Genomic DNA, 57,553 nt, shown 5'->3' on the forward strand with positions numbered 1-57,553 from the left:
GGCCGTCGGCCGCTCCAGCCCGACCAGCATCCTGGCGACGGTCGACTTGCCGCAGCCGGACTCCCCCACGATGCCGAGGGTTTCGCCCTGCCGGAGGTCGAAGGAGACCCCGTCGACCGCCTTGACCGCACCCACCTGCTTCTTGACCAGCACGCCCCGGGTGAGCGGGAAGTGCTTGACCAGGTCGCGGACTTCGAGGAGCGGTTCACCGGGCGCCATCGAGGGTCTCCTTCCAGAAGTGGCAGGCGCTGGCCCGGCCCGGTCCGGCTTCGTAGAGCGGCGGGCGGTCGGTGCGGCAGATGTCGCGGGCCAGTGGGCAGCGGGGGTGGAAGGCGCAGCCCGGTGGGACGGCGGTGAGGTTCGGCGGCAGGCCCTTGATCGCGTGCAGCTCCTGGCCCTTGTGTCCCAGGCGGGGCACGGACTCCAGCAGGCCGCGGGTGTACGGGTGCGCGGGCGCCTTGTAGAGCTGGTGGACGGAGGCGGTCTCGACGACCCGGCCCGCGTACATCACCGCGATGGTGTCGGCGACGTCGGCGACCACACCCAGGTCGTGGGTGATCAGGATCAGGCCCATCCGGTACTCCCGGCGCAGTTCCGCCAGCAGGTCCATGACCTGGGCCTGGACCGTGACGTCCAGGGCGGTGGTCGGTTCGTCCGCGATGATCAGGTCCGGCTCCAGGGCGAGCGCCATGGCGATCATGATGCGTTGGCGCATCCCGCCGGAGAACTGGTGCGGATAGTCCCCGACCCGCGCCCGGGCCGCCGGGATGCCGACCCGTTCCATCAGTGCCACGGCCTTGGCGCGGGCCTCCTTGCGGGACGCCCCGGTGTGCACCCGGAACATCTCGCCGAGTTGGGCGCCGACGCTGAGCACCGGGTTCAGGGCGGAGAGCGCGTCCTGGAAGATCATCGCCATCTTCGTGCCGCGGATCCTCCGGCGCTCCTCCTTGCCCAGGGTGAGCAGGTCGCGTCCCTGGAAGAGGATCCGGCCGCCGGTGACGAAGCCCGGCGGGGTGTCGAGGATGCCCATCACGGCCTGGGCGGTGACGGACTTGCCGGAACCGGATTCGCCGAGCACCGCCAGCGTCTGGCCGGCCGCCACGGTGTAGCTGACGCCGTTGACGGCCTTGGCCACCCCGTCCCGGGTGCGGAACTCCACCCGGAGGTCCTGGACGTCGAGCAGCGGCTCGGCCGGGGGTGTGCCGCCGTTGGTCATCTGACGCCTCCTCAGCGCAGCTTGGGGTCGAGGGCGTCGCGCACCGCGTCGCCGAGCATGATGAACGCCAGCACCGTGATGCTGAGCGCGCCCGCGGGCCAGAGCAGCATGTGGGGCGCGTTGCGGATGTGGGTGGAGGCGGCGGAGATGTCGATGCCCCAGGAGACGGTGGGGGGTTTGAGGCCCGCGCCGAGGTAGGACAGGGTGGCCTCCAGGGAGATGTAGGTGCCCAGGGCGATGGTGGCGACGACGATGACGGGGGCGATGGCGTTGGGCGCGATGTGCCGCAGCAGCATCCGCCCGTTGCCGGCGCCCAGCGCCCGGGCGGCCTGGACGTAGTCGTTCTGTTTGGCGGTGACGACCGAGCCGCGGGCGATCCGGGAGATCTGCGGCCAGCCGAGCAGCACGATGAAGCCGACCACCGGCCAGACGGTGGTGCTGGTGACCACGGACAGGAAGACCAGCCCGCCGAGCAGCACCGGGATGCCGAAGAAGATGTCGGCGAGCCGGGAGAGCAGGGTGTCCCACCAGCCGCCGAAGAAGCCGGCCAGGCCGCCGAGCAGGCTGCCCAGGAGGGCGGCGCCGGCGGTGGCGCAGGTGCCGACGGTGATGGAGGCGCGGGCGCCGTAGACGACCCGGGTGTAGACGTCCCGGCCCTGGGTGTCGTAGCCGAAGGGGTGGCCGGGCGTGGCGCCCTGTTGGGCCTTGGACAGGTCGGCGCGGTACGGGTTGCCGGTGGCGATCAGTTGCGGCCAGAGGGCGATGACCACCAGGAAGACGATGACCAGCGCGGAGACCACGAAGACCGGGTTGCGGCGCAGGTCGTGCCAGGCGTCGCTCCACAGGCTGCGGGGCCTGCCGGTGGGTTCGCCGCCCGGGGGCGGGGGTCCGGCGCCGGGGGCCCGGGCCAGGGATTCGGCCTCGCCGATGGCGAGTGCGGCGGTGCCGCCGTCGCCGTGGCCGATGGCTTCCTGGGGGACGTGCGGCTCACTCATAGCGGATCCTCGGGTCGAGGACGGCGTACAGCAGGTCGACCAGCAGGTTGGCGATCAGGAAGACCAGCACCAGGATCGTCACGAAGCCCACCACGGTCGGCGAGTTCTGCCGGAGGATGCCCTGGTAGAGCTGGTATCCGACGCCGTGGATGTTGAAGATCCGCTCGGTGACGATGGCGCCGCCCATCAGCGCGCCGATGTCGGTGCCGATGAAGGTGACCACCGGGATCAGGGAGTTGCGCAGCAGGTGGCGGGTGATGACCCGGTGCCGGGGCAGCCCCTTGGCGATGGCGGTGCGGACGTAGTCGGCACGGGCGTTCTCTGCGATCGAGGTCCGGGTCAGCCGGGTGACGTAGGCGAGCGAGACCAGCGCCAACACCAGTCCGGGCAGCAGGAGTTGACCCAGTGGCGCCTCGATGGCGACGGTCGGGGCGGCCCATTCCCACTTCACGCCGAAGACGAACTGGAGCAGGTAGCCGCTGACGAAGGTCGGTACGGAGACCACGACGAGGGTCAGGACCAGCACGGTGGTGTCGATGCCCCGGCCGCGCCGCAGTCCGCTGAACACCCCCAGTGCGATGCCCACCACCATCTCGATGACGATCGCGACCACGGTGAGCCGGAGGGTGATGGGAAAGGCCGAGCCCATCAGCTCGGTGACGGGCTGGCCGTTGAAGGCGGTGCCGAAGTTCCCCTGGAAGATCTGGCCCATGTAGTGCGGGTACTGCTTCCACAGCGGTTGGTCGAGGTAGAGGTCGTGGCGGATCTGCGCCGCGGTGGCGGGGTCCGGCGCCCGGTCGCCGAACATCGCCGCGACCGGGTCGCCCAGTGCGTAGACCATGAGGAAGATCAGAAAGGTGCTGCCGATGAACACCGGGATCATCTGGAGCAGCCGCCGGATCACATAACGTCCCATGAGCGCGCCTGCCTCCGCGGTCAGCCGACCGTGATCTGGTTGTAGACCGGCACGCTGAACGGATTGAGCCGCACATTGCTGATCCGGTCCGAATAGCCGCCGCTTCCGTTCTGGTACCACAGCGGAATGGACGGCATCTCGCGGGCGAGGATCCGCTCCGCGTCCTGGAATTTCGCCACCGCCTGCCGGGTGTCCGGGGCGGCGTTCGCCTGGTTGACCAGTTTGTCGAATTCGGGGTTGCTGAACTTCCCGTCGTTGGAGGAGGCGTTGGTGTAGTAGAGCGGCTGGAGGAAGTTCTGGATCAGCGGGTAGTCCATCTGCCAGCCGGCCCGGAACGGCCCGGTCAGCTGCCGGGCGCTGATCTTGTTGCGGAAATCCGCGAAGGTGCCGACGGGATTCCCCACGCACGCCTTGTCGTTCCCCAGCGTCTTGTTGATGCTGTTGCAGATCGCGTCGACCCAGTCCTTGTGCGAGCCGGTGTCGGCGTTGTACGTGATCGTCATCCGGCCGCCGGGAATTCCGCCGCCGTCCTTGATGAGCTGCCGGGCCTTGGCGGGGTCGAAGACGCAGCCGTCGCCGCAGACCCCCGTCTGGTAGCCGCCTTTGACCCCCAGGACCGGTGAGGTCCAGTCGGTGGCCGGGGTGCGGGTGTTCTGGAAGATCTCCTTGGTGATCTGGTGCCGGTCGATCGCCATCGACAGGCCGCGCCGCACCCGCTCCATCCCGGGCTTTCCCCAGTGCGGGTCGTACATGGGGAAGGTGAGGGTCTGGATGATGCCGGCCGGCTGGTTGAGATAGCGGTTGCCGAGGTCGGACCGGACGTTCTTCAGCTGGGCGGCCGGAATATCGTCCACCAGGTCCACGTTCCCGGCCTGGAGATCGGTGTAGGCGGTGTCGTTGTCGGTGTACACCCGCAGGTCGATCCCGCCGTTCTGCGCCCGGTCGGGACCCGGGTACCGCTTCCACTTCCGCATCTTCAGCACACTGCCCTTGGTGTACGAATCCACCAGGTACGGGCCGTTGCCGATCGGCCTCTTCAGCCAGCCGGCGTGGTCGCGGAAGAACGTCTGGGGCAGCGGCATGAACGCCGAATAGCCCAGGGTGTCCGGCCAGCTGGAGAATTTCTGGTTCAGCGTGACGGTGAAGGTGTGGTCGTCCTTCACCTGGAGCCCGGAGAGGGTTTTCGCGGTGGGTGAGCCCTGGTCCGGGTGCACCTTGTCGAAGCCGTCGATGTACTGGAAGAAGGACGCGTTCTTCTGCTTGTTGTCCAGCAAAGCGCCGTAATTCCAGGCGTCCACGAAGGACTTGGCGGTGACCTTCTCGCCGTTGCTGAAGGTCCAGCCGCGCTTGAGGGTCACGGTGTAGTGCCGCGCGTCCTGGGACTCGATCTTCTCGGCCAGGACGTTCTCCGCGGCGCCTGTCCCGGGGTTGTAGCGCTTGAGACCGCGCAGCAGCATTTCCAGGACCTTGCCGCCCTGCACCTCGTTGGTGTTGGCCGGCTCCAGCGGATTCTGCGGGTCTCCCCAGGAGGCGCTGACCACGGCGGAGCCGCCCGGCCCGGCGGTACCGCCCCCGCATCCGGTGGCCGCGAGGGCCGCGGCCCCCAGGCAGCCGGCCCACTTCGCGCGCACGGCTCCGCGCATGGCGCCTCCTTACGGGTCCGGACTCCGGGTCACGCGTCGTCACAGGGACCACGCGTAGCCCACATCAGAGCCCAAACCAGGGCATAGCGCACCCCGGCACCGGCCGCCACTGCTCCGAACCCCCGGGAAACCCCTCGGATGACCGACGCCGTACGGGCATACGGCGGCGCCCCGCCGGACCGTGTCCGACGGGGCGCCAGGAAGAACCGTGGTGGGGTCAGCCGTGCTTGGCGCGCGAGGCGCTGCGGCCGCGCTCCTTCTGGTCCAGGACGACCTTGCGGATGCGCACGGCCTCCGGGGTGACCTCGACGCACTCGTCGTCGCGGCAGAACTCCAGCGACTGCTCCAGGGAGAGCTTGCGCGGCGGCACGATCGCCTCGAAGGAGTCGGCCGAGGAGGAGCGCATGTTGGTGAGCTTCTTCTCCTTGGTGATGTTCACGTCCATGTCGTCGGAGCGCGAGTTCTCGCCGACGATCATGCCCTCGTACACCTCGGTGCCGGGGTCGGTGAACAGCACACCGCGCTCCTGGAGGTTGGTCATCGCGAAGGCGGTGACCGCGCCCGAGCGGTCGGCGACCAGCGAGCCGTTGTTACGGGTCGTCAGGGTGCCGAACCACGGCTCGTGGCCCTCGTGGATGGAGTGCGCGATACCGGTGCCGCGGGTGTTGGTCAGGAACTCCGTGCGGAAGCCGATCAGACCGCGGGAGGGGACGACGAACTCCATGCGGACCCAGCCCGAGCCGTGGTTGGACATGTTGTCCATCCGGCCCTTGCGGACACCCATGAGCTGGGTGACGGCGCCCATGTGCTCCTCGGGCACGTCGATGGTCATGCGCTCGACGGGCTCGTAGGTCTTGCCGTCGACCTGCTTGGTGACGACCTGCGGCTTGCCGATCGTCATCTCGAAGCCCTCGCGGCGCATCTGCTCGACCAGGATGGCCAGCGCCAGCTCACCGCGGCCCTGCACCTCCCAGGCGTCGGGGCGCTCGGTCTCCAGGACGCGCAGCGAGACGTTACCGATCAGCTCGCGGTCCAGGCGGTCCTTGACCTGGCGGGCGGTGACCTTGCGGTCCTTGACCGCGGCCTTGGCGCTCGCGCCCTTGCCCGTGCCGCCCCGGCCGACCAGCGGCGAGGTGTTGGTACCGATGGTCATGGAGATCGCCGGCTCGTCGACCGTGATCAGCGGCAGCGCGACCGGGTTCTCCGGGTCGGCCAGCGTCTCGCCGATCATGATGTCGGGGATACCGGCGACCGCGCAGATGTCACCCGGGCCGGCCTTCTCGGCGGGCTTGCGGGTGAGCGCCTCGGTCATCATCAGCTCGGTGATGCGGACGTTGGAGGTGCTGCCGTCACGCTTGATCCACGCGACGGTCTGGCCCTTGCGCAGCTCGCCCTGCTCGACGCGGAGCAGCGCGATACGGCCGAGGAAGTTGTCGGCGTCGAGGTTGGTGACGTGCGCCTGGAGCGGCGCCTCCTCCTCGTACGTCGGGGCCGGGACGTGCGCCAGGATGGTGGAGAAGAACGGCTCCAGGTTGGTGGAGTCCGCCGGGACGGTGCCGTCCTCCGGCTTGGTCAGCGAGGCGATGCCGTCACGGCCGCAGGCGTAGACGATCGGGAACTCGATCTGGTCCTCGTCCGCGTCCAGGTCGAGGAACAGGTCGTAGGTCTCGTTGACGACCTCGTCGATCCGGGAGTCCGGGCGGTCGGTCTTGTTGATGCACAGGATGACCGGCATCCGGGCCTGGAGGGCCTTGCGGAGCACGAAGCGGGTCTGCGGGAGCGGGCCCTCAGAGGCGTCGACCAGCAGCACGACGGCGTCCACCATCGACAGACCGCGCTCGACCTCGCCACCGAAGTCGGCGTGGCCGGGGGTGTCGATGATGTTGATCGTGATGGGCTCCCCGCCGTCCTTGGGGTGATACTTCACCGCCGTGTTCTTGGCGAGGATCGTGATGCCCTTCTCACGCTCCAGATCGTTCGAGTCCATCATGCGGTCGTCGAGGGACTCGGCGGCGTGCGCGGCGAAGGCGCCCGCCTGCTTGAGCATGGCGTCGACGATGGTCGTCTTGCCGTGGTCGACGTGGGCGACGATGGCGACGTTGCGGATGTCGTGACGTGTGGCGGACACGGCCATAGTGCGGCGCTTCTCCCGGAATCGTGGATGGCGGCGCGTACGGTCCGGTACGCGCGCCCGCCGGGCACAACTACGCCACGGCCTCACCCCATGGTACGGGGCTGCGGCGAGAACGGCCGCCTCAGCCCGTACGCAGCACCTCTGACCTGCGGTTTCTTACCAAAGATTAGCTCTGGCGTGGCCTTTACTTCGTGTAACCGATGTCCTGGAAGCGGGGAGTGACGAAGCCGAACGCGCCGATGTTGGCGAGCGTCTTCCGGGTGGCCACCAGCTCCGGCCGCTGATACAGCGGGATCGACCCGGCGGCCGCCCAGATGCGGGCGTCGGCCTGTTCGACCAGGGTGTGCGCGGCGTCCCCGTCCAGCTCCGAGGCGGCCTGGTCGAAGAGCTGGTCGATGTGGTCAGTGCCGACCCGGGTGTAGTTCTGCTCGACGGTCAGCGAGCCGTCCGGGGCCGGCTGCGGCTTGGCGAAGATCGGGCGGGCGTCGGTCGCCGGGAAGGCGGTGCCGGGCCAGGAGTACAGCGCCAGGTCGAAGTCGCCGGAGGCGATGTGGTCCTGGAAGTAGCTGGCGTCCGGGACCCGCTGGACGGTGGTCTGCACCCCGATCCGGTTCAGCATCCCGGCGATCCGCCGGCCCACGGTGCGCAGCTGCTCCGAGCCGGGCCCGTCGGGGAGGACGAAGCGCAGCGCCAACGGCCGGCCGTCCTTCTTCATCACCGGCGCCCGGTCGGGCGCCCGGCCGGCGGCGGCCGCCGGGGAGTGCCCGGTGCCGGCCTGCCGGGCGTGGAACAGGCCGGTGCCGGCCCGCAGGGCGGCGTGACCGGCCGCGGCCCCCGGCAGGTGCGGGGCCTGCCCGGTCTCGATCAGCTCGGCGGCGCCCAGCGCCTGCGCCGCCCGCTTCTTGTACCGCCGGTACTTCGCGTACGCCGAGGACCCGGTGTCCCCGGCGGCCGCCGCCTTCTCCTCGGCGGCCTCGGACTTGTAGAGCGCCGCGCTCTGCCGCAGCAGGGCGGCCTGCTGGACCTCGGAGCCGACCGCGCCCATGAAGGACAGCGGCGCCTCGGCGGCGGCCGGGCGGGCGTCGTCCCGGTCCGCGGCCGCGCCGGGCCGGTGCAGGTTGCGGCCGTCGTTCCCGGCATCGCCGTCCGCGGCGTACCCGTCGTCGGCCCGGTCCGGCGTGACCGCGCGGCCGGCGCCGGCCTGCTCCTCCTCCGCCGGCTGCGGCACGGCCGGGCCGGACGGCTTCCAGCCGGCGTCGGCGAGCAGCTTCTTGGCCGCCCCCGAGTCCGGGTCGCCGATCGCGTCGCTGTGGTCCTCGTAGCCGTGCTGCCCGGCCATCAGCAGGTGGTTGCCGAGCGGTTCGGCGGGCAGGTCCAGCGGCTTGAGGACGGTGTCGGCCAGCGCCTGCCGGTCGATGGCGCGGGCCACCGCGCGACGCACCCGCTGGTCGGCGAGCGGCCCGGCGCTGCCGTTGAGGGCGAGCTGGGTGTAGGCGGGCTCCAGGGCCTTGCGGAGGACGTAGCCGCGCAGCGCGGACTTCCTGGCGTGCGCGCCCTCGGCCTTGGCGTCCACGCCCTCGGCGGTGGCCGGCGCGGCGGCCTGGGCGACCTGCTTGGCGGCGCCCTGGTCGACCGCGGCGACGTCGACCGATCCGGCGGCCAGCGCCGCGGACCGCTTGTCCCGGGGCAGCGCGGTCAGCACCAGCCGGTCGAGCTTGGCCCGGTCGCCCCACCACGTGGGGTTGCGGACGAGGGTGACGGTGCCGCGGTCGGCGTCCCGCTTCTGCACCAGGAACGGGCCCGCCCCGACCGGGAGTCTCTCCCGCGCCGCGTCGTTGAAGGCGTTGGCCTCCCCCATCACGCCCTTGGGGTAGAGCGGGGTGAAGAGCGACTGCCAGTCGGCGTACGGGCGGGCGAAGGTGACCTTGACCTGGTGCGGTTTGGTGCCCGCCTCGACCTTGGCGATCCGGTCGTAGCCGGCGTTGCGGGCCGTCCAGTACGCGTTGTCCTTACCGCGCAGCGCGTTCCACTGGGCGAGGAAGTCCGCGGCGGTGATCGACCGGCCGTCGCTCCACCGCGCCTTGGGGTTGAGCTGGTAGGTGACGACCTGCCGGGGCTCGCGGGCGCTGACGTCGGCGGCGGCGAGGTAGTCGGCGTTGCGCTGCGGCCGGCCGTTGGCATCGAGGGTGAACAGGCTGGGCAGGACGGCTCCGGTGACCCGGGTGGTGGCCGCGTCGGCGTCGCTCTGGAAGGCGTTGAAGGTCCTGGGCAGCGTGTCGATCGCCCAGCGGACCGTGCCACCGTCCTTGACCGCCCCGCGCGGGGCCGGCGCGATGTCCTGGGACTGGGCGACGGAGGACGCGGTGTCACCCTCGCTGCAACCGGCCAGGACCGGCAGCGGGAGCAGCACCCCCACCGCGACGAGCGCGGCACAGCGGCGCCTCCGGCACACCGCGCCGCCCGAGCTGACGTGGTCGGTCATGGCTGTTCCCTCCGGCTCGCCCGCGCCGCGCCGAGCCGCAGTAACACGTCCGGCCGACTTTGCGGCTCATCACATCTATGGGCTCCCTACTGAAGGTGACCGTCCGCTTCGGGGTCGCCCGACACGTCGGGGACCCGCCGAAGGCCACCCACCCGGCCCAATCCCGGCCCCGCCGGCTGACGAACCACGGGGCGCGTCGACCGCTTCGCGCGCCCCCGTACCGGCTTCGCTCGCACCCGAGTTCGACGCTCCGTGGGGTGAAGCGGGTCCGGAACGCACCGGTTCGAGTCGTACTCGTGCCTGCCCCCTTCCCAAGCCCTACTGTGACGCGCGACACTCTCGGGCGCATGAGATCGCCCACCACACGTCACGAAGTGAGGGCATGTGATGTCCGTACAGGACGACTTGACGGCGGTTGAACGCAGCCTGGACGCCCTGGTCCAGGCAGTCGGAAAACTGGAGACACGGATCGGCGGCGGGCTGGACGTCCGTCGGGTCCGCAGCGACACGGACCACCTGCGGGAGAGCCTGGCGCTGCTCAAGCAGAGCCAGGCCGGCGCCCCGTCCGGCCGGCCCGCCGAACCCGCCAAACCCGAAGACGAGATGGTGCCGGTCCCCGACACCCCCTACAACGCCGCGCTGTGGACGGACGCCGAGGACGAGGGCCTGGGCGCCAAGGACCGGCACGCGCCGTAAGGACGGAGACGTAACGTTGGCCACTGGCATCGAACCCGCACCGCAATCGGGCGCAACCGGCGTGCACGATGCCTCGCGCGCCGCCATCCCCGCCCGCCATCTGCGCACCGACCGCTGGTGGCTGGCGCCGGCCGGCACCGCCGCCGGACTGCTCGCGTTCGTCGTCTACTCCACCTGGCGGGCGTTCGCGAACGCCGACTACTACCACGCCCCCTACGTCTCGCCGTTCTACTCGCCGTGCCTGGCGGAGAACTGCCACACCATGCGCGGCGGCCCCAACTGGGACGTCTTCGGCAGCTGGTGGGGCCTGTCCCCCGCCCTGCTCATCCTGATCTTCCCGCTGGGCTTCCGGCTGACCTGCTACTACTACCGCAAGGCGTACTACCGCGGCTTCTGGGCCTCCCCGCCGGCCTGCGCGGTCGCCGAGCCGCACCAGAAGTACACCGGCGAGACCCGCTTCCCGCTCATCCTCCAGAACGTCCACCGCTACTTCTTCTACTTCGCGGTGCTGGTCGCCGGCGTCCTCACCTACGACACCGCGCTGACCTTCCGCGACGCGCAGTACCACTGGGGCCATATGGGCCTGGGCTCGCTGCTCTTCCTCGCCAACATCGCGCTGATCTGGGCCTACACCCTCTCCTGCCACTCCTGCCGGCACATCGTCGGCGGCCGGCTGCGGCACTTCTCCAAGCACCCGGTGCGCTACCGGATGTGGGGCTGGGTCAGCAAGCTCAACGCCCGCCACATGCTGCTCGCCTGGTCCTCGCTGATCAGCGTGGCACTGGCGGACTTCTACGTCTTCCTACTGGCCAGCGGAGCGTTCGAGGACCCGCGCTTCTTCTGACGGACGACAGCCGAGGGCCGCCGAGGACAGCCGACAAAGCCCGAGAAAGCCCGCGGAAAACCGAAGAAAACCGAGGGAAGGTGTGCCGCTGATGGCGCATGTGGACCGGCAGACCTGGGACGTGGTCGTGGTGGGCGCGGGCGGCGCCGGGCTGCGCGCCGCCATCGAGGCCCGCGAGGCGGGCATGCGAACGGCGGTGATCTGCAAGTCCCTGTTCGGCAAGGCCCATACGGTGATGGCCGAGGGCGGCATCGCGGCCAGCATGGGCAACGCCAACGAGCACGACAACTGGCAGGTGCACTTCCGGGACACCATGCGCGGCGGGAAGTTCCTCAACCACTGGCGGATGGCCGAGCTGCACGCCCGCGAGGCCCCGGACCGGGTCTGGGAGTTGGAGACCTGGGGCGCGCTCTTCGACCGCACCCCGGACGGCCGGATCTCCCAGCGCAACTTCGGCGGCCACGAGTACCCGCGGCTGGCGCACGTCGGCGACCGGACCGGCCTGGAGCTGATCCGCACCCTCCAGCAGAAGATCGTCTCGCTCCAGCAGGAGGACGAGCGGGTCTCCGGCTCCTACGAGGAGGGGCTGAAGGTCTTCCAGGAGTGCACCGTCACCCGCGTTCTGAAGACGGACGGCAAGGTCACCGGCGTCTTCTGCTACGACCGGGAGTCGGGCCGCTTCTTCGTGCTGGAGGCGCCGGCCGTGGTGCTGGCCACCGGCGGCATCGGCAAGTCCTTCAAGGTGACCTCGAACTCCTGGGAGTACACCGGCGACGGGCACGCCCTGGCACTGCTGGCCGGCGCGCCGCTGATCAACATGGAGTTCGTCCAGTTCCACCCGACCGGGATGGTCTGGCCGCCGTCGGTCAAGGGCATCCTCGTCACCGAGTCGGTGCGCGGCGACGGCGGGGTGCTGCACAACAGCGACGGCAAGCGGTTCATGTTCGACTACATCCCGGACGTCTTCAAGGAGAAGTACGCCGAGACCGAGGCCGAGGGCGACCGCTGGTACGAGGACCCCGAACGCAACCGCCGACCGCCCGAGCTGCTGCCCCGCGACGAGGTGGCGCGGGCCATCAACGCCGAGGTCAAGGCGGGTCGCGGCTCCCCGCACGGCGGGGTCTTCCTGGACGTGTCGACGCGCATGCCGGCCGAGGTGATCACCCGCCGACTGCCGTCCATGCACCACCAGTTCAAGGAGCTGGCGGACGTGGACATCACCGCCGAGCCGATGGAGGTCGGCCCGACCTGCCACTACGTGATGGGCGGGGTGGAGGTGGACCCGGACACCGCGGCGGCGACCGGGGTGCCGGGGCTGTTCGCCGCCGGCGAGGTGGCCGGCGGCATGCACGGCTCCAACCGGCTGGGCGGCAACTCCCTCTCGGACCTGCTGGTCTTCGGCCGCCGCGCCGGGCTGTACGCGGCCGAGTACGTCAGCGAGCTGCGCGCCCGGCCGGCCCCCGAACCGCACGAGATCGACGCCGCCGAGGCCGAGGCGCTGCGCCCGTTCAGCGCCGAGGACGGCCGCGGCCCGGCGGAGAACCCGTACACCCTGCACCAGGAGCTCCAGCAGTCGATGAACGACCTGGTCGGCATCATCCGCCGGGAGGGCGAGATGGCCGAGGCGCTGGATCGGCTGGCGAAGCTGCGGGCGCGGGCCCGGCGGGCCGGCGTGGAGGGCCACCGGCAGTACAACCCGGGCTGGCACCTCTCCCTCGACCTGCGGAACATGCTGCTGGTCAGCGAGTGCGTGGCGCGGGCGGCCCTGGAGCGCACCGAGAGCCGCGGGGGGCACACCCGGGACGACCATCCGGAGATGGACCGGCGCTGGCGCAACGTCAATCTGGTCTGCCGACTCGCCGACGCCCGGGCCGAGTCGGGCGATCCGGATCCGGCGCTGGGGCAGATCCGGCTCTCCCGCCGCGAGACCCCGCCGATCCGCCGCGATCTCCTCGAACTCTTCGACAAGGACGAGCTGGTGAAGTATCTGACGGACGAGGAGCTGAGCCGGTGAGCGAGCGACAGGCGGAGCAGCGTTCCGGCGCCTACCAGGCGCGTTTCCGGGTGTGGCGGGGCGACGCGGACGGCGGCGCGCTGCGGGACTTCGAGGTGGAGGTGCACGAGGGCGAGGTGGTGCTGGACATCATCCACCGCCTCCAGGCGACCCAGGCACCGGACCTCGCGGTCCGCTGGAACTGCAAGGCCGGCAAGTGCGGTTCGTGCAGCGCGGAGATCAACGGACGGCCGCGGCTGATGTGTATGACCCGGATGTCGGTCTTCGGGCGCACCGAGACCATCACCGTCACCCCGATGCGGACCTTCCCCGTCCTGCGTGACCTGGTCACCGACGTCTCCTTCAACTACACCAAGGCGCGTCAGGTCCCGTCGTTCGTCCCGCCCGCCGAGCTGGGGCCGGGCGAGTACCGGATGAAGCAGGAGGACGTGAACCGGTCACAGGAGTTCCGCAAGTGCATCGAGTGCTTCCTGTGCCAGAACACCTGCCATGTCGTCCGGGACCACGAGGAGAACAAGACGGCCTTCGCCGGCCCGCGGTTCCTGATGCGGATCGCCGAGCTGGACATGCACCCGCTGGACGCCGCGCCGGCCCGCGGGCTGGACCGCAAGCGCACCGCGCAGGACGAGCACGGACTCGGCTACTGCAACATCACCAAGTGCTGCACGGAGGTCTGCCCCGAGAACATCAAGATCACCGACAATGCGCTGATCCCGCTGAAGGAGCGCGCCGCGGACCGCAAATACGACCCCCTGGTGTGGCTCGGGAACAAGATCCGACGCCGGACGGAATGACCCGCCGGACGCCCAAGTAGCCCCACTTGCAGCATTTCTGACGCAGCATCACATGGCCGAAAACATCCTTACGGCGGATTCGAACAGCCGCGGTATAAGAACGGAATGAATCTTCCAAGATTAAACCGGCGACGGGTCCTGGCCGGCCTGAGCACGGTCCCCCTGGCCGCCGCGGCCGGCTTCCCCGAACTCGCCCAGGACCGCCCCGACCGCCCGACGGAGGCACCCGGCCGCCGTCGGACCACCCTGCTGCGCGGCGCCGACCTGGTCCTCACCATGGATCCCCGCGTAGGTGAAGGCCCGCTCGGCCAACTGGAGAACGGCGTCGATGTGCTCCTCCGGGACGGCACCGTCGCCGCCGTCGGCCGCGCCCTGACCGCCCCGGACGGCGCCCGCGTGCTGGACGCCCGCGGCAGGATCGTGCTGCCGGGCTTCGTCGACCTGCACAACCACCTGTGGCAGTCCAGCATCCGCGGTGGCTGTTCGAACGAGGACCTCTACGGCTGGCTGGGCGACTGCAACCGCGCCACGCTTCCCAAGATCGGCCCCCAGGACATGTACCGCTTCGTCCACCTGGCGGCGCTCGACGCCCTCCAGACGGGCGTCACCACCCTCGTCGACTGGGTGCACCCCATCCCGTACGACACCAGCGAGCGCTACATCAGGGCGCTGGACGACTCCGCTCTGCGCTTCGTCTACGCCTCGACGCAGAGCGCCGCCGACGCCCACCTCATCCCCAAGATCAAGAAGGACTTCCTGGACCCGCTGCCGCTGGCCTCCGTCCAGGTCTCCGCGCACGCCGGGATGGGCCAGATCAAGCAACTGCGCGCGCTCTACGCGGTCGCCCGCGACCTGGGGGTGATGTTCAACTCGCACGTCCTGGAGAACCACGGCGACCGCAAGGACGACCCGATCCGCTCGCTGCGCGAGATCGACGCGTTCGGCCCGAACCTGCTGATGAACCACGCGATCCACCTCACCGACGAGGAGATCGCGCTGACCGGCGAGCACGACGTGCGGATCGCGCACTGCCCGCTGAGCAACATGCGCCTGGCGCCCGGGATCTGCCCGCTGCCGGCGTTCCACCAGCACGGCGTCAAGGCCGGGCTCGGCCACGACGGCGGGACCAACGACACCTCGGACATGTTCAACGTGATGAAGGCGGCGGTCGGCCTCCAGCGGGCCCGCCACGAGGACGCCGGGATCCACCCGACCATCCCGGCGGTGCTGCGGATGGCGACCCTGGGCGGTGCGGAGGCCATCGGGATGGCGGACCGGGTCGGTTCGCTGACCCCGGGCAAGCGAGCCGACGTCGTCGTCCTCGACCCCGGCACGCTCAACTTCGCCCCGCGCTTCGACTGGACCAGCCAGATCGTCCTCAACGGCCAGCCGCCGAACGTCAGCGAGGTCTTCGTCGACGGCTACCTGCGCAAGTCACAGGGCGCGCTGCTGCACGTCGACACCGAACGCGTCGTCCGCGAGGCCGAACTGGCCGCCGCCCACCTCCACAACGCCTGACCCGCCCCACCGCACCCGGGTCCGTCCACCCGGGTCCCCCGGGGCCCCGGCCCCTCAGAACAGGCTCAGCAACGCCTCCGCCGGGTCCATCGGCGTCGCGTCGCCGTCCGGCAGGGCGAGTTCGAACCAGACGGTCTTGCCGCGCGGCGTGCGCCGGCTGCCCCAGCGCTCGCTCAGCAGGCCGACGAGTTGCAGACCGCGGCCGCCCTCGTCGGTGTCCCGGGCCCGGCGCCGCCGCGGCTGGGCGAGATCGGCGTCCCAGACCTCGCAGACCAGCGTCCGGTCGAGCAGCAGCCGCAGCCGGATCTCCCCGTGCCCGTGCCGCAGGGCGTTCGTCACCAGCTCGCTGACCAGCAGCTCCGTGGTGTCGACCAGGGCCTGCAACCCCCAGTCGGTGAGTTGGTCGCGGGCGAGTTCGCGGGCCCGGGCGACCGAACGCGGCTCCGGCGCCAGGCTCCAGTCGCCCACCGCGTCCTTGGGCAGCCCGTGCACCCGGGCCATCAGCAGCGCGATGTCGTCCTCGCCGTGCGAGGTGTCCAGGGCGGACAGGACGTGGTCGCAGACGTCCTCCAAAGGCCGGCCGGCGTCCGAGAGCGCGCGGCGGAACGCCTGGAGCCCCTCGTCCAGCGGATGGTGCCGGGACTCCACCAGACCGTCGGTGTACAGCGCCAGCAGCGCGCCGTCCGGCACCTCGACCTCGATCTCCTCGAACGGCTCCCCGCCGACGCCCAGCGGCATCCCCGGCGGGACGTCCAGCAGCAGCGCCTCCTCGCCCTCCTCGACCAACACCGGCGGCAGATGCCCGGCGTTGGCGAAGGTGCACACCCGGGTGATCGGGTCGTAGACGGCGTAGACGCAGGTGGCGAGGTAGACCTCGGAGAGGTCGGCGGTCCGGGCCGAGCGGCCCTGGGCGGGCCCGCCGGCCGGCGCCCCCGAGCGGCTGCGCGCGGACCGCGCCATGGCCCCCCGGTCACCGCTGTCGCCCAGCCCCCGCGCGATCTCGTCCAGCGCCCCCAGGACTTCGGCCGGCTCCAGGTCCAGCAGCGCCAACGTGCGGACCGCGGTGCGGAGTTCACCCATCGCGACCGCGGCGCGCAGGCCCCGGCCCATGACGTCGCCGACGACCAACGCGGTGCGGTGCCCGGGGAGTTCGATGACGTCGAACCAGTCGCCGCCGACCTCGGTGGCGGTGGTGCCGGGCAGGTAGCGACAGGCGATGTCGAGGCCGGCCGCCTCCGGGTCGCCGGGCGGCAGCAGGCTGCGCTGCAATATCAGGGCCCGCTCGTGCTCCCGGCGGTAGAGGCGGGCGTTGTCGATGCAGACCGCGGCCCGGGCCGCGAGTTCGACCGCCAGCGCGGTGTCCCGTTCACCGAACGGTTCGCTGCCCTTCGTGCGGGAGAACTGCACCAGGCCGACGACGGTGTCCCGGGCGACCATCGGCACCGCGAGCGTGGAGTGCACCACCGCGCCCAGTTCCGGCCCCTCGTCGCTCTCCCGGCCGGGGATGATCTGCGCCTGGGCGGTCCGCAGGGCGGCCGCGCACGGGGAGTTGAAGGGGTAGCGGTGGACGGCGCCGACCGCGACCGGCGCCTCCTCGGGCGCCCCCCCGGGGAGCGGGGCGTCGGAGACCGCGCTGGCGAAGGCGACCCGGCGCAGCTCCGCGCTGCCGTCGCTCATCCCGGGCTGCGCCTCGTCGCCGGCCAGCAGCCCCTGGTAGAGGTCGACCGACGCCAGGTCGCAGAACTGCGGTACGGCGACGTCGAGCAGGGTGCGTGCGGTGGTCTCCAGGTCGAGGGAGTTGCCTATCCGGGCGCCGGCTTCGTTGAGCAGTGCGAGGTTGCGGCGGGCGTTGGCGGCCTCGCGTTCGGCGCGGCGGCGGCCGGTGACGTCGGAGGCGAGCGCGGCGACGCCGATGGGGCGGCCGCTGGCGCCGTGCAGCCGGTAGAGCGAGATCGACCAGCGGCGGCGGTCGTCCTCGCCGGGGACGTGGCCGACCAGCTGCATCTCGCTGACCGGTTCGCCGGTCGTAAGGACGCGGCGCAGGGCTACGGTCATCCGCTCGGCCTCGGGGCGGGGCAGGAAGTCGTGCGGGGTGCCGCCCCGGTACTTGCCGGCCGGGCCGCCGAAGACGGTGGCGAAGCGCTCGTTGACCCGCAGCAGCTTCAGGTCGGTGCCGAACAGGGTGAAACCCATGGGGGATTGACCAAAAACGGCCTGCGCGGCGGCGAGGTCGGTCTCGATGCCGCGGAGCGCCCGGACGTCCACGACCAGACAGACCGCGCCGCGTTCGCCGTCCTCGTTCTCGGCCGGCATGACGTAGATCTCGGCGAGCCCGTCCACCGCGCCGTCCGCCTCCCGGCGGTAGGGCACCAGTCCGGTCCACTCCCGGCCGTCCAGGATCTCGGACACCTTGCGGCGCCCGGTCTCGCTGAACTCGCTGGGGACGAAGGCTTCGACGGGGTCCTTGCCGAGGGCGTGGCGGGCGGGGATGCCGAGCATCTGCGCGGCGCGCTCGCTCCACTGGTCGATGCGTCCGTCGGGGCCGAGCGAGAACGAGGCGACCTTGATGTAGTCGTAGATCGACCCGGGCCGGCTGCTCTGCCATACGGGCGCGCCCTGCGGCTCGCGGGCATGGCGATGTCCGCCTGGGTCCACCGGGCCGTACGTACCGTCCCGGCCACCGTTCTGCGCAGGTACCACCCCGCCAGATGACTTCTCGCTCACGAGCCCCGTCCCCTCCAGCTCATCGTGCCCGGACCGGACCTGCCGAGTATTCCAGCACCTCGGCTATCCGGAACACGGTCTTCACGATCACAGCACAGTCTCGATCGCAGGCCATCTACAAAATGTCGATGAAATGGCAACGATCGGGACCCCTCATGAGTCCTAACCAGCCACAGACAGCTCGAACCACACTGTCTTGCCACTCTTTCCCTGCCGGGTGCCCCAGCGCCGCGAGGTGTGCGCGACCAGTTGGAGTCCACGTCCCCCCTCGTCATCGGGGGTGGCGGTGCGGCTCCGCGGTGGGTCGGGCAGCGGATCGGAGACCTCGACGAGCAGCGCCCCGGCGCCGAGCAGCACCATGCGCACGCCGATGGGACCGCTGGCGTACCGCAGTGAGTTGGTGACCAGTTCGCTGACCAGGAGCACCGCGACGTCGGCGGCGCCGTTCAGTCCCCAGTCGTCGAGCACCTGACGGACCATGGTGCGGGCGGTGCGCACCGCGCCGGGGTCCGCCGGAAAGCTCCATTCGGCGCTCGGCGCACCGGACGCCCTGCCGCGCTTGCGGACTTCGGGGGGACCGGGTTCCGGGCCCTCTGCCGCTGCGCTGTCGCTCACGCCGATCACTTCCCAGGCCGAGGGGTCCCCCGTCGTACCCGACCCCCGTCGAATGGGGCTAATCAGGACATACCCGGTATCGAGTGGCAAGTACCGCCTTCAACCGTGCACTGTGGCACAAATGGCGCATCTCGCAGCGATCCCCGGGCACCGTGGGCACACCCGGCGAGCGGGCGGACATCGGCGACCGGTCCGGGCGGCCGCGCGACCCGCGCCCACCGGGGGCGCGCGCCCGCTGTCGGGCCCCGGCCCTACAGCCGCGCGCCCGGGATCCCCACCGCGGGCTTGGAGCCCAACCGGCGCATCACCTCGGCGACCGCCGGACGGTCCTGGTCGAGCCAGTCGACCTCGCGCTCCTCGCCGGGCCGCAGCCAGCGCAGCTCGTCGTGATCCTGGAGCGGCTCCGGCCGGCCGGAGACCAGCCGGGCGGTCCACACCTGGAGCACGTAGCCGGGCCGCAGCACCCACTCGCCCGGGATCCGCTCCACGGGCGCGGCATCGATGCCCAGCTCCTCGTGCAGCTCGCGGACCAACGCCTGCTCCGGCGTCTCGCCGTCCTCCACCTTGCCGCCGGGCAGCTCCCAGCGGCCAGCCAGCGCGGGCGGCGCGCTCCGTCGGGCGGCCAACAGCCGCCCCCGGTCGCACACCGCGCCGCCCACCACTACGCGCACCGTCGTCATGCGCGGCAGCCTACGTCCCCCGCCCGCCTCCCGCTCCCCGCTCCGCTTTCCTCGCCCGTCTCCCTACGAGGCCCCCTGACTGACCCGCTCCACCGCGTAAAGCCGCTGATTGCCACGGGTGTCGAGGCGTTCGGCGACCCGCTCCGCCTCCGCCCGGGTGGCATAGCGGCCGACGCGATAGCGGTTACCGCCTTCGTCCTGGCGGATGACGAGCCAGGGCAGCGCGGTCTCGTTGTCGGTCATTGCGCCCCTCCGTCCGCCGCGCAGCGCGCCGCGGCGCGCCCCTCCTGTGCTGATGCCGAAATCGCATTCCGCATATGCCCGACCCTACGCCCGACCTTTACGCACCGGATATGGATTTACACAAAGAGAGACCGAACCGGCCACCCGCGGGACCTGGAACACCAGGATCGACCCGCGAGTGGCCGGTGGAAGCCCGGGAGGCCGGGCGGTTGTACGTGGACGGGAGCGCGCCGCGAACGGCCGCTCAGGCGCCGGTCGGAGCCTTCTCGCCGGCCGCCTCGGCGGCGCTCTCCTCCGCCGCGAGCTCGGCCTCGACCTTGGCCAGCGAGGGGTTGCGCCAGGCGCTGCGCACGCCCCAGAAGTAGAAGGCCAGCGCGATCACCGCGACCACCGCGAGGTCGAGGCCCGGCGGCAGGTAGCCCTTGCCGCCGAACTCCTTGCCGCCCAGGTAGGAAACGGCCGCCATGACCAGCAGGTAGACCACCATCCACGCACCCGCCTTCAGGTGCGGCACCAGCTCGCGCAGGTGGTTGCGGCCCTGCTTCCACGGCCGGACGATCTCGTACCAGACCCAGACCGGGAGCCCGACGGCCATGATGAAGATGACCTTGCCGGTGAGCGGCCACTTGCCCCAGTACAGGACCAGCGACCCGAAGATCATCGCGATCGGTGCGATGACCGGCATGGCGCGCAGCTTCACCGGCCGCTTCATGTGCGGCGACAGCCGCCGCAGGCCCATCACGGCGACCGGGCCGGTGATGTACGAGATGACGGTCGCGACCGAGACGACCTCGGCGAGCGATCCCCAACCGCGGAAGACCGCGAGGAACAGGAACGCGACGCCGAGGTTGAGCACCAGCGCCGGACGCGGAATGCCGGTCTTGGGGTCCACCTTGCCGAAGATGCCCGGCAGGTGCCCGTTCTCCTGGACGCCCTGGATCATGCGCGAGGTGGTGGCGGCGTAGATCATGCCCGTACCGGACGGCGAGACGAACGCGTCCGCGTACAGCAGCAGCGCCAGCCAGTTCAGGCCCCAGGCGAGCCCCAGCTCGGCGAGCGGGGAGTGGTAGGAGAGACCGCCCCAACCCTTGCTCAGGTCCCCGGCGGGCACCGCGAAGAGGAAGGCGACCTGCAGCGCGAGGTAGATGACCAGCGCGATGACGATCGAGAAGGCGACGGCCTTGGGCAGCGAACGGCCGGGGTTGCGCGCCTCGCCGGCGAGGTTCAGCGGCGACTGGAAGCCGTTGTAGGCCCACACGATGCCGGAGAGCGCCACACAGCTGAGGACCGCGCTCCAGCCGTTCGGGGCGAAACCGCCGCCGCGCTCGATGTTGCCGGTGTCGAAGTGGGACAGGATCAGGGCGCCCGCGGTGAGGATCGGCACCACGACCTTGAAGACCGTGATCGCGGTGTTCGTCTTGGCGAACATCGAGACCGCGAACCAGTTCATGAAGAAGTAGAAGACCAGCAGGACGCTGGCCACCGCGACGCCGGAGCCGGTGAGCTCCGTGCCGTCGAAGAGCGCCTTGGCCCAGCTGAAGTCCCAGCTGCTCATGTACTGGACGGAGGCGGTGGCCTCACCCGGGATCACCGAGACGATGGCGATCCAGTTGGCCCAGGCCGCCAGGTACCCGGCGAGCGAGCCGTGCGAGTACTGGCCGTAGCGGACCATGCCGCCCGCCTTGGGGAACATCGAGCCGAGCTCGGTGTAGGTCAGCGCGATGGTCAGGGCGACGACCGCGCCGATGACCCAGGCGAGGATCGCGGCCGGACCGGCGATGGCGGCGGCCCGCTCGGCCCCGAACAGCCAGCCGGAACCGATGATGGACCCGAGACCAGTGGCGGTCAGGGCGATGGTCCCGAGGGACCGACGGTAGTTCGACGAGTGCGAACCCTGCTCCGCACTCGCTGTCTTCGTCGTGGTCACGTGCTGGTCTCCTGGTCTTCCCCCGTGCCGTGCACAAACTTCGCCATCGTATGAGCGAATCCGAAGATCCGGTTCCCACACCGGCTAAAAAAACCCGCCTAGTTGAGCCTCTGTGAGGTTTCCAACACCGATATCCGGATGACATTTCTCGAAAAACTACCCCAAACCGGACACATATCTCGGCCGGATTTTCTTGCCATCGAACGCTACGAATCCCGCAGGTTCCCCCTACGAGGCGTCGACTTGGCAACCACGGGGAGTTCGCGTCGCCCCTACTTCACCGGTAGGTGGTAGGCGACCCGGTGGCGCGCCGCGAGCGCGATCACATCCGCCGTCTCGACCGGGCGGCCGCCCGCGAAGTACGTCCGCGAGACGACCAGCACCGCATGGCCGGGCACCCCGCCCAGCGCCATCGCCTCCTCCGCCAGCCCCGGCCGCGCCCCGACCTCCTCGACGACGTTGTCCACCACCACGTCGATGGCGGCCATCCGTTCGACCACCCCGCGCCCGGCCAGCGGGCCCTCCTCCGGCAGCATCACCGGCGTCCGCCCGGTGATCTCCAGCGGCTCCCAGGAGGTGGAGAGCATCGACGGCTCCCCCTCCGCACGGAAGACGTAGCGCGTCCGCATCACCCTGGCGCCCACCGGGATCCGCAGCCGGGCCGCCACCGCCGAACCGGCCGCCTCCTGCTCGCTGTTGGACTCCCAGGTGCCCCGCACCCGTTCGTCCGTCTGCTCCTGGCGGAACGGCGTGCAGCCCCGGCTGTGGAAGCCGCCGCGGGCGATCCGGCGCGGCACCGGCTGCTCCCGCACGTACGTCCCCGACCCGGACCGGCCCTCCACCAGGCCCTCGGCCATCAGGACCTTCCGCGCCTCCAGCGCGACGGTGTCCGAGACGCCGTACTCCTCGCGGATACGCGCCTGGGAGGGGAGTCGGGTGTGCGGGGCCAGCACCCCGTCGACGATCTTCTGGCGCAGGTCGCCGGCGACGCGGAGGTACGCGGGCTGCTCACCGAAAGGCACATGCCCTCCCAACAGCTTGACGGTCAGCAACAGCGTGACAACCGCGTGTTGCCGACCGCAAGTCCAGGCCAGATATTCACTCAAAGTAATGAACGCAGCTCAGCTGCCGCCCACGCCAAACCCCCGGCCCCACCGAAACACCCGTTCCACCACGTTCCGTATCCGACCGTGTCACGATCGTCACCGTGCAGAAAGGGGCCGCCATGCCGACCGAGAACGCCGCCGTCAGCTCCCTCCATCCGATGCCCGACGACTGGCAGCGCGCGCTGGCCGTCGTGGCCCACCCCGACGACCTCGAATACGGCGCCGCGGCCGCCATCGCCGAATGGGCCGACGCCGGCCGGGAGATCCGCTACCTCCTGGTCACCCGCGGCGAGGCCGGCATCGACGGCCTCGCGCCCCCCGCGTGCGCCGCGGTCCGCGAGGCCGAACAGCGCGCCGCCGCGGCCCACGTCGGCGTCCGCGCAGTCGAGTTCCTCGACGGCCACCGGGACGGCGTCATCGAGGCCGGCCCGGCGCTCCGCCGCGACCTGGCCGCCGCGGTCCGCCGGCACCGCCCCGAGCTGCTGATCACCCTCAACCACCGCGACACCTGGTTCGGCACCCACTGGAACACCCCCGACCACCGGGCGGTGGGCCGCACCGTCCTGGACGCCGCGGCCGACGCCGCCAACCGCTGGATCTTCCCCGAACTCGCCGACACCGAGGGCCTGGCCCCCTGGTCCGGCGTCCGCTGGACCGCCGTGGCCGGCTCGCCCCGCCCCACCCACGCCGCCGAGGTGGGCCCCGGCATCCCCCGCGCCGTCGCCTCCCTGGCCGCCCACACCACCTACATCAGGGCCCTCACCGCCCCCGACCAGGACCCGCACGCCTACGCCCGCGACTTCCTCGACCGCGCCCTGCGCACCGGCGCCACCCACCACCGCGGCCGCCCGGCCGTCCTGTTCGAGGTGTTTCCGCAGTAGCCACCGCCCCTCCCCCGGAGCCAGGGCCAACCGTCCAGATCGGGTCACCGAGGCGCGAGAGCGCCATGACGTAGCATCAACACCCTTTCGTTGACGGTCACTTACCTCAGTGAGGCAGCTCCCATGGCAGGAAGCGGGACACCACCTGCGTCGCCGTCACCCACGCCCCCGTCGGGGAACGACGGCCAGGCAGGTACTCCCGATGACGACGGGGCGTCGGCAAGAAGGGAGCAGCACCGCCCGCCCACCCCTTCGTTCTTGGACGACGTGATCGACGGCGTCATGCCGGACGCGGCGGACCCGAACCGTCGCCGGCGGAACCGCAAGATCCTCATCAGGCTGTGCTGGACGGTCCTCGCCGCGCTCATCGCGTTCATCGTGACGAAAGGCACCGACTGGTTGACCTCGGAGCATGACGCGCGGGTCTCCAACGAGGCCGACGACAAAGCCGACCGGGCCGGCCCCGCATTCTCGGCGTCCGTACGCCTGGACGCCCAATACGCCGAGGCCCAGATCTTCGATTCGCCGTTCTCGCCGCAGGACAAGAAAACCCTCCTCGGCATGGAACCCAAGGGCGATCCGCTCACCCCCTTCTACACGGCTCACCACGGACGAGGCGTCTCTTTCTCCGATGTCCGGCACCCTGCGATGAAGGTCAAATCGCCCGGATACTCGGAGGAGTGGCTCATGGACATCCTCAGCGATCGGAAAGCAAGCCTCGTCATCACCGGCATGCGCATCAAGGGACTCCAGTGCACGCCCGCCAAAGCCGCCACGGTCATCTCGGTGAGAGGACAGGCCGGCGGCAGCTACGAGGGCATGTTCTTCGACCTGACGCGTTCCACCACCACCCCGCTCATCACCGGGGACGAGGAGGAACACTACGGAGAGCCGTTCTTCAAATACAAGAAGATCGACCTCGGAAACGGCGCGGCCCCCGAAGGACTTCGCCTACAAGTCACCTCGGGAACGCAGGACTGCTCCTGGAAGGCATTCCAAGCCAGCTACGTCGATTCAGACGGGGAACACACCAAAGACATCACGGACAACGGTAAGGATTTCGTCGTTCACGGCTTCGCCGGACGCCCGCAGCAAGTCTTCGAGGTCCGCTCGCACGGACCGTTCGTCACGGAATGCAAAATCCTCGACGACGGGCGCTACACATGCTGAGAACGGTTCGGTTCGTTGTCGATTGCCCGCGACCATGCCCTGCGGGAACGTCCCGTCGCAGCATCCGATCCAGCACGTATCCAGCAGTCGGCGACCGCCGCCGTCGCCCGGCTCACAGACGGTGCTCGTCCATCAAGCGCATCAGGTTCCGCTTGCGTTTCTGGGCGGTACGCAGGGCGGTGACGTACTCGGTGAACTCCTCGGGCGAGCCCAGGCGGCGGTGGCAGTCCCGGATGCTCAGCAGCAGGCTGACGAGCTGCTCGTAGACCGCGTTGCCCGTCTGGCTGGTCAGCGGCTCCGCCAGGCGCAGGTAGACGCCGAGCGCGTCGGCGGGGCGGGTGGCGCGGGCCTGGTCGGCGAGGGTGAGCCACTGCTGGTCATGGGCGCCGGTCTCGGTGGCGGCCTGCCAGGCGGTGTCGACGTCCTTGTCGTCGAGCAGGGCGTCGACCAGGACGGGGCCGCCGTACCAGCCCCGTTGCCGCCGGCCCGCGTCGGCACGCAGCAGGGCCAGCGCGCCCGCGCGCTCGGCCGGCCAGCAGTCCGCGGCACGAGCAGCGGCACGCAGTTGCTGGTAGGTGAGCAGGGTCCGACGGGCGCCGAAGTGGTCGCGGCGCCCGGCCACGGCGTCGTCGAGCCGGTCCGCCTGCGCGTAGCGGTCGCAGAGGTAGTCGACGAGGGAGGTGTCGACGGCGGCGAGGTCCCGGGCCTCCTGGACGCCGCGTTCCGCCCAGCGCAGGGCCTCGTCGGGGCGCCGGGCGGTGTCCAGCTCGCGGGCGATGGCCAGGTGCGTGTGGCCGTTCGGTGAGAGGTCGGCCGCATGCACGGCGATCACCGCGTCGACGTCGCCTCCCGCCTTGGCCAGACGCTCCATCAGGTACTTCTCCGCCCAGCCGCGGCGGTTGCCCTGCCACGCCTCGACCGCCAGCTTCCGCAGGACGGCCGTCCCCTCTTCGCCGAGAACGTCCTCGTAGTCGAGTGGATCGATGTCGGTGAGGCCGTCGTCCACCTCGCCGAGCGCATGGCCGATCAGCCAGCGCGCGAGCTCCCCCGGGTCGGGGTGCGCCGCACGGCACGCGTCGAGATGGGCGTCGGCGAGGCCGGCTCCCACCTGGCCGAGCCATCCGTCGGAGTCGTCGACGCTCTCCACCGCCTGGGCCAGCAGCTTCATCGCCTCCCCGACCAGGATGATCGCGTCGGCCGCCCGTCCGGAGCCGGTGAGCGCGCCGATCGCGGACACCGCCTGCCCGGCCTGGTCCGCATAGGCGCGCGCATCGGCGTACTCGACGTACCCGTACTGTGCGAACGGGCCGATGTCGAGCAGCTCACGGATACGGTCCCGGACCCCGGCGAGATCCCCGCGGGCGCTCGCGGCTCGCAGCTCCAAGCGACGCCGCAACTGCCGGTCCTCGCCGATCAGTTCCCGCACCAGAGCCAGCAACTCGTCCTTGGACCGGGCGGACAGCCACCCGTCGAGGTCCTGGGCCCGGTCCCGCGCCGCCTTCCGCTGCCGCGGCAGGCTCTCCGGCCGGGCGAGCACCGTCAGACCGAGGGCCACCAGGTGCTTGCAGAAGTTGCCCTCAAGACCAAACGGGCAGTCGCACTCCCCGGTCAGCCCACCGGGCCCGTCCAGGGTCAACTCCACCTCGTACCGCTCCGTGCCGTGGACGCTCGCGCTGATCCATCCGTCACCGACCTCGACCCCGGACACCGCATCCACGTACCCGCGCCCACGCTCGAAGGAACGGGCACCGGCCAACGCCTTGAGGTTCGCCTCGGTGAAGCTGCGCATGGTCTCTTTCACCCTGCCCCTGGTTCTTTCCGTTACGGCCGCCAGCATATGAGTGACAGTGAGTCCGAACGGCAGTCCAGGGAAGTCCGTACCGAGCGCTGCGCGGCGGGCCATAATGGCCTGCCCACTGACCGGGTTGCAGGTGCTTCTCCAGCAGCCGGGCCGGCCCGCCACCGACGGCCCGGCGGTCGTGGCGAGGAAGGCGGTGTCGACCGGGTGGTCCGGAGTGTCCACCGCTCACGGGGCCGCCCGGGCAGCCCCGTGAGCGCAGGGGACTCAGCCGTCGGCACCGGCCGGTGTTGTGGTGGTGGTGAAGCCTTCCTTCTTGTTGGCGTTGAGGGCGAACTCATTGGTGAACGTCTTGCCGAGGTCCACCGACGAGGTCACGCTCCCGACCGACTGCTCGGTGGCCAGTGCGGTCTTCGGGCCGCTGGCCGGCATGATTCCGTCCGGCAGGAACTGGCCCTTGTCCTCGGTCAGCGCCTTGATGTAATCGGTCTTGGTGACCAGCTGGTTCTGCACGAACGACGCCGGCAGCTTGTTCGCTATGTCGGCCGCGCTGTGCGTGTTGATCCAGTGCATGGTGGCCACGAGCGCGTCGACGACCTTCTGCACCGCGTCCTTGTGCGAGTTGACCCAGTCGGTGCGGGCGAGGACGCTCGCGCTCGGGAACGCGCCGCCCAGCGCCGCCTTGGCGCCGTCGGTGGTGGCCAGGTCGATCGCGGAGGTCCCGACGCCCTTCTTCTCGACCGCGGCGACCGTCGGCTGCGTGGTCATGACGCAGTCGGCCTTGCCGTTCTGCAGCGCGGCGACGGCGGTGGAGCCCGCGCCGACCGCGAGCCGGTGGAACTGGCCGGTCTTGACGCCCTTCTTCGCCGCCATGAACTGGGTGAGGGTGTCGGTGCCCGAGCCCAGGTCGGTGACGCCGAGTGTTTTGCCCGTGAAGTCGGCGGCCGATGTCACACCGCTCTTCTTGGTGCACATCTCCCGCTCGCCGGGCGCGCCGGACAACTGGACGACGTCCTCGACCGCCTTCCCCTTCGCCTGGAACTCGATCGTGTGGTTGTACCAGGCGCCGGCCATGTCCACCTGGCCGGAGGCCATGGCTTCCTCGGCGCCGATGCCGCCGTTCTGCTCGGTGCTCAGCTCGACCTTGACGCCGTACTTCTTGTAGAAGCCGAGGTTCTCGGCGAGTTGGTAGGGCAGGTAGATCTGCTTGTCGAGGCCGCCGGCCATGAGCGTGACGGTCGGGGTACCGCCGGAGCCGGACGACGCGGAGCCGCCGGAGTTGCTGGAACACGCGGTGGCGGCGCCGAGGGCGAGGACGGTGATGAGCGATGCGGTGAGGGTTCTCTTGAGCATGGCGGGGCCTGCACCTTTCGGGAATGCGGGGAGTGAGTGCTTTCGGGGATGCGGGGGCCCGGGAAGGGCTACGAGCAGAGGGAAAGCGGGAGTCAGAGAGCGTTCGCCTCGGAGGGAGCCGGCGGGCGCCAGGCGAGCAGCCGGTGTTCGAGCTTGCCGATCAGCCACTCCGCGCCGAGGACGATCACCGCGATGACGAGCATCGTGGCGAACACGCCGTTGGGGTCGAAGTTGTTCTGCGCGGTCTTGATGACCAGGCCCAGTCCGCTCTGCGCGCCGAGCACCTCACCGACGAGCGCGCCGACGATGGCGAAGCCGAAGGCGCTGTGCAGGCTGGCGATGATCCAGGTCAGCGCGGAGGGCACGATGACATGCCGGGTGATCTGCATCCGGGAGGCGCCGAGCACCCTGACGTTGGCGAGGACATTGCGGTCGACCTCGCGCACGCCCTGGAAAGCGTTGAAGAAGACGATGAAGAACACCAGCACCGCGGCCAGCAGGATCTTCGGGGTCACACCGATACCGAAGGCGACGATGAAGATCGAGCCGAGGACGATGCGCGGGATCGCGTTGACCATCTTGATGTAGGGACCGAGCACGTCGGACAGATAGCGGCTCTGCCCGAGCGCGACGCCGAAGACGATCCCGGTGAGGGAGCCCACGGCGAAGCCGACGAGCGCCTCCTGGATGGTCGTCCAGATGTTGGAGTAGAAGGAGCCGAACTGCGTGCCGTGCTGGAAGAGGTCGCTCAGCCGCTGCCAGATGCCCGACGGCTGCCCGAAGAAGAACGGGTCGACGATGCCCCAGGCGGTGAACGCCTGCCAGCCGCCGATCACGAAGACCGCGAGGCCGATACGGCCCGCCCACACCCGGGCGACACGGCGCCGGGCGGCACGCCGCGCGGCGCTCGCGGCCGGGCCCTTGCCGCCGTCGGCGACGGGGAGCGCGGAAACGGTGGACGTCGTACTCATTCCTTGCCTCCTGCGGTGAGTGCGTACGCGCGCTCCACCTCTTCGCGCAGCGTGTCCCAGATCTGGTGCTGGAGTTCGATGAAGCGGGGCTGGAAGCGGATCTCCTGGACCGAGCCGCGCGGACGGGGCAGGTCGATGTCGAAGACCGCCTTGACCGAACCGGGGTTGGATGTCATGACGACCACCCGGTCGGCGAGTGCCACCGCTTCGTCCAGGTCGTGGGTGATGAAGACGACGGACGGGCGGATCTGCTCCCAGAGGGTCAGCAGTTCGGTCGACATGATCGCCTTGGTCTGCACGTCCAGGGCGCCGAACGGCTCGTCCATGATCAGGATCTTGGGTTCGTTGATCAGCGCCGCGGCCATCGCCACGCGCTTGCGCATGCCGCCGGACAACTGGTGCGGATAGCGGTCCTCGAACCCGGACAGACCTACTCGGCGCAGCCAGTCGCGCGCCGAAGTCTGGGCCTGCTGCTTGGGCACGCCGCGGAACACGGGGCCCATCAGCACGTTGCCGAGAACGGTCTTCCAGGGCAACAGGGCGTCGGCCTGGAACATGAAGCTGACACCGTCGGTGATGCCGTCCACCTCACGGCCGCCGACCTTGACCGAGCCCTCGCTGGGCCGGTCGAGCCCGGACACCATGCTCAGGGTCGTCGACTTGCCGCAGCCCGTGGGGCCCACCACGGCGCAGAACTGGCCCGGCTCCACGGTGAACGAAACGCCTTGCAGCGCCGTGAACACCTCACCGGCAGGGGTCAGGAATCTCTTGGTGAGCCCGGAGATCTCGATGCGCGCGTCCGCAGGGTCCGCCGCACCGGCGCCCGGGCTCGTCGCGACATCGTTTCGCGAAGCCATGTGGGGCCGCTTCCTTCCTTCTTTCGGAGTTCCCCGGGAATTCCTCGGGGATTGCCTCGTGGGATTCCTCGGGGGTTCCTCCCAGGCCGAGGAAGGCAGACGCTAGAGGCAGCCGCGTATGACGTCGCTGTTTCCGAGCTATCTCGCGATAGCCGCGTAAAGCGGGCTTCTGCTCGTTTTGCTCAGTGGACGGAGGGTGGGCAGAGTCCCGGCTCTGGGGCACAATCGCGCCACCCGGGCACCCCACACAGGCCGTCCCGGCACGTCGCACCACCGGAGCGAAGAGGCACTCGTGGCACCCATCCGTTTCCGGGCAGGCCGCGGCGGGAAGCGGAGGCTTTCCACCCGGATCCTCGCCAACCAGTTGGTCATCCTCGCGCTCACCGGCCTGATCGGCTTCGTCCTGTTCGCGTTCGCGCAGCGGGCCGAACTCGACCGCTCCTACGAGCAGCGGGCCCTGGCGATCGCCCGGACCACGGCCGCGGAGCCGCAGACAAAGCAGGTCATGGAGTACGGGGGCGGCGGCGACGTGGTGCAGACGGTCGCCGAACGGATCCGCCGGGCCTCCGGGGCGTCGTACGTGGTCGTGATCGACCTGCACGGCATCCGGCACTCGCATCCCATCCCGGCCCTGATCGGCGGGCCGGTGGCCGAGCCGGTCGTGGCCGAGGACGGCCGCGCGCACGTCGGCACCGACCAGGGCGCGACCGGGCGGTCCGCCAACGCCAAGGCCCCCTTGTACGGGCCATCCGGCGCACTGGTCGGCGAGGTGTCGGTGGGCATGCCGGAACACGACGTGCTCGGCGAGCTGTGGCACGAGCTGCCCACCTTCGGGCTGTACGCCACGATCGCCACCGCGATCGGCGCGACGGCGGCCTATCTGCTGGCACGGCGGCTGAAGCGGACCACGTTCGGCCTGGAACTTGAGGAGATCGCCGGTCTGCTGCAGGACCGCGAGGCGATGTTGCACGGCATCCGGGAAGGCGTGGTCGCCTTCGACCCCGACGCAAGGATCACCGTCGTGAACGACGAGGCCCGGCGGCTGCTCGGCCTCGGCACCGCGCTCGGCCACAGGCTGGAGGATGCGCTGCCCGACGGCCGGCTGCGCCGCGCGCTGGACGGCACCCTGGCCGGCACCGACGTCAGCGTCCTGACGGACGACCACTGTCTCGTCGTGAACCGTATGCCGGTCACCCTGCACGGCCGCGAACTCGGCGCCGTGGTCACCGTACGCGACCGCACCGAGCTCATCGGCCTGCTGCGCGAACTGGACTCCGTACGCGGACTGACCGACGCCCTGCGGGCCCAGCAGCACGAGTTCACCAACCGGATGCACACCCTGGCCGGTCTGCTGGACATCGGCGAGCACGAGTCCGCGTACGAGTACGCCATCGAGACGGCCCGTTCCGGGCAGGCCCTGACCGAGGCCGTGCGCCGACACATCGGAAACCCGCTGATGGTCGGGCTCATCGTGGCCAAGACCACCGTCGCCGCCGAACGCGGAGTGCGGATCGTCCTCAGCGACGACTCAGCGCTCGGCAACGACCCACCGCACCTGCGGCGACTGCTGACCATCGTCGGCAACCTGCTCGACAACGCCATCGACGCGACCGCCGAGGCACCGTCCGCCGACGGCGTCCGCAGGATCCGGCTGACGCTGGCCGAGAGCGACGAGCTGATCTTCGTGCGTGTGGCCGACAGCGGTCCGGGCATCGCCCCCGGCTCCTCCCGGTCGATCTTCGAGGACGGCTGGTCCACCCGCCCCGAACGGGGCACCGCTCACCGCGGCCTGGGGCTGGCCCTGGTGCACCGGCTGGTCCAGCGGCACGGCGGCACCATCACGGTCAGCGAAGGCCCGGGCGCGTTGTTCACGGTCGTACTGCCGCAGCCGGACACGGCGCCGACACCGGCACAGCAGGACGCGTTGTTCACGACGGCGTTGCCGATGGGAGGTGACCTGTGATGATCCGGACCCTCGTGGTGGACGACGACTTCCGGGTCGGGCAGATCCACGGCAACTACGTGCGCCGGGTCCCGGGCTTCGAAGTGGTCGGCGAGGCGGCGACCGCGGCCGAGGCGTTGGCCGCGGTCCGTACCCTGCACCCGGACCTGCTGCTGCTCGACATCTTCCTGCCCGACGGCAGCGGACTCGACGTCCTGCGCCGGCTCAGCCAGGACCAGGGCGACAAGCGCCCCGACGCCCTCGTGATCACCGCCGACCACGACATCTCCTCCGTCCGCGCCGCGATGAAACTGGGCGCCGTCGGCTACCTGGTCAAGCCGTTCGGCTCCGCCGACCTCGCCGAACGGCTCGACGCCTACCACCAGCTCCGCGACCGCGTGGACGCGCTCAGCCGGACCACCACGGCCGACCAGGCCGACGTGGACGCCCTGTTCAGCGCGGCCCGCCCGCCCGCCGTCCCCCGGATCCCCGCCAAGGGCCACTCCGCGCCCACGCTCAGCTCGATCCACCAAGCCCTGCGCTCCGCCCGCAGTGCCCTGTCGGCCGCCGAGGCCGCCGAGGCGACCGGCGTCTCCCGCGCCACGGCCCAGCGCTACCTCTCCTACCTCGTCAAGGAAGGCATGGTCCGCCTGGAACTCCGCTATGGCACCAACGGCCGTCCCGAACATCGCTACCGCATCGCTCACTGAACCGCGCGGCCAGGAGCACCGCTCGGCGCCGCCACCCGAGCAGCGGCAGGTTCTTCCGGTCCATCTGCCGGACTGCTGCGGAGGCCACCGGACCACCAAGGGTCTGGCTGAAGGGCCGGGTGAGGCTCCTACAGCCGGACATGATCGATTAAGTCCACGTATGAGATCGTCGAAGCGACTGGAGCGTTCCCGAGCTTCGGTCGTCGGCTATGCCGGTTGCCTCGTCGTGGTGATGACGCTGTTCGTCCGGGGTGTACGTCCCACGGCCCCGAAGTCCGCCCCCGGCCGGGCGGCTTGCGCCCAGGACGCCCCGCCCGCGCGGGGACGCCCGGCCTGGGTGGCAACCCGACCCAGCACCGATCCAGCAACGGTAGGGATGACCAGGGACGACAGCAGATGACGAACCGTCAGAAGATCCCGCACGGATCCAGCAACCGGCACGCAACAGGGTCGGCTCCGGATGGAGCCGACCCCGTTTGACCTGTGCGTTTGCTGGATCGCCAGGTCGACGCTACGGCGCGCGTCAGACGTTGAACCGGAACTCCACCACGTCCCCGTCCTGCATCACGTAGTCCTTGCCCTCCATGCGGGCCTTGCCGGCGGAGCGGGCATCGGCGACGGAGCCGGTGTCGACCAGGTCGGCGAAGGAGATGACCTCGGCCTTGATGAAGCCCTTCTGGAAGTCGGTGTGGATGACACCGGCGGCCTCGGGGGCGGTGGCGCCCTTCTTGATCGTCCAGGCCCGGGTCTCCTTGGGGCCGGCGGTCAGGTAGGTCTGCAGGCCGAGGGTGTCGAAGCCGACGTGGGCGAGGGTCGCCAGGCCCGGCTCCTGCTGGCCGACGGACTGGAGGAGCTCCAGGGCCTCCTCGTCGTCCAGCTCGGCGAGGTCGGCCTCCAGCTTGGCGTTGAGGAAGATCGCCTCGGCGGGGGCGACCAGGGCGCGCTGCTCGTCCTTGAAGTCGTCGTCGGTGAGCTCGTCCTCGTCGACGTTGAAGACGTAGAGGAACGGCTTGGTGGTGAGGAGGTGCAGGTCGTGCAGCAGCTCGGTCTTCTCCGTGCCCTGGACGTAGCCGGCGGCGAAGAGGGTGCGGCCCTCCTCCAGGATGGCCTTGACCTCCTCGACGGCCTTGACCTTCGGGGCCACGTCCTTCTTGATCCGCGACTCCTTCTGAAGGCGCGGCAGCACCTTCTCGATGGTCTGGAGGTCGGCGAGGATCAGCTCGGTGTTGATGGTCTCGATGTCGCTCTTGGGCGAGACCTTGCCGTCGACGTGGACGACGTTCTCGTCCTTGAAGGCGCGGATGACCTGGCAGATCGCGTCGGACTCGCGGATGTTGGCGAGGAACTTGTTGCCCAGGCCCTCGCCCTCGGAGGCGCCCCGGACGATGCCGGCGATGTCGACGAAGTCGACGGTGGCGGGCAGCACCCGCGCGGAGCCGAAGATCTCGGCGAGCTTGGCGAGGCGGGGGTCGGGGACGCCGACCACGCCGACGTTCGGCTCGATGGTGGCGAACGGGTAGTTGGCCGCCAGCACGTCGTTCTTGGTCAGGGCGTTGAACAGGGTCGACTTGCCGACATTGGGCAGACCGACGATTCCGATCGTGAGCGACACGGTGGCGACTTCCCGGAGCTGGAGGTGGGCGAAGGGCGGGCCGCTTCCCGGGGCCGGCCGGTGGGACCGGGCCGGCCGGGTACGGCCGATCCACCAGTCTACTGGGCGGGTCCCACCGCGCCGGGCGGACCGGCCCCGGCTCCGGGGACGGCGCCCGACGCCCCGCGCGCTCCCGTGCCGTGCGCCGGGCCGCCTAACGGAGCCCCCAAGGTAGGTCAAAGTGCGTGTCCCATGACCGATTAATCCCACTTAGCGGCCTACCGTTGCCGAGTGGAGCAACACGTGGAGGAACACGAAGCGCACACGTCCCCGCACGGCCGGCCGCACGGCGACGGCCCGGACGCGGGGCAGGATGCCCGGCTCCCGCGCCCCGCGGAGGCCGTCGCCCCCGAACCCGACGACGCCTTCCTGACCGCGATGCGGGCGTCCGGCTACGCCTCCGTACCGGCGGGCACCGAGGTCACCGCCCGCGGCTACGCGCCCGCGCCGGGCGAGTTCCGGGCGCCGGTCCGGCCGCCGGTCGTGGGAGCGGGCGGGCGGATGCCGCGACCGGCCGTGGGGCTGTTGGCCGAGGGCGAGGAGGTCGCGGCCGTCTACCGGGCGGGCCCGCGGCGACCGCCGGCGCCCGCCCCCGTGGCCGGTCTGGTCCGCCGTCTGCCGGCCGCCAAGCTCACCGGCCTGGGCTGCGGGCTGCTGGCCACCGCCGCGCTGCTGGCCTTCGGCTTCCTGGACCGCTGGTTGTTCGGCGGGGCGCAGACCGCGTACGGCGTCTTCTTCCTGCTGGTGAGCGTGGCGGCCGGGGCGTGGGTGCGGCCGTACGACCTGATCGCCGCGCCGGTCGCGCTGCCGATCGCGTTCGCCGTCGGCACGGTGCCGGTGCAGCACGGTCCGGCGGGCTTCACCGGGCTGTTGATCGGTGTGTTCACCGTGCTGGCGCTGAACGCCGGTTGGCTCTACGGGGGCACGCTGATCTGCGGGCTGCTGGTGCTGGTCCGTAAGGCGCTGCTCATCGCCCGGCGTCGGGCCAGCCGACCGGTGACTCGACAACGGCGTTCGGGGCCCGGTCCGCGGGCGACGGCCCCGCGGCTGGAGGAGTCCGCGCCCCGGACCCCGAGCCGCTCCGGGCCGGGGAACCGTCCGCGGCAGGTGGCCCGCCGGTAGGGGGCGCGCCGGCAGGACGCGCGGCGCCGGGCGATCCGGTGGGGCCGGTGTGCGCGCCGGGGACCTGTGTGGCCATCGCAGCCCCCACGATCCCGGCGTTGTTCTGAAGCCGTGCCGGCACGATCTCGGCCCTGATCCCCTCGATCAGCGGCAGGAACTTCTCCGCCTTGCGGCTCACCCCGCCGCCGATCACGAACAGTGCGGGCGAGAAGAGCATCTCCACGTGGGCGAGGTACTTCTGGACCCGGTGCGCCCACTGCTGCCAGTTCAGCTCCTCGTCCTCCTTGGCCTTGGTGGAGGCGCGTTTCTCGGCGTCGTGGCCGTGCAGCTCCAGGTGGCCCAGCTCGGTGTTGGGGATCAGCCGGCCGTCGGTGAAGACGGCGCTGCCGATGCCGGTGCCGAAGGTGAGGACGATGACGGTGCCGGTGCGGCCCTGGCCGGCGCCGAACCGCATCTCGGCCAGGCCCGCGGCGTCCGCGTCGTTGAGCAGGGTGACCGGGCTGCCGCCGGCGCCGCCGCTGACCCGGTCGGTGAGCAGTGCGGCGGCGTCCGTGCCGATCCAGCGTTTGTCGACGTTGGCGGCCGTGCGGGTGATCCCGCTGGTGACCACGCCGGGGAAGGTCGCGCCGACCGGGCCGGTCCACTCGAAGTGGTCCACGACCTCCTTGACGCAGTCGGCGACCGCCTCGGGGGTGGCCGGATGCGGGGTCAGTACCTTGTAGCGCTCCTCGGGCAGTTCGCCGCGCTCCAGATCCACCGGGGCGCCTTTGATGCCCGATCCGCCGATGTCCACACCGAAGACCCTCATAGGAAAAGGCTAGGCGCGGACTCCGCCCGCCGCCCCCGGTATGGCGGAGGCGGCGGGCGGCGGTGGACGGTCAGTCCTCGACGGCGGCCTTGGCCTCGGCGCGCAGATCGCGGCGGAGCTCCTTGGGGAGCGAGAAGATGATGGATTCCTCGGCGGCGGTGATGGTCTCGACGTCGTCGTAGCCGCGGGCGGCCAGCCATTCCAGGACGCCGTCGACCAGGATCTCGGGGACGGAGGCGCCGGAGGTGACGCCGACGGTGGTCACGCCGTCGAGCCACGCCTCGTCGATCTCGTCGGCGTAGTCGACCAGGTAGGACGCCGTGGCGCCGGCGCCGAGGGCGACCTCGACCAGGCGCTTGGAGTTCGAGGAGTTCCTCGAACCGACGACGATGACGAGGTCGGCGTGGGCGCCCATCTGCTTGACCGCGATCTGGCGGTTCTGGGTGGCGTAGCAGATGTCGTCGCTGGGCGGCGAGAGGAGGTTGGGGAAGCGGTCCTTGAGGGCGTCGACGGTCTCCATGGTCTCGTCCACGGAGAGCGTGGTCTGGGAGAGCCAGACGACCTTGTCCGGGTCGCGGACCTCGACGTTCGCGACGTCCTTGGGGCCGTCGACGAGCTGGATGTGCTCGGGGGCCTCGCCGCTCGTGCCGATGACCTCTTCGTGGCCCTCGTGGCCGATCAGGAGGATGTCGTAGTCGTCGTTGGCGAAGCGGACGGCTTCCTTGTGGACCTTGGTGACCAGGGGGCAGGTCGCGTCGATGGTGGCGAGCTTGCCGCGCTGGGCCTCGTCGTGGACGACGGGGGCGACGCCGTGTGCGGAGAAGATGACGATATTGCCCTCGGGCACCTCTTCGGTCTCCTCGACGAAGATCGCGCCCTTCTTCTCCAGGGTCTTCACCACGTACTTGTTGTGGACGATCTCGTGGCGCACGTAGACCGGGGCGCCGTACTGCTCAAGGGCTTTCTCGACGGCGATCACGGCGCGGTCCACGCCCGCGCAGTAGCCGCGGGGGGCGGCGAGGAGGACCTTGCGGCTGGGCTGCGGACCGGGAGTAGCAGACATAGGTCCCATCGTAAGGCCGTGCCCCGGCGGGGCGTGATCGCACCGGTGTCCCAGACTGGTGGGGAGTACGGGCGAGGAGGCGGGATGCCGGGCACGGACGGCGCGACCGTTGGTGAGGGGGCTCACGGCGACACCGGAGCGCTGCACCGGACGCTGTCGTTCCGGGACCTGGTCGTCTACGGGCTGCTGTTCATCGCCCCGATGGCACCGGTGGGGATCTTCGGCACCCTCCAGGCCACGTCGCACGGCGCGATCACGGCGGTCTACCTGGTCGCCACGGTGGCCATGGCGTTCACGGCGTATTCGTACGCCCAGATGGTGCGGGTCGCGCCGAAGGCCGGGTCGGTCTACGCGTACGCGCGGGTCGGCCTGGGTGAGGGCGCGGGGTTCGTCGCCGGGTGGATGGCGATGCTGGACTACCTGCTGATCCCGGCGGTGGCGTACCTGTTCTCCGGGATCGCGCTGCACGCCCTGGTGCCGCAGGTGCACCAGTGGGTGTGGACGGCGGTCGCGGTGGTGGTCACCACGCTGTTGAACCTGTGGGGGGTGCGGACCGCGGCGGTGGTCGGGTTCGCGGTACTGGCGCTGGAGATCGCGGTGCTGGTGGTCTTCGTGGTGGCGGCGGTGTGGGCACTGGCGGCGCACGGGGCGCAGCGCGGCTGGGCGGTGCCGCTGACCGGGGAGGGCGGCTTCTCGCCCGACGCGGTGCTGGCGGCGGTGTCGGTGGCGGTGCTGTCGTATCTGGGCTTCGATGCGATCGCGTCGTTCGCGGAGGAGACAGAAGATGCGCCGCGCGATGGGGGTCCCCCCGGACGGAGTCTGGGGGAGCGTCCGGGGAAGGGCGGTGGCGGGCGACGGGTGGGCGGTTCGCGGCGGGTGGCGCGGGCCGTGGTGACGTGTCTGGTGGTGGCCGGGGTGCTGTTCGCCGTGCAGACGTATCTGGCGGCGCTGCTGGCCCCGATGAGCGCCGCGGAACTGGCCGCGGAGCCGGGCGGGCAGGGGGCCGCCTTCTACGTGACGGTGGACTCCGCGGTGGGCGGCTGGCTGCACGACCTGGTGGCGGTGAGCAAGGCGGTCGGGGCGGCGTTCGCGGCGCTGGCCGGGCAGGCCGCGGCCGGCCGGCTGCTGTTCGCGATGGCCCGGGACCGGCGGCTGCCGGGGCCGATGGCGAAGGTGGACGCGGGCAGCGGGGTGCCGCGCCGGGCGCTGCTGGGGGCGGCGCTGGTGACGCTGGTGGCGGCGGTCTGGGCGGCCACCCGGGACGATGGTCTGGACCAGTTGTCGTCGATCGTGAACGTCGGCGCGCTGACCGCGTTCGCGCTCTTGCACGCCTCGGTGATCGGGTGGTTCCGGATCCGTCGGCGGGCGGCGGTGCCGAGCCTGCTGCGGCATGTGGTGGTGCCGCTGGTGGGGCTGGCGGTGGTGGTCGCGGTGGTCGTCGAGGCGTCACCGACCGCGCAGGTCGTGGGCGGGGCCTGGCTGCTGGTGGGACTGGTGGTGCTGGCGGTGCAGTACGCGAAGGCCGATTCCAGCGCCGATTCCAGCGCTCGTTCCAGCGCCGGTTCCCGCGCGTCCGGCGATTGAGGACGGGGTACCGGGGGCCCGGGCGGCGCCCCCGCGCCACGGCGCCGCATCCGGGTGGCGTGCGGGACCGACGGTGGGACCACCGGCACTGTCAGTGGCCGCCGCTACTCTCGGTCGTATGTCTGTCTCTACGTCTCCGGAAGCGCCGATCCCGGTCGGCGAGGTGTCCCGGCTCATCGGCGGGTGGATCGACCGGCTCGGCGCGGTGTGGGTCGAGGGGCAGATCACCCAGCTCTCGCGGCGGCCCGGCGCAGGTGTGGTGTTCCTGACGCTGCGCGATCCGTCGTACGACATCTCGGTGAGCGTGACGTGCTACCGCCAGGTCTTCGACAAGGTCTCCGAGGTGGTGAGCGAGGGCGCCCGGGTGGTGGTGCACGCCAAGCCGGAGTGGTACGCGCCGCGCGGTCAGCTGTCGCTGCGGGCCGCCGAGATCCGCCCGGTCGGCGTGGGGGAACTCCTCGCCCGGCTGGAGCAGTTGAAGCGGTCGCTGACCGCGGAGGGGTTGTTCGCGGCGGAGCGCAAGCGGACGCTGCCGTTCCTGCCGCAGCTGATCGGGCTGGTCTGCGGCCGGGCCAGCGCCGCCGAGCGCGACGTGCTGGAGAACGCCCGGCACCGCTGGCCGGCGGTCCGCTTCGAGGTGCGCAACGTGCCGGTGCAGGGGGTGCACGCGGTGCCGCAGGTGATCGCGGCGGTGCAGGAGCTGGACGCGCTGCCCGAGGTGGACGTGATCATCGTGGCGCGCGGCGGCGGCAGCGTGGAGGATCTGCTGCCGTTCTCCGACGAGCAGCTGGTCCGGGCGGTGGCCGAGGTGCGCACGCCGGTGGTCTCGGCGATCGGCCACGAGCCGGACAGCCCGCTGTTGGACCTGGTGGCCGATCTGCGCGCCTCGACGCCGACGGACGCGGCGAAGAAGGTGGTGCCGGACGTGGGCGAGGAGCTGGCCCGGGTGCACCAGCTGCGGGAGCGGGCCCGGCGCGCGCTGGGCGGCTTCCTGGACCGCGAGGAGCGGGGCCTGACGGCGGCGCTGCACCGCCCGTCGATACAGCATCCGCAGCGGATGGTTCAGGAGCGCGAGGAGCAGGTCACCGCACTGCTGGAGCGCGGCCGCCGGACGCTGGGGCACCTGCTGGACCGGGCCGATTCGGAGCTGGCGCACACCCTGGCGCGGGTGGTGGCGCTCTCCCCCAAGGCGACGCTGGAGCGCGGCTATGCGGTGCTCCAGAAGCCGGACGGGGCGGCGGTGCGCGCGCCGTCCGAGGTGGCGGTGGACGAGGAGTTGCGGGCCAGGGTGGCCGAGGGCGAGTTCCGGGTGCGGGTGGCCGCGGTCCCGGACGCCGATTCCGGGCGGACGGTACCGCCCAAGACGGACTCATAGGGTGGGAGACATGGCGAAGACGGATGACGTGGTGGACGAGGCGGCCGAGGTGGCGCCGGTGGATTCCACCCTCGGTTACGAGCAGGCGCGGGACGAGCTGATCGAGGTCGTCCGCCGTCTGGAGGCGGGCGGTACGACGCTGGAGGAGTCGCTGGCCCTGTGGGAGCGCGGCGAGGAGCTGGCGAAGGTGTGCCGCCGCTGGTTGGACGGGGCCCGGGCGCGGCTGGACGCGGCACTGGCGGATGGGTCGGCACAGGACGCGGCGGAGCAGGGGTAGCAGCGCGCGGCGCCGCCCCCGCCCCCCTCTTGAGCGGCCTTCCGGATCACGAAAGGCCGCTACCGGCCCGTGAAACCCCTCACACTTGCCAGCCGTTAGTTGAACTTTAATCTATCGGGGCTACAGTGGTTCTCGTAGACAGCGAAGTCTTCGAAGATCCGTAACCCACCTGAAGCCCCGAGGTGCCCCTGATGTCTCTCGCCCTTGACGCCGCCGCTCAGGACCTCCTGTTCCGCGAGGCCCAGACCGCCAACACGTTCACGGACGAGCCGGTGACGGACGAGCAGGTCCAGGCCATCTACGACCTGGTCAAGTACGCCCCCACCGCGTTCAACCAGTCGCCGCTGCGGATCACCCTGGTCCGTTCCGAGGACGCCCGTAAGCGCCTGGTCGCGCACGCCATGGGCGCCAACGGCCCCAAGACCCTGGCCGCGCCGCTGACCGTCGTCCTCTCCGTCGACCTGGACTTCCACGAGAAGCTGCCGCAGCTCTTCCCGCACGCCCCGGGCGTCAAGGACAGCTTCTTCTCGGAGGCCACGGTCCGCGAGGCCGCCGGCACCCAGAACGCCACCCTCCAGGCCGGCTACTTCATCCTCGGCATCCGCGCCGCCGGCCTGGCCGCCGGCCCGATGACCGGCTTCGACTTCACCGGCGTCGACAAGGAGTTCTTCGGCGACGGCAAGCAGAAGTCCTTCCTGGTCATCAACCTCGGCAAGCCGGGCCCGGACGCCTTCTTCCCGCGTTCGCCGCGCCTGTCCTTCGACGAGGCCACCGCCACCGTCTGAGCCGCCCCCGGCCTGACGTACGACGAGGCCGCCGCACCCACCCGGGTGCGGCGGCCTCGTCGTGCCTCCGGTGGCACGAGCGCCGACCGCTCGGCCCCCGTACCGCTGCTCGTCAGCCCTTCTTCGCCACCAGGGCCGCGGCCAGCTCCGCGAGCCGCCCGTACGGCGCGGTGCCGGCGACGACCGTGGTCACACCGGGCTCCTCGTGGACCAGCGCCTTGTAGGTGTTGCCCTGGTAGCGGTCCCACTTCTTGCTGCCGACGGCCTGCTGACCCGCGACCTTGTCGGCGCCCAGGGTGACGTCCTGGATGAACTGCTTGGCCGGTGCGTCGCTCTGCTCGACGGCCGCGTACTCCTGCTCCGGGTCGAGCATTCCCAGGTGCCAGGCGCCGCCCTTGCCGTCATCGCTGGCCTTGTAGGAGACGGAGGTGGGCCGCCAGGTCTTGGACAGACCCTCGGGCGCCGCGACCGGATAGGGGGCGGCACGCCGGGCGGTGATGATCTCGACGCGGGTGTCGACGGTCCGGACCGCGTCCTTCTCCGCGGTCGCACTGTCGTCGTGCGGGATGAAGAAGTAGATCGCCCCGACCAGGACACCGATCACCGCCAGTGACAGAACCATGTCCGTCACCCTTTGCCTGCCTCGCATACCAGCCACGTCCCTATGGTCCCCTATGCCCGCCGGCGCCCGGACGCGCCCCCCTCGGACACCACTCACCTGGGCAAACGGTTCTGCGGTCGGTGACCGCTCGGCGCGGGCGTTACCCAGCCACCTGCTTGCTCATGCGAAGGCCCCCCTGCTCATTTTCGCGACCTACCGATAAAGTCATGAGCACCCTCATCAATCCGGCCGTCGCCGTACAGAAAGGTGCGCTCGATGTCCGAGCATCATCTGCCGTCCCAACTAGAGGTCAGCCCGGAGGCCCCAGACCGCAACCTCGCCCTGGAGTTGGTCCGGGTGACCGAGGCCGGCGCCATGGCATCGGGCCGCTGGGTCGGCCGTGGCGACAAGAACGGCGCGGACGGCGCGGCGGTCAAGGCCATGCGCGCCCTGATCCACACCGTCTCGATGAACGGCGTCGTGGTCATCGGGGAGGGCGAGAAGGACAACGCCCCGATGCTCTACAACGGCGAGCGGGTCGGCGACGGCACCGGCCCGGAGTGCGACGTGGCCGTTGACCCGGTGGACGGCACCACGCTGACCGCCAAGGGCATGGCCAACGCGGTGTCCGTCATGGCGGTCGCCGAACGCGGCTCGATGTTCGACCCGTCCGCGGTCTTCTACATGGACAAGCTCGCCACCGGCCCGGAGGCGGCGGACTTCGTCGACATCACCGCCCCGGTGGCGGTGAACATCAAGCGGATCGCCAAGGCGAAGAAGTCCGCCGTCGAGGACGTCACCGTCGTGATCCTGGACCGGCCGCGCCACGAGGGCCTGGTCAAGGAGGTCCGGGAGGCCGGCGCGCGGATCAAGTTCATCGCCGACGGCGATGTCGCCGGCGCGATCATGGCGGCCCGCGAGGGCACCGGCGTGGACCTGCTGCTGGGCATCGGCGGGACGCCCGAGGGCATCATCGCCGCCTGTGCGCTGAAGTGCCTGGGCGGCGCCTTCCAGGGCAAGTTGTGGCCCAAGGACGACGAGGAGCGGCAGCGCGCCCTCGACGCCGGCCACGACCTCGACCAGGTCCTGCAGATCGAGGATCTGGTCCGCGGCGACAACGTCTTCTTCGTCGCCACCGGCATCACCGACGGCGAGCTGCTGCGCGGCGTCCGCTACCGCGCCGAGACCGCCTACACCCAGTCCCTGGTCATGCGCTCCAAGTCCGGCACCATCCGCCAGATCGACTCCCAGCACCGCCTCTCCAAGCTGCGTGCCTACAGCTCGATCGACTTCGAGCGCCCCAGCTGACCCGGTCCGGCCGGACCGGACCCAGCACGCATCTCGCCCCCGTCGGAAGCGAATTCCGGCGGGGGCGAGATGCGTACGGATGCGGCGGCGTCCGTACGGGCCCGTGCGGTCAGCCGGCCGCGGGCATCGCGGCGGCCCGCTGCAACTCGGTCTCCCGGCGCCGGCGGCGGGTCAGCACCACCCGGCGCTCGGCGGCGGTCAACCCTCCCCAGACGCCGTACGGCTCCGGCTGGAGCAGGGCATGCTCCCGGCACTCGACCATCACCGGACAGCGGGCACAGACCCGCTTCGCGGCTTCCTCCCTGGCCAGCCGTGCGGCGGTGGGCTCCTTGGAGGGGGCGAAGAACAACCCGGCCTCGTCCCGGCGGCACACCGCCTCCGAATGCCAGGGGCCGGCCTCATCGCGAGCGTGCCCGCGCTGGGTCGGAACGACAGCGGCATCCTGCAGGGGCTGATGCGGTAGCAGCACGGTCTACTCCTGACGACGGCTTCGGCGAGAGAAATCACCCTTGCCCGTCTCGCTGCGCACGGCCTTTTCGCACCCCGCAGCCGTACGAGAGACGATGCACCAGCCCTACCCGCTGTACGCGGGCTTATGCACACCGTGGCGATCGAGGAACGTGACGGCCGGGGCCGAGGCGGCCCCTGCGGCCACGACCGGGCCCGGCGGCCGGCCCGACCCTGATCCGCCGGACAGGCCCTAGCCGAATCGGCGGCGCCCCCGGCGCTCCTCCCGACGCTCGTGGCGCTCCGCCCGGAACTGATCCATCCGCTCCCGGCGTTCGGTCCGGAGCTCGTCCATCCACTCGTGCCGCTCGGCCCGGAGCTCGTCCATCCGCTCCCGCCGATCACCGCGCAACCGGTCCCGCAGATCACGGATCCAGGCGCCGCGCTTGGGCTTGGCCTCCACGCTGCCCAGCAGCGCGAAGCCGTTCACGTCCACCTCGGGTGCGTTGCCGTCCGCCGCCTCGTGCGTCTCCACCTCGAAGCTGCCCAGGATGCCGGAGCCGCTGCTGCGCAGCGTGATGTTCTCCGGCACCCGGATCTCGACGCTGCCCAAGACGGAGGTGACGTTGATCTGGACCCGTTGCTGCGGGAAGACCGCCTCGGTCAGGTCGATCTCCACGCTGCCGAAGATCGCGACCGCGTTGATCCGCGGCGGGACCCGCCAGCGGCCCTTGCGGTTGGCCGCGCTGAAGATCGCGACGAGATTCTGGTCGGCGGCCGCGCCGCCCGGACCGTACGCGTGGGGCGCCGGGTCCGGCTGCGGTCGGCCGCCGACGGCCGGGAGGTCCCGGACGACGGGCTCCAGCTCGCCCATGGTCTTGGCGCGGTAGACCGCGTCGATCCGCTCGGCGTGCTCCTCGGCGTCCAGCCGGCCCTCGGCGAGTGCCTCCCGCAGGATCTCCGCGATCCGGTCGCGGTCCGCGTCCGAGGCCCGCATGCCTCCCCCCGCGGTCGCCGGGGGTTCCGCCACCTCGGTCACCGGCTCGGCCGGCGGTTTCGCCTCGCCCTTGGTCAGTTTCACCGCCTGCTGGTCGCGCTGCTCGGCAAGCGGTCCGGGCGGGGTCTCGGGGCCCGGTCGTCCCCCGTTTCCTGAAGCGTCCACGGCCCCAGGGTACCGAAACGCGATAGATCGCGACTAGGGGATCAGCGGCACGTCTCCCGCGGACTGAGCCTTACCTCACAGCGGCGGCCCGGCACGGGGGTTCTACGCTGGTCAGGCGCTGCCGTAGAAGCCAGCCCACACCCCTCCGAGTTAGGAATCACCCCCAATGCCGGCCTCCTCCCGCCCCGCCCGCCCGGGATTCGCCTACACCGACCTGCTTCCCACCGGCGAGGACAACACCCCCTACCGCCTGGTGACTTCGGAGGGCGTCAGCACCTTCGAAGCCGACGGCCGGACGTTCCTCAAGGTGGAGCCGGAGGCGCTGCGCAAGCTCGCCGCCGAGGCGATGCACGACATTGCGCACTACCTGCGCCCGACCCACCTCGCGCAGCTGCGCAAGATCCTGGACGACCCGGAGGCCAGCGCCAACGACCGCTTCGTCGCCCTGGACCTGCTCAAGAACGCCAACATCGCCGCCGCCGGTGTGCTGCCGATGTGCCAGGACACCGGAACCGCGATCGTCATGGGCAAGCGCGGCCAGAACGTGCTGACCGAGGGCGGCGACGAGGAAGCCCTCTCCCACGGCATCTACGACGCCTACACCCAGCTCAACCTGCGGTACTCGCAGATGGCGCCGCTGACCATGTGGGACGAGAAGAACACCGGCTCCAACCTCCCCGCCCAGATCGAGCTGTACGCGACCGACGGCGGCGCCTACAAGTTCCTCTTCATGGCCAAGGGCGGCGGCTCGGCCAACAAGTCCTTCCTCTTCCAGGAGACCAAGGCCGTCCTCAACGAGGCGTCCATGATGAAGTTCCTGGAGCAGAAGATCCGCTCGCTCGGTACGGCCGCCTGCCCGCCGTACCACCTCGCCATCGTCGTCGGCGGCACCTCGGCCGAGTACGCCCTGAAGACCGCCAAGTACGCCTCCGCGCACTACCTGGACGAGCTGCCCGCCGAAGGCTCGCCGACCGGCCACGGCTTCCGCGACAAGGAGCTGGAGGAGAAGGTCTTCGAGCTGACGCAGAAGATCGGCATCGGCGCCCAGTTCGGCGGCAAGTACTTCTGCCACGACGTCCGCGTGGTCCGCCTGCCCCGGCACGGTGCGTCCTGCCCGGTCGCCATCGCCGTCTCCTGCTCCGCCGACCGCCAGGCCGTCGCCAAGATCACCGCCGAGGGCGTCTTCCTGGAGCAGCTGGAGACCGACCCGGCGCGCTTCCTCCCGGACACCACCGACGAGGAGCTGACCAAGGGCGCCGGCGCCGACCTCGACGCGGTCGCCATCGACCTCAACCGCCCCATGGACGAGGTCCTCGCCGAGCTGACCCAGCACCCGGTCAAGACCCGGCTCTCGCTCACCGGCACGCTGGTCGTCGCCCGCGACATCGCCCACGCCAAGATCAAGGAACGGCTGGACGCGGGCGAGGGGATGCCGCAGTACCTCAAGGACCACCCGGTCTACTACGCCGGCCCGGCCAAGACCCCCGAGGGCTACGCCTCCGGCTCGTTCGGCCCGACCACCGCGGGCCGGATGGACGCCTACGTCGAGCAGTTCCAGGCCGCCGGCGGCTCCAAGATCATGCTCGCCAAGGGCAACCGCTCCCAGCAGGTCACCGACGCCTGCGGCACGCACGGCGGCTTCTACCTGGGCTCCATCGGCGGCCCCGCGGCCCGCCTCGCCCTGGACTGCATCAAGAAGGTCGAGGTCCTCGAATACGAGGAGCTCGGCATGGAGGCCGTCTGGAAGATCGAGGTCGAGGACTTCCCCGCCTTCATCGTCGTCGACGACAAGGGCAACGACTTCTTCCAGGACCCGGCCCCGACGACCCCGACGTTCACCAGCATTCCGGTCCGCTCCTCGTGACCTTCCGCGGCCGCCGTCCGCAGCGCGCGGGCGGCGGCCGTCGGCGTTCCTGAAGCGCGACGGCGGCCGCTCGCGCAGGAGGAAGCGTCCCCAGGCCCTGTCGGTCACCGTGTGACAGGGCCTAACGGCGCCGGTGGCGGGGGCACGCGCACGGTGGCCACGCCTGGGAGAGGCCGTAGAGGTCGAAGCGATCGCCGGCGACGACGTGGATCTGGGCGCGTTCCTGGGTGACGACACCGTCGGTGGTCGCGGTGTAGACGCGCAGGGTCATCAGCGATTGCCGGGATCGCGGGCCCGGTGAGGTGTGGCCGGCGCTCGTGACCATGGTGACACTCCTGTTCGGTGGGCGGTGTTGGCGTTGTCCCGTTAGTGGCGAGGGCGGCTCCCCGGTTTCGTCGTGGGATCCCCTTGACTTCCAGCGGATTGCTACGTTCCGTGTTCCCATCGTCACCCTCCGCCGTAACCTTGGGAAGGGAGTGAGAGCTGATTCCTACAGGCGTAAGAATGGGAAGTAAGGCCGTGGCCAAGGAAATTGATTCGACGTCAACCCTCGCGGGGCCGTGCTGGAGCCGGCACGGGCGGCGGTCCTCGACGAGGCCGTGCCGGCACGGCCGGTCGGTGAACCCGCCGTGATACGGGGGCAGTTGGCGCGACCGCTGGAGGCCGCCGACACTCCGCGCAGCACGGTGCCGGTCCGGCTACCGCGACGGGTTCCAGCTGCCGCAGTCGGGCCGGTGGCGGCTTCGGAGAGGCGACCCGCGGTCAGCCCGGGCTCGTCCCCGTGCGGGGCGGTAGGGATCCGGAGGGCCGGTGTCGGTCTTTCCGGCGGGCGCTCGGGCCGCGTTCGTCGGGGTGCTGACGGGCGGGCGCGCGGGCCGGCGAGGTGGTGGGGCGCAGGCAGGTGACATACGTCGTGGGTCGGGAACAGATCCGGGTTCGCGGGCACTGTCATAGACATGAGTGAAAACAGCGCATTCAGGATCGAGCACGACTCGATGGGCGAGGTGCGGGTGCCCGCGCACGCCAAGTGGCGGGCCCAGACCCAGCGGGCGGTGGAGAACTTCCCGATCTCCGGACAGCGGCTGGAGCGGGCGCACATCGAGGCGCTGGCGCGGATCAAGGGAGCGGCCGCCAAGGTCAACGCCGAGTTGGGCGTGCTGGGCAAGGACGTTGCGGAGGCCATCGCGGAGGCGGCCGCCGAGGTGGCCGAGGGCCGGTGGGACGAGGACTTCCCGGTCGACGTGTTCCAGACGGGTTCCGGGACGTCGTCGAACATGAACGCCAATGAGGTGATCGCGACCCTCGCCAGTGAGCGGCTCGGGCGGGATGTGCACCCCAATGATCACGTCAACGCGAGTCAGTCGTCGAACGACGTGTTCCCGTCGTCGATTCACATCGCGGCGACGTCCGCGGTCCGGGGCGACCTGATTCCGGCGCTGGAGCACCTGGCGGCGGCGCTGGAGCGGAAGGCGGCGGAATTCGCCGCGGTGGTGAAGTCGGGGCGGACGCATTTGATGGATGCGACCCCGGTGACACTGGGGCAGGAGTTCGGGGGGTACGCCGCGCAGGTGCGGTACGGCATCGAGCGGTTGCGGTCGTCGCTGCCGCGGCTGGCCGAACTCCCGCTGGGCGGCACGGCGGTGGGGACGGGGATCAACACTCCGCCGGGGTTCTCGGCGGCGGTGATCGCGGAGGTGGCGCGGGCGACGGGGCTGCCGCTGACGGAGGCGCGCAATCACTTCGAGGCGCAGGGGGCGCGGGACGGCATCGTCGAGACGAGCGGGCAGCTGCGGACCCTCGCGGTCGGGCTGACGAAGATTGCGAATGATCTGCGGTGGATGGCGTCGGGGCCGCGGACCGGGCTCGCGGAGATCAATTTGCCGGATCTCCAGCCGGGCTCGTCGATCATGCCGGGGAAGGTCAATCCCGTTATTCCGGAGGCGGTGCTGATGGTCGCCGCGCAGGTCACCGGAAATGACGCGACGGTGGCGACGGCCGGCGCGGCCGGCAATTTCGAACTGAACGTCATGCTGCCGGTGATCGCGCGGAATGTGCTGGAATCGGTGCGGCTGCTGGCCAATGTGTCGCGGCTGCTGGCCGACCGCACGGTGGACGGTATTACCGCGAATGTGGCGCGGGCCCGCGAATACGCCGAATCCTCGCCGTCGGTGGTGACGCCGCTGAACAAGTACCTCGGTTACGAGGAGGCGGCGAAGGTCGCCAAGCAGTCGCTCGCGGAGCAGAAGACCATCCGGGAGGTGGTGATCGAGAACGGTTACGTCGAACGCGGTCTGCTGACGGAGGAACAGCTCGACGAGGCGCTGGACGTGTTGCGCATGACCCGTCCGTAACGAGCGGTGCGGCACATGTCACCGCACGCGTAACGCGACGCCCCTAAGATCTGCGCATGACAGCGGACATGGTGGAGACGACGGAAGGCGAGACGACCGGCGAGCACGTACCGGTGGCCGGGGCGGGGCGTACGGCGGCGGAGCCGGGGCGTTGGGCGCCCGGGGACCACATCCTGTGGCGCTACCGCGACAACGCCGATCCCCGCCGGTTCCACATCTGTCGTCCGATGACCGTTGTCCAGGACACCGAGGAACTGCTCGCGGTGTGGATGGCGCCGGGCACCCCGTGCATCAAGCCGGTGCTCGCCGACGGCACACCGGTGCACCGCGAGCCGCTCTCCACCCGCTACACCAAACCGCGGCGGACCCTGCGCGACCAGTGGTTCGGCAACGGTGTGCTGAAGCTGGCCCGGCCGGAAGATCCATGGTCGGTCTGGCTGTTCTGGGAGAGCGGCTGGCACTTCAAGAATTGGTACGTCAATCTGGAGGAGCCGCGCGGCCGTTGGTCGGGCGGAATCGACTCGCTCGATCATTTCCTCGACATCTGTGTCTATCCGGACCGGCGCTGGGAGTGGCGGGACGAGGACGAGTTCGCGCAGGCCCGGCGGGACGGACTGGTGACGGACGCCCAGGCGGACGACGTCAGGTCCGCCGGACGCGCCGCGGTCGCACAGATCGCGGCGTGGAAAGGGCCGTTCGCCGACGGCTGGGAGGACTGGCGGCCCGATCCCGCCTGGGCGGTTCCCGTGCTTCCGGAGAACTGGGACCGCCTGCCTGATCGTTTGCTGTAGTGAGACAGCAAACGCGAAAAGAAGAGAATGAAGAGAGTGAAGGGGGCGAACGGTGGAAAGGTGCGCCTATGGGCAAAGCTGTTTCCGGCCGGGTTCCCCTGGGGTTCCCGCCGGGCGAGAAGCGGTACCCAGCCCCCTTGCTGCACCCTGGGCCTTCAAACGTAGGATCGTCCTCCGCAAGACTGCACAGGCGCAACTCCAGAACGAGAAAACGAACTTGACAGCGGTCGCAGGAGGGGCGAAGTCGTGAGCGCGACAAGCTACGACGCGTACGAGGGCCTGAACCGGTTAGCACTCGACCGGGCCGGACAGTCCGAAGCGTTCGACGCGATCGGTGACCAGTACGAAACGGCTTTTCCGCATAAGGAAGGCCAGATCGCCTCGGGCGCGTGGCTGAGCGGGGAACTGCCGGCCGGGGCGCGGATCCTCGACGCCGGGTGCGGCACCGGACTGCCGACCGCCCGTCAACTGTCCGACGCCGGCCACCGGGTCGTGGGAATCGACCTCTCCCCCGGGATGGTCGAACTCGCCCAGGGCAACGTCCCGGGCGGCGAATTCCACCGGCTGGACATCGCCGATCTGCGCGGTGGCCGCCTGGGCGGTCCCGGTTCCTTCGACGGAATCACCGCCTATTTCTCCCTGTTGATGATGCCCCGTGCGGAAATCCCGTGCGCCCTGGGCATGCTGCACGACCTCCTGCGACCCGGCGGGTTGCTGGCCCTGGCAATGGTCGAGGGCGATATTGACGACTTCCCCATTCCGTTCCTCGGCAGCACGATCCGGGTATCGGGATATCTGCGGGACGACCTGCGCCGGGTCGTGCGCGACGCGGGTTTCGACATCGTCGGGGAGGACTCGTATGCGTATGCCCCGTCGAGTACGGACGTACCACCCGAAATCCAGCTCTTTCTGCACCTGCGACGCGCTTGAGACGCACCGCGTCAGGCGCGTCCGCTCGGGCGACGCGCACCGAACGCGGCGCGCCTGCGCCAGCCCCGGACGGATGGAACCCCACGCGTGACGGAGCATCCCACCTCCCACGAAACGCGGCAGTCGGCCCCGACCGCCGCGTCCTCGGCATCCCCTGCTGCGGGGACGGCGCCGCTCGGCGGCGTCCCCGACCCGCGCAGCGCCCTCCAGCAGCCCGCCGGCACCGGTCACGAGCCGGCGCCGGGAACGGGGTTCGCGGTGCGCGGGGGTGACGACATCGGCCTCGGCGGCGAGGTGGTCGAGCCCGCCACGGCCTGCGCGGGGCCGCCGGCCGGGCAGGGGGACGCCGAGCCGGCCGCCGATCACGGCCCGGCCGGTGACGGCGCGCGGGCGTACGGCGCCGCCCGCGCGTCCCGCGACAGTTCCTACGGCGGATACGCCGGGTCGTACGAGGGCTCGTACGACCCGTACGGGGAGGTGGCCATGCCCGCGGAGAGGCGGCCGGACGCGGAGCCGGGCGCGGAGCGCGCCGCGGTCCGCACGGGCCGGCCGGTGGCGCAGGGCGCGGTGGACCGCGCCGATGCGCCGGAGCCGGGTGAGGAGCCGGGGCACACACAGCCGCGGCCCGGCAGCGAGGGCATCGGGCGGCCGCGGGAAGGCGGCCCGTCGTCCTGGACGCACGGTGGAGAGGCGGGCCCGGGCGGGCTGCCGCCGGGGCCGCCGCCGGGCGTACGGGGCGGCGGACCGTCCGGTGCGGCCGGGGCGGAGCTGCCGCCTCCGGCGGGGCCGCCGCAGCCGCCCGCGGTGCCGCCCGCCCGGTCGGCGCATCCGGGCGAGAGCGGCGAGAGCCGGGAGACGGCCGCGGCCCGGCAGGCCAGCGGTGACCGGCTGCGGTTCATCGGGGCGGCGACCCGGCGGATCGCCCGCGGGATAGACCTGGACGAGATCGTGCTGGGGCTGTGCCGGGCGACGGTGCCGACCTTCGCCGACGCGATCCTGGTCTATCTGCGCGATCCGCTGCCGGTGGGCGACGAGCGGCCGACCGGCCCGGTGGTGCTGCGGCTGCGCCGCACCGACCGGATCCCGGAGGAGCCGGACACCAACGGGCTGCGGCTGCCGGTGCTGCCCGCGCAGCCGGATCTGGGGCCGGCGATGGGCGGCAGTGCCGCGGAGCTGTCGGAGGTCCGCCCGGGCGGGCCGCTGGCGGAGGTGCTGCGCGGGGTGCGCCCGTTGTTCGGTGAGGCGCAGGCGGCGCGGACCGCGCTGCCGGAGCTGCTGGGGCCGGACACCCGGCTGCCGGGCGGCCACCGGGTGATCCTGGCGCCGTTGCGCGGGCGGCGGCGGGTGATCGGTGCGGCGGTGTTCCTGCGGCGCCCGGACCGGCCGGCGTTCGAGCCGGACGATCTGCTGGTGGCGGCCCAGTTGGCGACGCATACCGCGTTGGGCGTGGACAAGGCGGTGCTCTACGGCCGCGAGGCGTACATCGCCGATGCGCTCCAGCGCACCATGCTGCCGGACTCGTTGCCGCAGCCCACCGGTGTGCGGCTGGCCAGCCGCTACCTGCCGGCCGCGGAGACCGCCCGGGTGGGCGGCGACTGGTACGACGCGATCCCGCTGCCGGGCAGCCGGGTGGCACTGGTCGTCGGCGATGTGATGGGCCACTCGATGACCTCGGCGGCGATCATGGGGCAGCTGCGGACCACCGCGCAGACCCTGGCGGGGCTGGACCTCCCGCCGCAGGAGGTGCTGCACCACCTCGACGAGCAGGCCCAGCGGCTGGGCTCGGACCGGATGGCGACCTGCCTGTACGCGGTCTACGACCCGGTGGCGCACCGGATCATCGTGGCCAACGCCGGGCATCCGCCGCCGGTGATGCTGCACCGCGGTGGGCGCGCGGAGGTGCTGCGGGTGCCGCCGGGCGCGCCGATCGGCGTCGGCGGGGTGGACTTCGAGGCGGTGGAGCTGGACGCCCCGGCGGGCGCCACGCTGGTGCTGTACACCGACGGTCTGGTGGAGTCGCGGATCCGGGACGTGTGGACCGGCATCGAGCAGCTGCGCGAGCGGCTGGCCGAGACGGCCCGGTTGACCGGGCCCAATCCGCCGCCGCTGGAGCCGCTCTGCGACGAGGTGCTGGACATGCTGGGGCCGGGCGATCGCGATGACGACATCGCGCTGCTGGCGGCCCGGTTCGACGGGATCGCGCCGAGCGACGTCGCGTACTGGTACCTCGATCCGAAGGCGCAGACCGCGGGGCAGGCGCGCCGGCTGGCCCGGCGGGCACTCACCCGCTGGGGTCTGGAGGAGCTGTCGGACCAGCTGGAGTTGCTGGTCAGCGAGGTGGTGACCAATGCGGTGCGGTACGCCGAGCGGCCGGTGACGCTGCGCCTGCTGCGGACCGATGTGCTGCGCTGCGAGGTCGGGGACGATGTGCCGCAGTTGCCGCGGCTGCGGCAGGCCCGGCCGTCCGACGAGGGCGGGCGGGGCCTGTATCTGGTCAACCGGATGGCCCGGCGGTGGGGTGCGACCCGGTTGAGCATGGGCAAGGTCGTCTGGTTCGAACTGTCGATGCCGCCGGGGACGCGTCTCTGAGGCCGCGTGCGAAGGGGACCCCGTCCGGGACCGGGCGGGGTCCCCTCGCGCGTGGGAGGGGGGACTCGTCCGGGCGCCCGGGACCCCTCGTCGACATGCCGCCGGCGGCGTTGACTGCTTGGGTGGGACAAAAGGGACTGAAGGGACCAGCTACCCCCGGAAGGGACTGACGGCCCCCGCCCACCCCACCGCCAGTCATCGAACGGGAGGCATTCCTCCAATGACCAGCACCGCGCAGAACGTCCCGCGCACGACGACCAACACCGGCGTCCCGGTGGAGAGCGACGAGCATTCGCTCACCGTGAGTCCGGACGGCCCCATCCTGCTCCACGACCACTACCTGATCGAGAAGATGGCCCAGTTCAACCGCGAACGGGTTCCCGAGCGGGTGGTGCACGCCAAGGGCAGCGGCGCGTACGGCTTCTTCAAGGTCACCAACGACGTCAGCCAGTTCACCAGGGCGGACCTCTTCCAGCCCGGCAAGAACACCGAGATGCTGGCCCGCTTCTCGACCGTCGCCGGCGAACAGGGTTCCCCGGACACCTGGCGCGACCCGCGTGGCTTCGCCCTCAAGTTCTATACGGAGCAGGGCAATTACGACTTGGTGGGCAACAACACGCCGATCTTCTTCGTACGGGACACGATCAAGTTCCAGGACTTCATCCGCTCGCAGAAGCGCCGCCCCGAGAGCGGGCTGCGCGACAACGACATGCAGTGGGACTTCTGGACCCTCTCGCCGGAATCGGCCCACATGGTCACCTGGCTGATGGGCGACCGCGGCATCCCGAAGACGTACCGGCACATGAACGGGTACGGCTCGCACACCTACATGTGGGTCAACGGCGGCGGCGAGAAGTTCTGGATCAAGTACCACTTCAAGACCGACCAGGGCGTCGACTTCCTGACCCAGGCCGACGCCGACCGGCTGGCGGGCGAGGACGCCGACTGCCACCGCCGGGACCTCTACGAGGCCATCGAGAGCGGCAACGCCCCGTCGTGGACGCTGTACGTGCAGGTCATGCCGTTCGAGGACGCCCCGGACTACCGCTTCAACCCGTTCGACCTGACCAAGGTGTGGCCGCACGGCGACTACCCGCTGATCGAGGTCGGTCGGATGACGCTCAACCGGAACCCCGAGGACTACTTCATCCATATCGAGCAGGCCGCGTTCGAGCCGTCCAACATGGTGCCGGGCATCGGCCCGTCCCCGGACAAGATGCTGCTCGGCCGGCTGTTCTCGTACCCGGACACCCACCGGTACCGGATCGGCCCGAACTACGCGCAGCTGCCGCCCAACCGGCCGCACGTCCCGGCCCACTCGTACGCCAAGGACGGCCCGATGCGGTTCGACCCGGCGCGGACGGCCCGGCCGTACGCCCCGAACTCGTACGGCGGTCCGGCGGCCGACACCGTGCAGTACGGGGAGCCGGCGGGCTGGGAGAGCAGTGGCGAGATGGTGCGCGCGGCGTACACGCTGCGGCGGGACGACGACGACTTCGGACAGCCGGGCACGATGGTCCGCGAGGTGCTGGACGACGCGGCCCGCGACCGCCTCGTCGGCAACGTCTCCGGGCATCTGCTGAACGGGGTGAGCCGGCCGGTACTGGACCGGGCGCTCCAGTACTGGCGGAACATCGACAAGAAGCTCGGTGACCGGATCGCCAAGAAGGTCAACGGCGGCTGATCCGGGCAGGGAGCACAGCGGCCCGCACCCCTGGGGGTGCGGGCCGTGGTGGTGCCGGGTGGCCGGGCGGGTCAGCCGCCGAAGTTCGGCAGGTTGTTGCCGCCGTTGGCGTTGTTGCCGCCCGGGTTGCCGCCGGTGCCGCCGGTACCGGTACCGCCGGTACCCGTGGCGCCGCCGGTGCCGGTGGCGCCCCCGGTACCCGTGGTGCCGCCGTCCGGCGGGGTGGAGCCGCCGCCGGTCGGGGTGGGACGGCCGGACGGCCGGCCGGAGTTGCTGTCCGACGGGGTGGTGCTCGGCGTCGGGGTGACCGGCGCGGAGTGCGTCGGGGTCGGCGTCGGGGTGACCGGCGCGGACTGGGTCGGCGTCGGCGGGGCGGGCGGCGGCACCGCGGCGCCCATGTCGGTCTCCAGGTCGAAGTCGCCGCCGGTGCTGTCGCCGAGCGCGGTCTGGGTGTAGTCGGCCCAGACCTTCGCCGGGTAGCCGCCGCCGTTGACCCGGCCGCCGCCGCCGGCGCCCTTGAGGGTGACCTGCTTGCCGCCGCTGGGCGACTCGCCGAACATGCCGACCGCGGTGACCAGGTTGGGCGTGTAGCCCACGAACCAGGCCGACTTGTTGTCGTCGGAGGTACCGGTCTTGCCGGCCGCCTTGTAGGCGGTGTTCTTGACCGCGTCCGAGGCGGTGCCGTCGTTGACCACGCCGGTCAGGACCGAGGTGACGGTGTCGGCCGTGCGGCGGGAGAGCACCTGGTCGCCGATCGGGTCCTTGAGCTTGGCCTCCTTGTCGGAGCCGTCCTTGCTCTGCACGGCCTTGACGACCAGGGTCGGGGTGACCTTGATGCCGTGGTTGTCGAACGTGGCGTACGCCCCGGCCATCTGGAGCGGGCTGGCGCCCATGGTGCCCAGGGTCATGGCCGGCTGGACGTCCATCTTGGAACCGTCCATGCCCAGGCCGACCGCGGTCTTCTTGACCTGGTCCAGGCCGACGTCGGCGCCCATCTGCGCGAAGACCGAGTTGACGGAGTTGTTGGTCGCCGTCTGGACGGTGATCTTCCCGTAGGTGTGCTCGTCCTCGTTCGGCGGCGCGAAGGGCTTGGTGCCGCCGACGACCGGACGGCGGTTGCGGCCGTCGTAGATCGCGTTGGGGGTGATCGGGACGCCGCCCTTGGTCACCGCGTGGTTCTCCATGGCCGACGCCAGGATCAGCGGCTTGAAGGTGGAGGCCGGCTGGTAGTCGGAGCGGGTCGCGTTGTTGGTGTAGTGCTGCGGGTAGCCCGCGCCGCCGTACAGCGCCACGACGTGGCCGGTCTTGGGGTCCACCGAGGTGGCGCCGAGCTGGACATCACGGTCGATCGAGCGCCGGTCGGGCGAGAGGTCGTCGATGAGCTTCCGCTTGACCGCTCCCTCCAGCGCCTTCTGCCGGTTCTTCTCGATGCCGAGGGTGACGGTCCAGCCTCCGGCCTCGAATTCGCTCTCGTCGACGCCCTGGGCGAAGAGTTCCTTCTTGGCCGCGGCGATGATGTAGCTGGCCTGGCCGGTCAGACCGGGCAGCGGCTTGGGCGGCTTGGGCACCGGGAACTTCTGCTGGGCGCGCTGCTCGGGCGTGAGCCACTTCATCTCGACCATGTTGTTGAGCGTGTACGCCCAGCGTTCCTGGACCAGCTGCTTGCCGGCGTCGGAGGCGATGGCCCAGTCGTACTGGTTGGGCGCCTGGAGCAGCGAGGCGAGGTAGGCGCCCTGCGCGACGGTGAGCTTGTCGGAGTCCACGCCGTAGTACGCCTGCGCGGCGGCCTGGATGCCGTAGGCGCCGCGGCCGTAGAAGCTGGTGTTGATGTAGCCGGCGAGGATGTCGTCCTTGGAGAACTTCTGGTCCACCTTGAGGGAGATGACGATCTCCTGGAGCTTGCGGGAGACCGTCTGCTCCTGGCTCAGGTAGTAGTTCTTGACGTACTGCTGGGTGATCGTCGAGCCGCCCTGCTTGCCCTTGCCGCTCAGGGTGTTGATGACGCCGCGCAGGGTGCCCTTCAGGTCGACGCCGGAGTCGTTGTAGAACGTCTTGTTCTCGGCGGCGACGAAGGTGTGCTGGACGCCCTTGGGTATCCGGCTGAGCGGGACGGTCTCGCGGTTGACCTGGCCGACCCGCGCCATGACCGAGCCGTCCGCGTACTTGAAGACGTTGCTCTGGAGCTTGGCTTCCTTGTTGCCGGCCGGGACGTCCACGTAGAGGTAGAGCCCGACGCAGCCGAGGATCCCCAGAAGGCATACGCCGAGGAAGGTCCCGACGATCTTCTTCCAGGTGAAGAGGCGGCGTATGCCGGACTTCTTCTCGTTCTTTCCGGCCCGGCGGGCGCTGCCCTGCCGCGCTCGCCTCGCGTCCGCTCGGCCCATCGCTCGTGCAACTCCAGTCGTTCCGCCCCCGGCATAACTCAGCTGTTGAAGCTAACACCGCATCTGTCAACAAATACTCATCGATCAAGGCTTTTCCCTACGTGACAAACAGCACGGGAAAAGCGCGCAACCGTCCTGGCGCCGGGCCGCCCCCCTCTGGACCGCAGCAGGCCAGCCCGTTAAAGTGATATCACTTTGCTAGACCAGCGAAAGCACGTACTGCGGTGCACATCACGCACCGCGCCGCGCGTCATCCACGAAACGGGGACCCCATGACCGATACGACACCCACCGCCGTCGACTCCGTGGACGCCCCGGAGATGCCCGCGCCACAGGTCCGCGAGCGGACCGCGCACAGCATCCCGGGCGGGCTGGCCCTGCTGCTGACCGTCCTGGGCGTCGCCCTCGGCATCGCCATGATCATCGTCGGCGGGGTCGCGGGCAACGGCGGCAACAACGCGGTCGCCGTACCCCTGGTGATCGCCGCGATCCTGCTCCTGGCGGCCTCGGTCTTCTGCATGACCGGCGTGAAGATGGTCGCGCCCGGC

Annotated in this window: 47 protein-coding genes and 1 pseudogene (2 of these 48 running past the window's edge); 23 read left to right on the forward strand and 25 right to left on the reverse strand. The window is 70.8% G+C overall.

The features are described from left to right. From ACFVT2_RS17505 to ACFVT2_RS17535, 7 genes are all read right to left on the reverse strand, one after another. Positions 1-219, reverse strand: partial view of an ABC transporter ATP-binding protein gene (locus ACFVT2_RS17505; protein ID WP_390018286.1) — the 5' portion only. Its footprint begins 816 nt before the window's first position; only the first 219 of its 1,035 coding nucleotides appear in the window; it begins with the start codon at positions 217-219; the stop codon falls past the left edge of the window. Next, complete coding sequence (locus ACFVT2_RS17510) at positions 206-1,216, reverse strand: ABC transporter ATP-binding protein (RefSeq protein WP_390018289.1); 1,011 nt, start codon at positions 1,214-1,216, stop codon at positions 206-208. Before ACFVT2_RS17510 ends, ACFVT2_RS17505 begins: the two co-directional genes overlap by 14 nt. A gap of 11 nt (positions 1,217-1,227) precedes the next feature. After that, on the reverse strand, positions 1,228-2,211 hold the full coding sequence (locus ACFVT2_RS17515; protein WP_390018292.1) for an ABC transporter permease: 984 nt from the start codon (positions 2,209-2,211) through the stop codon (positions 1,228-1,230). Continuing rightward, positions 2,204-3,127, reverse strand: a complete 924-nt coding sequence (locus ACFVT2_RS17520; RefSeq protein ID WP_390018295.1) for an ABC transporter permease — start codon at positions 3,125-3,127, stop codon at positions 2,204-2,206. Before ACFVT2_RS17520 ends, ACFVT2_RS17515 begins: the two co-directional genes overlap by 8 nt. Positions 3,128-3,147: 20 nt before the next feature. Further along, a complete protein-coding gene (locus tag ACFVT2_RS17525; protein ID WP_390018298.1) occupies positions 3,148-4,770 on the reverse strand; it encodes an ABC transporter substrate-binding protein in 1,623 nt (540 codons plus the stop codon). Positions 4,771-4,987: 217 nt separating this feature from the next. Further along, positions 4,988-6,904 carry a translational GTPase TypA gene (gene typA / locus ACFVT2_RS17530; RefSeq protein WP_390018301.1) on the reverse strand — a complete coding sequence of 639 codons (1,917 nt, stop codon included), beginning with the start codon at positions 6,902-6,904 and terminating at the stop codon, positions 4,988-4,990. A 184-nt stretch (positions 6,905-7,088) separates the two neighbouring features. Continuing rightward, positions 7,089-9,386 carry an ABC transporter family substrate-binding protein gene (locus ACFVT2_RS17535; RefSeq protein WP_390018304.1) on the reverse strand — a complete coding sequence of 766 codons (2,298 nt, stop codon included), beginning with the start codon at positions 9,384-9,386 and terminating at the stop codon, positions 7,089-7,091. Positions 9,387-9,773: 387 nt separating this feature from the next. On the opposite strand from ACFVT2_RS17535, the gene ACFVT2_RS17540 reads away from it, so the two are divergent. The 5 genes from ACFVT2_RS17540 to ACFVT2_RS17560 all read left to right on the forward strand — a co-directional run bounded on the left by ACFVT2_RS17540 (position 9,774) and on the right by ACFVT2_RS17560 (position 15,252). Further along, positions 9,774-10,082 (forward strand): hypothetical protein, encoded by a 309-nt coding sequence (locus ACFVT2_RS17540; RefSeq protein ID WP_390018307.1) that lies wholly within the window; start codon positions 9,774-9,776, stop codon positions 10,080-10,082. 16 nt (positions 10,083-10,098) lie between these two features. Further along, positions 10,099-10,926, forward strand: a complete 828-nt coding sequence (locus ACFVT2_RS17545) for a hypothetical protein (protein WP_390018310.1) — start codon at positions 10,099-10,101, stop codon at positions 10,924-10,926. Positions 10,927-11,017: 91 nt separating this feature from the next. Beyond that, positions 11,018-12,940 carry a fumarate reductase/succinate dehydrogenase flavoprotein subunit gene (locus ACFVT2_RS17550; protein WP_390018313.1) on the forward strand — a complete coding sequence of 641 codons (1,923 nt, stop codon included), beginning with the start codon at positions 11,018-11,020 and terminating at the stop codon, positions 12,938-12,940. Continuing rightward, complete coding sequence (locus ACFVT2_RS17555) at positions 12,937-13,734, forward strand: succinate dehydrogenase/fumarate reductase iron-sulfur subunit (protein WP_390018316.1); 798 nt, start codon at positions 12,937-12,939, stop codon at positions 13,732-13,734. The genes ACFVT2_RS17550 and ACFVT2_RS17555 overlap by 4 nt, the downstream gene beginning before the upstream one ends. 105 nt (positions 13,735-13,839) lie before the next feature. Continuing rightward, on the forward strand, positions 13,840-15,252 hold the full coding sequence (locus ACFVT2_RS17560; protein ID WP_390018319.1) for an amidohydrolase family protein: 1,413 nt from the start codon (positions 13,840-13,842) through the stop codon (positions 15,250-15,252). 54 nt (positions 15,253-15,306) lie between these two features. On the opposite strand, the gene ACFVT2_RS17565 is transcribed toward ACFVT2_RS17560, so the two are convergent. From ACFVT2_RS17565 to ACFVT2_RS17590, 6 genes are all read right to left on the reverse strand, one after another. Further along, complete coding sequence (locus ACFVT2_RS17565; protein ID WP_390018322.1) at positions 15,307-17,976, reverse strand: SpoIIE family protein phosphatase; 2,670 nt, start codon at positions 17,974-17,976, stop codon at positions 15,307-15,309. A 162-nt stretch (positions 17,977-18,138) separates the two neighbouring features. Further along, positions 18,139-18,600, reverse strand: a complete 462-nt coding sequence (locus ACFVT2_RS17570) for an ATP-binding protein (RefSeq protein ID WP_390018325.1) — start codon at positions 18,598-18,600, stop codon at positions 18,139-18,141. Between the two features lie 242 nt (positions 18,601-18,842). Further along, a complete protein-coding gene (locus ACFVT2_RS17575) occupies positions 18,843-19,271 on the reverse strand; it encodes a (deoxy)nucleoside triphosphate pyrophosphohydrolase (protein WP_390018328.1) in 429 nt (142 codons plus the stop codon). Between the two features lie 63 nt (positions 19,272-19,334). Beyond that, complete coding sequence (locus tag ACFVT2_RS17580) at positions 19,335-19,514, reverse strand: SPOR domain-containing protein (protein ID WP_390018331.1); 180 nt, start codon at positions 19,512-19,514, stop codon at positions 19,335-19,337. 244 nt (positions 19,515-19,758) lie between these two features. Further along, on the reverse strand, positions 19,759-21,441 hold the full coding sequence (locus ACFVT2_RS17585) for an APC family permease (RefSeq protein ID WP_390018334.1): 1,683 nt from the start codon (positions 21,439-21,441) through the stop codon (positions 19,759-19,761). Between the two features lie 272 nt (positions 21,442-21,713). Then, positions 21,714-22,463, reverse strand: coding sequence for a GntR family transcriptional regulator (locus tag ACFVT2_RS17590; protein ID WP_390018337.1), 750 nt, complete (start codon positions 22,461-22,463; stop codon positions 21,714-21,716). A 203-nt stretch (positions 22,464-22,666) separates the two neighbouring features. On the opposite strand from ACFVT2_RS17590, the gene ACFVT2_RS17595 reads away from it, so the two are divergent. After that, the gene (locus tag ACFVT2_RS17595; protein ID WP_390018340.1) at positions 22,667-23,428 is read left to right on the forward strand and encodes a PIG-L deacetylase family protein; all 762 of its coding nucleotides are present in this window, start codon (positions 22,667-22,669) and stop codon (positions 23,426-23,428) included. 258 nt (positions 23,429-23,686) lie between these two features. Then, on the forward strand, positions 23,687-24,598 hold the full coding sequence (locus ACFVT2_RS17600; RefSeq protein WP_390018343.1) for a hypothetical protein: 912 nt from the start codon (positions 23,687-23,689) through the stop codon (positions 24,596-24,598). A 112-nt stretch (positions 24,599-24,710) separates the two neighbouring features. On the opposite strand, the gene ACFVT2_RS17605 is transcribed toward ACFVT2_RS17600, so the two are convergent. The 4 genes from ACFVT2_RS17605 to ACFVT2_RS17620 all read right to left on the reverse strand — a co-directional run bounded on the left by ACFVT2_RS17605 (position 24,711) and on the right by ACFVT2_RS17620 (position 29,577). Next, complete coding sequence (locus ACFVT2_RS17605) at positions 24,711-26,387, reverse strand: SWIM zinc finger domain-containing protein (protein WP_390018345.1); 1,677 nt, start codon at positions 26,385-26,387, stop codon at positions 24,711-24,713. A 276-nt stretch (positions 26,388-26,663) separates the two neighbouring features. Continuing rightward, positions 26,664-27,749 carry an ABC transporter substrate-binding protein gene (locus ACFVT2_RS17610; protein WP_390018348.1) on the reverse strand — a complete coding sequence of 362 codons (1,086 nt, stop codon included), beginning with the start codon at positions 27,747-27,749 and terminating at the stop codon, positions 26,664-26,666. A gap of 92 nt (positions 27,750-27,841) precedes the next feature. Further along, on the reverse strand, positions 27,842-28,720 hold the full coding sequence (locus ACFVT2_RS17615) for an ABC transporter permease (protein ID WP_390018351.1): 879 nt from the start codon (positions 28,718-28,720) through the stop codon (positions 27,842-27,844). Continuing rightward, a complete protein-coding gene (locus ACFVT2_RS17620; RefSeq protein ID WP_390018354.1) occupies positions 28,717-29,577 on the reverse strand; it encodes an ABC transporter ATP-binding protein in 861 nt (286 codons plus the stop codon). Before ACFVT2_RS17620 ends, ACFVT2_RS17615 begins: the two co-directional genes overlap by 4 nt. Positions 29,578-29,869: 292 nt before the next feature. Between ACFVT2_RS17620 and ACFVT2_RS17625 the strand changes: the two genes are divergently transcribed. Next, positions 29,870-31,540, forward strand: coding sequence for an ATP-binding protein (locus tag ACFVT2_RS17625; RefSeq protein ID WP_390018357.1), 1,671 nt, complete (start codon positions 29,870-29,872; stop codon positions 31,538-31,540). Then, entirely contained in the window at positions 31,540-32,229 is a 690-nt protein-coding gene (locus ACFVT2_RS17630) for a response regulator (RefSeq protein ID WP_390018360.1), read from the forward strand. The genes ACFVT2_RS17625 and ACFVT2_RS17630 overlap by 1 nt, the downstream gene beginning before the upstream one ends. A 523-nt stretch (positions 32,230-32,752) precedes the next feature. Here the strand turns inward: ACFVT2_RS17630 and ychF are convergent. Then, positions 32,753-33,841, reverse strand: coding sequence for a redox-regulated ATPase YchF (ychF, locus tag ACFVT2_RS17635; protein WP_390018362.1), 1,089 nt, complete (start codon positions 33,839-33,841; stop codon positions 32,753-32,755). 540 nt (positions 33,842-34,381) lie between these two features. Here ychF and ACFVT2_RS17640 point away from each other — a divergent pair. Then, positions 34,382-34,789, forward strand: a pseudogene (locus tag ACFVT2_RS17640) (DUF6542 domain-containing protein); the annotation flags it as partial. Between the two features lie 58 nt (positions 34,790-34,847). Here ACFVT2_RS17640 and ppgK read toward each other — a convergent pair. Together ppgK and ACFVT2_RS17650 are read right to left on the reverse strand one after the other, a co-directional pair. Further along, positions 34,848-35,810, reverse strand: coding sequence for a polyphosphate--glucose phosphotransferase (gene ppgK / locus ACFVT2_RS17645; RefSeq protein ID WP_390018365.1), 963 nt, complete (start codon positions 35,808-35,810; stop codon positions 34,848-34,850). A gap of 70 nt (positions 35,811-35,880) precedes the next feature. Beyond that, complete coding sequence (locus ACFVT2_RS17650) at positions 35,881-36,882, reverse strand: 4-hydroxy-3-methylbut-2-enyl diphosphate reductase (protein WP_390018368.1); 1,002 nt, start codon at positions 36,880-36,882, stop codon at positions 35,881-35,883. A gap of 75 nt (positions 36,883-36,957) precedes the next feature. Between ACFVT2_RS17650 and ACFVT2_RS17655 the strand changes: the two genes are divergently transcribed. From ACFVT2_RS17655 to ACFVT2_RS17670, 4 genes are all read left to right on the forward strand, one after another. Then, positions 36,958-38,457 carry an APC family permease gene (locus ACFVT2_RS17655; RefSeq protein ID WP_390018371.1) on the forward strand — a complete coding sequence of 500 codons (1,500 nt, stop codon included), beginning with the start codon at positions 36,958-36,960 and terminating at the stop codon, positions 38,455-38,457. 118 nt (positions 38,458-38,575) lie between these two features. After that, on the forward strand, positions 38,576-39,832 hold the full coding sequence (gene xseA / locus ACFVT2_RS17660) for an exodeoxyribonuclease VII large subunit (RefSeq protein WP_390018374.1): 1,257 nt from the start codon (positions 38,576-38,578) through the stop codon (positions 39,830-39,832). A 10-nt stretch (positions 39,833-39,842) separates the two neighbouring features. Then, positions 39,843-40,109, forward strand: a complete 267-nt coding sequence (locus ACFVT2_RS17665; protein WP_390018376.1) for an exodeoxyribonuclease VII small subunit — start codon at positions 39,843-39,845, stop codon at positions 40,107-40,109. Between the two features lie 191 nt (positions 40,110-40,300). Then, a complete protein-coding gene (locus ACFVT2_RS17670) occupies positions 40,301-40,894 on the forward strand; it encodes a malonic semialdehyde reductase (protein ID WP_390018379.1) in 594 nt (197 codons plus the stop codon). A 112-nt stretch (positions 40,895-41,006) separates the two neighbouring features. Here ACFVT2_RS17670 and ACFVT2_RS17675 read toward each other — a convergent pair whose 3' ends face one another. Continuing rightward, positions 41,007-41,543, reverse strand: coding sequence for a DUF4245 domain-containing protein (locus ACFVT2_RS17675; protein WP_390018513.1), 537 nt, complete (start codon positions 41,541-41,543; stop codon positions 41,007-41,009). A gap of 228 nt (positions 41,544-41,771) precedes the next feature. On the opposite strand from ACFVT2_RS17675, the gene glpX reads away from it, so the two are divergent. Continuing rightward, positions 41,772-42,803: a class II fructose-bisphosphatase gene (gene glpX, locus ACFVT2_RS17680; protein ID WP_390018382.1), complete on the forward strand. Its 1,032-nt coding sequence runs from the start codon at positions 41,772-41,774 to the stop codon at positions 42,801-42,803. A 109-nt stretch (positions 42,804-42,912) separates the two neighbouring features. Here the strand turns inward: glpX and ACFVT2_RS17685 are convergent, their stop codons facing one another. Together ACFVT2_RS17685 and ACFVT2_RS17690 are read right to left on the reverse strand one after the other, a co-directional pair. Beyond that, complete coding sequence (locus ACFVT2_RS17685) at positions 42,913-43,272, reverse strand: WhiB family transcriptional regulator (RefSeq protein ID WP_390018384.1); 360 nt, start codon at positions 43,270-43,272, stop codon at positions 42,913-42,915. Positions 43,273-43,503: 231 nt separating this feature from the next. Next, positions 43,504-44,331, reverse strand: coding sequence for a DUF1707 domain-containing protein (locus ACFVT2_RS17690; RefSeq protein WP_390018516.1), 828 nt, complete (start codon positions 44,329-44,331; stop codon positions 43,504-43,506). Positions 44,332-44,578: 247 nt separating this feature from the next. Between ACFVT2_RS17690 and ACFVT2_RS17695 the strand changes: the two genes are divergently transcribed. Next, on the forward strand, positions 44,579-46,276 hold the full coding sequence (locus tag ACFVT2_RS17695; protein WP_390018387.1) for a fumarate hydratase: 1,698 nt from the start codon (positions 44,579-44,581) through the stop codon (positions 46,274-46,276). A 121-nt stretch (positions 46,277-46,397) separates the two neighbouring features. Here the strand turns inward: ACFVT2_RS17695 and ACFVT2_RS17700 are convergent, their stop codons facing one another. Continuing rightward, complete coding sequence (locus ACFVT2_RS17700; protein WP_390018390.1) at positions 46,398-46,601, reverse strand: hypothetical protein; 204 nt, start codon at positions 46,599-46,601, stop codon at positions 46,398-46,400. Positions 46,602-46,836: 235 nt separating this feature from the next. On the opposite strand from ACFVT2_RS17700, the gene ACFVT2_RS17705 reads away from it, so the two are divergent. The 6 genes from ACFVT2_RS17705 (at position 46,837) to ACFVT2_RS17730 (ending at position 54,621) form a co-directional block, all read left to right on the forward strand. Next, positions 46,837-47,181, forward strand: coding sequence for a hypothetical protein (locus ACFVT2_RS17705; protein ID WP_390018393.1), 345 nt, complete (start codon positions 46,837-46,839; stop codon positions 47,179-47,181). Positions 47,182-47,232: 51 nt separating this feature from the next. Next, on the forward strand, positions 47,233-48,627 hold the full coding sequence (locus tag ACFVT2_RS17710; RefSeq protein ID WP_390018396.1) for a class II fumarate hydratase: 1,395 nt from the start codon (positions 47,233-47,235) through the stop codon (positions 48,625-48,627). 56 nt (positions 48,628-48,683) lie between these two features. Continuing rightward, entirely contained in the window at positions 48,684-49,418 is a 735-nt protein-coding gene (locus ACFVT2_RS17715; RefSeq protein ID WP_390018399.1) for a DUF402 domain-containing protein, read from the forward strand. 246 nt (positions 49,419-49,664) lie between these two features. Then, positions 49,665-50,348: a class I SAM-dependent DNA methyltransferase gene (locus tag ACFVT2_RS17720; RefSeq protein WP_390018402.1), complete on the forward strand. Its 684-nt coding sequence runs from the start codon at positions 49,665-49,667 to the stop codon at positions 50,346-50,348. Between the two features lie 87 nt (positions 50,349-50,435). Continuing rightward, entirely contained in the window at positions 50,436-52,937 is a 2,502-nt protein-coding gene (locus tag ACFVT2_RS17725; protein WP_390018405.1) for a SpoIIE family protein phosphatase, read from the forward strand. 220 nt (positions 52,938-53,157) lie between these two features. Further along, positions 53,158-54,621: a catalase gene (locus ACFVT2_RS17730; protein ID WP_390018408.1), complete on the forward strand. Its 1,464-nt coding sequence runs from the start codon at positions 53,158-53,160 to the stop codon at positions 54,619-54,621. Between the two features lie 71 nt (positions 54,622-54,692). On the opposite strand, the gene ACFVT2_RS17735 is transcribed toward ACFVT2_RS17730, so the two are convergent. Then, positions 54,693-57,005, reverse strand: a complete 2,313-nt coding sequence (locus ACFVT2_RS17735; RefSeq protein WP_390018411.1) for a transglycosylase domain-containing protein — start codon at positions 57,003-57,005, stop codon at positions 54,693-54,695. Positions 57,006-57,277: 272 nt separating this feature from the next. On the opposite strand from ACFVT2_RS17735, the gene ACFVT2_RS17740 reads away from it, so the two are divergent. Then, a protein-coding gene (locus ACFVT2_RS17740) for an SPFH domain-containing protein (RefSeq protein WP_390018414.1) crosses the window boundary here: on the forward strand, positions 57,278-57,553 show its start. 675 nt of this gene lie beyond the right edge of the window; the window shows 276 of its 951 coding nt (coding positions 1-276); the start codon lies at positions 57,278-57,280; its stop codon lies beyond the right edge, outside the window.

This window comes from Streptomyces sp. NPDC058000 (assembly GCF_042886435.1).
In the GTDB taxonomy this organism is placed as follows: Bacteria; Actinomycetota; Actinomycetes; order Streptomycetales; family Streptomycetaceae; genus Streptomyces.

Excerpts from the sequence above, each read along its gene's own strand:
- typA (WP_390018301.1), bottom strand. The coding sequence starts at position 6,904 with ATGGCCGTGTCCGCCACACGTCACGACATCCGCAACGTCGCCATCGTC.
- ACFVT2_RS17605 (WP_390018345.1), bottom strand. The coding sequence starts at position 26,387 with ATGCGCAGCTTCACCGAGGCGAACCTCAAGGCGTTGGCCGGTGCCCGT.
- ACFVT2_RS17550 (WP_390018313.1), top strand. The coding sequence starts at position 11,018 with ATGGCGCATGTGGACCGGCAGACCTGGGACGTGGTCGTGGTGGGCGCG.
- ACFVT2_RS17575 (WP_390018328.1), bottom strand. The coding sequence starts at position 19,271 with ATGACGACGGTGCGCGTAGTGGTGGGCGGCGCGGTGTGCGACCGGGGG.
- ACFVT2_RS17560 (WP_390018319.1), top strand. The coding sequence starts at position 13,840 with ATGAATCTTCCAAGATTAAACCGGCGACGGGTCCTGGCCGGCCTGAGC.
- ACFVT2_RS17675 (WP_390018513.1), bottom strand. The coding sequence starts at position 41,543 with ATGCGAGGCAGGCAAAGGGTGACGGACATGGTTCTGTCACTGGCGGTG.
- ACFVT2_RS17510 (WP_390018289.1), bottom strand. The coding sequence starts at position 1,216 with ATGACCAACGGCGGCACACCCCCGGCCGAGCCGCTGCTCGACGTCCAG.
- xseA (WP_390018374.1), top strand. The coding sequence starts at position 38,576 with ATGTCTGTCTCTACGTCTCCGGAAGCGCCGATCCCGGTCGGCGAGGTG.
- ACFVT2_RS17615 (WP_390018351.1), bottom strand. The coding sequence starts at position 28,720 with ATGAGTACGACGTCCACCGTTTCCGCGCTCCCCGTCGCCGACGGCGGC.
- ACFVT2_RS17540 (WP_390018307.1), top strand. The coding sequence starts at position 9,774 with ATGTCCGTACAGGACGACTTGACGGCGGTTGAACGCAGCCTGGACGCC.
- ACFVT2_RS17595 (WP_390018340.1), top strand. The coding sequence starts at position 22,667 with ATGCCGACCGAGAACGCCGCCGTCAGCTCCCTCCATCCGATGCCCGAC.
- ACFVT2_RS17520 (WP_390018295.1), bottom strand. The coding sequence starts at position 3,127 with ATGGGACGTTATGTGATCCGGCGGCTGCTCCAGATGATCCCGGTGTTC.
- ACFVT2_RS17700 (WP_390018390.1), bottom strand. The coding sequence starts at position 46,601 with ATGGTCACGAGCGCCGGCCACACCTCACCGGGCCCGCGATCCCGGCAA.
- ACFVT2_RS17515 (WP_390018292.1), bottom strand. The coding sequence starts at position 2,211 with ATGAGTGAGCCGCACGTCCCCCAGGAAGCCATCGGCCACGGCGACGGC.
- ACFVT2_RS17620 (WP_390018354.1), bottom strand. The coding sequence starts at position 29,577 with ATGGCTTCGCGAAACGATGTCGCGACGAGCCCGGGCGCCGGTGCGGCG.
- ppgK (WP_390018365.1), bottom strand. The coding sequence starts at position 35,810 with ATGAGGGTCTTCGGTGTGGACATCGGCGGATCGGGCATCAAAGGCGCC.
- ACFVT2_RS17535 (WP_390018304.1), bottom strand. The coding sequence starts at position 9,386 with ATGACCGACCACGTCAGCTCGGGCGGCGCGGTGTGCCGGAGGCGCCGC.
- ACFVT2_RS17580 (WP_390018331.1), bottom strand. The coding sequence starts at position 19,514 with ATGACCGACAACGAGACCGCGCTGCCCTGGCTCGTCATCCGCCAGGAC.
- ACFVT2_RS17630 (WP_390018360.1), top strand. The coding sequence starts at position 31,540 with ATGATCCGGACCCTCGTGGTGGACGACGACTTCCGGGTCGGGCAGATC.
- ACFVT2_RS17670 (WP_390018379.1), top strand. The coding sequence starts at position 40,301 with ATGTCTCTCGCCCTTGACGCCGCCGCTCAGGACCTCCTGTTCCGCGAG.
- ACFVT2_RS17735 (WP_390018411.1), bottom strand. The coding sequence starts at position 57,005 with ATGGGCCGAGCGGACGCGAGGCGAGCGCGGCAGGGCAGCGCCCGCCGG.
- ACFVT2_RS17525 (WP_390018298.1), bottom strand. The coding sequence starts at position 4,770 with ATGCGCGGAGCCGTGCGCGCGAAGTGGGCCGGCTGCCTGGGGGCCGCG.
- ACFVT2_RS17715 (WP_390018399.1), top strand. The coding sequence starts at position 48,684 with ATGACAGCGGACATGGTGGAGACGACGGAAGGCGAGACGACCGGCGAG.
- ACFVT2_RS17695 (WP_390018387.1), top strand. The coding sequence starts at position 44,579 with ATGCCGGCCTCCTCCCGCCCCGCCCGCCCGGGATTCGCCTACACCGAC.
- ACFVT2_RS17610 (WP_390018348.1), bottom strand. The coding sequence starts at position 27,749 with ATGCTCAAGAGAACCCTCACCGCATCGCTCATCACCGTCCTCGCCCTC.
- ACFVT2_RS17730 (WP_390018408.1), top strand. The coding sequence starts at position 53,158 with ATGACCAGCACCGCGCAGAACGTCCCGCGCACGACGACCAACACCGGC.
- ACFVT2_RS17665 (WP_390018376.1), top strand. The coding sequence starts at position 39,843 with ATGGCGAAGACGGATGACGTGGTGGACGAGGCGGCCGAGGTGGCGCCG.
- glpX (WP_390018382.1), top strand. The coding sequence starts at position 41,772 with ATGTCCGAGCATCATCTGCCGTCCCAACTAGAGGTCAGCCCGGAGGCC.
- ACFVT2_RS17710 (WP_390018396.1), top strand. The coding sequence starts at position 47,233 with ATGAGTGAAAACAGCGCATTCAGGATCGAGCACGACTCGATGGGCGAG.
- ACFVT2_RS17655 (WP_390018371.1), top strand. The coding sequence starts at position 36,958 with ATGCCGGGCACGGACGGCGCGACCGTTGGTGAGGGGGCTCACGGCGAC.
- ACFVT2_RS17650 (WP_390018368.1), bottom strand. The coding sequence starts at position 36,882 with ATGGGACCTATGTCTGCTACTCCCGGTCCGCAGCCCAGCCGCAAGGTC.